The sequence below is a fragment of the Bacteroides sp. MSK.20.12 genome (assembly GCF_019052435.1).
Classification (GTDB): Bacteria; Bacteroidota; Bacteroidia; order Bacteroidales; family Bacteroidaceae; genus Bacteroides; species Bacteroides xylanisolvens.
In genome coordinates this window covers 1-57,671 of the sequence record NZ_JAHQVH010000023.1, presented here as the reverse complement: position 1 = coordinate 57,671, position 57,671 = coordinate 1, and the positions used below count along the sequence as shown (strand labels likewise).

44 protein-coding genes and 2 pseudogenes (1 of these 46 running past the window's edge) are annotated in these 57,671 nt (G+C 41.9%); 29 read left to right on the top strand and 17 right to left on the bottom strand.

Annotation, left to right across the window (positions count from 1 at the left end; translation table 11 throughout):
* The 4 genes in view from KTR06_RS13540 to KTR06_RS13525 are tightly spaced (at most 17 nt apart) and all read right to left on the bottom strand, a layout consistent with a single transcriptional unit that may run on beyond the window.
* A protein-coding gene (locus tag KTR06_RS13540) for an ABC transporter permease (protein WP_141409352.1) crosses the window boundary here: on the bottom strand, positions 1 to 250 show its 5' portion. Its footprint begins 854 nt before the window's first position; the window shows 250 of its 1,104 coding nt (coding positions 1-250); it begins with the start codon at positions 248 to 250; the stop codon falls past the left edge of the window.
* A 2-nt stretch (positions 251 to 252) separates the two neighbouring features.
* A complete protein-coding gene (locus KTR06_RS13535; RefSeq protein WP_015530968.1) occupies positions 253 to 1,722 on the bottom strand; it encodes an ATP-binding cassette domain-containing protein in 1,470 nt (489 codons plus the stop codon).
* 17 nt (positions 1,723 to 1,739) lie between these two features.
* Entirely contained in the window at positions 1,740 to 2,651 is a 912-nt protein-coding gene (locus KTR06_RS13530; protein WP_055234766.1) for an HlyD family secretion protein, read from the bottom strand.
* A gap of 16 nt (positions 2,652 to 2,667) precedes the next feature.
* The gene (locus KTR06_RS13525) at positions 2,668 to 3,927 is read right to left on the bottom strand and encodes a TolC family protein (protein WP_032851512.1); all 1,260 of its coding nucleotides are present in this window, start codon (positions 3,925 to 3,927) and stop codon (positions 2,668 to 2,670) included.
* A 161-nt stretch (positions 3,928 to 4,088) separates the two neighbouring features.
* Between KTR06_RS13525 and KTR06_RS13520 the strand changes: the two genes are divergently transcribed.
* On the top strand, positions 4,089 to 4,985 hold the full coding sequence (locus tag KTR06_RS13520) for a helix-turn-helix domain-containing protein (RefSeq protein ID WP_120069465.1): 897 nt from the start codon (positions 4,089 to 4,091) through the stop codon (positions 4,983 to 4,985).
* A 3-nt stretch (positions 4,986 to 4,988) separates the two neighbouring features.
* On the opposite strand, the gene KTR06_RS13515 is transcribed toward KTR06_RS13520, so the two are convergent.
* From KTR06_RS13515 to glmS, 5 genes are all read right to left on the bottom strand, one after another.
* Entirely contained in the window at positions 4,989 to 6,035 is a 1,047-nt protein-coding gene (locus tag KTR06_RS13515; RefSeq protein ID WP_217290422.1) for a mannose-1-phosphate guanylyltransferase, read from the bottom strand.
* A 205-nt stretch (positions 6,036 to 6,240) separates the two neighbouring features.
* Positions 6,241 to 9,468 (bottom strand): carbamoyl-phosphate synthase (glutamine-hydrolyzing) large subunit, encoded by a 3,228-nt coding sequence (gene carB, locus KTR06_RS13510; protein ID WP_217290421.1) that lies wholly within the window; start codon positions 9,466 to 9,468, stop codon positions 6,241 to 6,243.
* A 73-nt stretch (positions 9,469 to 9,541) separates the two neighbouring features.
* The gene (carA, locus tag KTR06_RS13505) at positions 9,542 to 10,690 is read right to left on the bottom strand and encodes a glutamine-hydrolyzing carbamoyl-phosphate synthase small subunit (RefSeq protein ID WP_120069406.1); all 1,149 of its coding nucleotides are present in this window, start codon (positions 10,688 to 10,690) and stop codon (positions 9,542 to 9,544) included.
* Positions 10,691 to 10,717: 27 nt separating this feature from the next.
* A complete protein-coding gene (locus KTR06_RS13500) occupies positions 10,718 to 12,601 on the bottom strand; it encodes an amidophosphoribosyltransferase (RefSeq protein WP_217290420.1) in 1,884 nt (627 codons plus the stop codon).
* A 132-nt stretch (positions 12,602 to 12,733) separates the two neighbouring features.
* Positions 12,734 to 14,578, bottom strand: coding sequence for a glutamine--fructose-6-phosphate transaminase (isomerizing) (gene glmS / locus KTR06_RS13495; protein ID WP_004315736.1), 1,845 nt, complete (start codon positions 14,576 to 14,578; stop codon positions 12,734 to 12,736).
* 362 nt (positions 14,579 to 14,940) lie between these two features.
* Here glmS and gltB point away from each other — a divergent pair, with 362 nt between their 5' ends.
* The 6 genes from gltB to KTR06_RS13465 all read left to right on the top strand — a co-directional run bounded on the left by gltB (position 14,941) and on the right by KTR06_RS13465 (position 24,682).
* Positions 14,941 to 19,536, top strand: coding sequence for a glutamate synthase large subunit (gltB, locus tag KTR06_RS13490; RefSeq protein WP_217290419.1), 4,596 nt, complete (start codon positions 14,941 to 14,943; stop codon positions 19,534 to 19,536).
* Between the two features lie 121 nt (positions 19,537 to 19,657).
* Positions 19,658 to 20,998: a glutamate synthase subunit beta gene (locus tag KTR06_RS13485; RefSeq protein ID WP_151935140.1), complete on the top strand. Its 1,341-nt coding sequence runs from the start codon at positions 19,658 to 19,660 to the stop codon at positions 20,996 to 20,998.
* Positions 20,999 to 21,212: 214 nt separating this feature from the next.
* Positions 21,213 to 22,880 (top strand): asparagine synthase B, encoded by a 1,668-nt coding sequence (asnB, locus tag KTR06_RS13480; RefSeq protein WP_128859010.1) that lies wholly within the window; start codon positions 21,213 to 21,215, stop codon positions 22,878 to 22,880.
* Between the two features lie 172 nt (positions 22,881 to 23,052).
* The gene (locus KTR06_RS13475) at positions 23,053 to 23,817 is read left to right on the top strand and encodes a glycerophosphodiester phosphodiesterase family protein (protein WP_049702576.1); all 765 of its coding nucleotides are present in this window, start codon (positions 23,053 to 23,055) and stop codon (positions 23,815 to 23,817) included.
* A 29-nt stretch (positions 23,818 to 23,846) separates the two neighbouring features.
* The gene (locus KTR06_RS13470; RefSeq protein ID WP_049702575.1) at positions 23,847 to 24,098 is read left to right on the top strand and encodes a hypothetical protein; all 252 of its coding nucleotides are present in this window, start codon (positions 23,847 to 23,849) and stop codon (positions 24,096 to 24,098) included.
* 5 nt (positions 24,099 to 24,103) lie between these two features.
* On the top strand, positions 24,104 to 24,682 hold the full coding sequence (locus tag KTR06_RS13465) for a GNAT family N-acetyltransferase (protein ID WP_217290418.1): 579 nt from the start codon (positions 24,104 to 24,106) through the stop codon (positions 24,680 to 24,682).
* A 102-nt stretch (positions 24,683 to 24,784) separates the two neighbouring features.
* Here the strand turns inward: KTR06_RS13465 and KTR06_RS13460 are convergent, their stop codons facing one another.
* Positions 24,785 to 25,081, bottom strand: a complete 297-nt coding sequence (locus tag KTR06_RS13460; protein ID WP_015530958.1) for a thioredoxin family protein — start codon at positions 25,079 to 25,081, stop codon at positions 24,785 to 24,787.
* A 414-nt stretch (positions 25,082 to 25,495) separates the two neighbouring features.
* Between KTR06_RS13460 and dapF the strand changes: the two genes are divergently transcribed.
* The 6 genes from dapF to KTR06_RS13430 all read left to right on the top strand — a co-directional run bounded on the left by dapF (position 25,496) and on the right by KTR06_RS13430 (position 32,957).
* Positions 25,496 to 26,311 carry a diaminopimelate epimerase gene (dapF, locus tag KTR06_RS13455; RefSeq protein WP_151923182.1) on the top strand — a complete coding sequence of 272 codons (816 nt, stop codon included), beginning with the start codon at positions 25,496 to 25,498 and terminating at the stop codon, positions 26,309 to 26,311.
* 50 nt (positions 26,312 to 26,361) lie between these two features.
* A complete protein-coding gene (locus tag KTR06_RS13450; RefSeq protein WP_074705247.1) occupies positions 26,362 to 27,594 on the top strand; it encodes an LL-diaminopimelate aminotransferase in 1,233 nt (410 codons plus the stop codon).
* Positions 27,595 to 27,780: 186 nt separating this feature from the next.
* Positions 27,781 to 28,542 (top strand): hypothetical protein, encoded by a 762-nt coding sequence (locus KTR06_RS13445; protein WP_217290417.1) that lies wholly within the window; start codon positions 27,781 to 27,783, stop codon positions 28,540 to 28,542.
* Positions 28,543 to 28,690: 148 nt separating this feature from the next.
* A complete protein-coding gene (locus tag KTR06_RS13440; RefSeq protein WP_004303701.1) occupies positions 28,691 to 29,047 on the top strand; it encodes a P-II family nitrogen regulator in 357 nt (118 codons plus the stop codon).
* 107 nt (positions 29,048 to 29,154) lie between these two features.
* Positions 29,155 to 30,591 (top strand): ammonium transporter, encoded by a 1,437-nt coding sequence (locus KTR06_RS13435; protein WP_217290416.1) that lies wholly within the window; start codon positions 29,155 to 29,157, stop codon positions 30,589 to 30,591.
* A gap of 176 nt (positions 30,592 to 30,767) precedes the next feature.
* The gene (locus KTR06_RS13430; protein ID WP_217290415.1) at positions 30,768 to 32,957 is read left to right on the top strand and encodes a glutamine synthetase III; all 2,190 of its coding nucleotides are present in this window, start codon (positions 30,768 to 30,770) and stop codon (positions 32,955 to 32,957) included.
* A 155-nt stretch (positions 32,958 to 33,112) separates the two neighbouring features.
* On the opposite strand, the gene KTR06_RS24760 is transcribed toward KTR06_RS13430, so the two are convergent.
* From KTR06_RS24760 to KTR06_RS13415, 3 genes are all read right to left on the bottom strand, one after another.
* Positions 33,113 to 33,595, bottom strand: a complete 483-nt coding sequence (locus KTR06_RS24760) for a DUF6169 family protein (protein ID WP_074705252.1) — start codon at positions 33,593 to 33,595, stop codon at positions 33,113 to 33,115.
* Entirely contained in the window at positions 33,567 to 33,716 is a 150-nt protein-coding gene (locus tag KTR06_RS13420; RefSeq protein WP_008022861.1) for a hypothetical protein, read from the bottom strand. The genes KTR06_RS24760 and KTR06_RS13420 overlap by 29 nt, the downstream gene beginning before the upstream one ends.
* Before the next feature lie 74 nt (positions 33,717 to 33,790).
* Positions 33,791 to 34,369, bottom strand: a complete 579-nt coding sequence (locus tag KTR06_RS13415) for an HdeD family acid-resistance protein (RefSeq protein ID WP_004315724.1) — start codon at positions 34,367 to 34,369, stop codon at positions 33,791 to 33,793.
* 194 nt (positions 34,370 to 34,563) lie between these two features.
* On the opposite strand from KTR06_RS13415, the pseudogene KTR06_RS13410 reads away from it, so the two are divergent.
* Both KTR06_RS13410 and KTR06_RS13405 read left to right on the top strand, forming a co-directional pair.
* Positions 34,564 to 34,786 (top strand): annotated as a pseudogene (locus KTR06_RS13410) (Ppx/GppA family phosphatase); the annotation flags it as partial.
* A 169-nt stretch (positions 34,787 to 34,955) separates the two neighbouring features.
* Positions 34,956 to 35,603, top strand: a complete 648-nt coding sequence (locus KTR06_RS13405; protein WP_009040496.1) for a GNAT family N-acetyltransferase — start codon at positions 34,956 to 34,958, stop codon at positions 35,601 to 35,603.
* A gap of 784 nt (positions 35,604 to 36,387) precedes the next feature.
* Here the strand turns inward: KTR06_RS13405 and KTR06_RS24755 are convergent.
* A pseudogene (locus KTR06_RS24755) lies at positions 36,388 to 37,261 on the bottom strand (LruC domain-containing protein).
* A gap of 349 nt (positions 37,262 to 37,610) precedes the next feature.
* Complete coding sequence (locus tag KTR06_RS13395; protein WP_004315719.1) at positions 37,611 to 39,470, bottom strand: SLC13 family permease; 1,860 nt, start codon at positions 39,468 to 39,470, stop codon at positions 37,611 to 37,613.
* A gap of 337 nt (positions 39,471 to 39,807) precedes the next feature.
* Between KTR06_RS13395 and KTR06_RS13390 the strand changes: the two genes are divergently transcribed.
* Positions 39,808 to 41,433 carry an ATP-binding protein gene (locus KTR06_RS13390; protein ID WP_004315718.1) on the top strand — a complete coding sequence of 542 codons (1,626 nt, stop codon included), beginning with the start codon at positions 39,808 to 39,810 and terminating at the stop codon, positions 41,431 to 41,433.
* 231 nt (positions 41,434 to 41,664) lie between these two features.
* Here the strand turns inward: KTR06_RS13390 and KTR06_RS13385 are convergent, their stop codons facing one another.
* Both KTR06_RS13385 and KTR06_RS13380 read right to left on the bottom strand, forming a co-directional pair.
* Entirely contained in the window at positions 41,665 to 42,810 is a 1,146-nt protein-coding gene (locus KTR06_RS13385) for an iron-containing alcohol dehydrogenase (protein WP_008022874.1), read from the bottom strand.
* A gap of 79 nt (positions 42,811 to 42,889) precedes the next feature.
* Positions 42,890 to 43,030: a hypothetical protein gene (locus tag KTR06_RS13380; protein ID WP_004300101.1), complete on the bottom strand. Its 141-nt coding sequence runs from the start codon at positions 43,028 to 43,030 to the stop codon at positions 42,890 to 42,892.
* Between the two features lie 359 nt (positions 43,031 to 43,389).
* Here KTR06_RS13380 and trpB point away from each other — a divergent pair, with 359 nt between their 5' ends.
* The 13 genes from trpB to KTR06_RS13315 all read left to right on the top strand — a co-directional run bounded on the left by trpB (position 43,390) and on the right by KTR06_RS13315 (position 57,231).
* Positions 43,390 to 44,577, top strand: coding sequence for a tryptophan synthase subunit beta (gene trpB / locus KTR06_RS13375; protein WP_007752215.1), 1,188 nt, complete (start codon positions 43,390 to 43,392; stop codon positions 44,575 to 44,577).
* A gap of 48 nt (positions 44,578 to 44,625) precedes the next feature.
* Positions 44,626 to 46,032, top strand: a complete 1,407-nt coding sequence (locus KTR06_RS13370) for an anthranilate synthase component I family protein (protein ID WP_074705262.1) — start codon at positions 44,626 to 44,628, stop codon at positions 46,030 to 46,032.
* A 133-nt stretch (positions 46,033 to 46,165) separates the two neighbouring features.
* Positions 46,166 to 46,732, top strand: coding sequence for an aminodeoxychorismate/anthranilate synthase component II (locus KTR06_RS13365; RefSeq protein ID WP_008770619.1), 567 nt, complete (start codon positions 46,166 to 46,168; stop codon positions 46,730 to 46,732).
* Positions 46,733 to 46,736: 4 nt separating this feature from the next.
* Complete coding sequence (gene trpD / locus KTR06_RS13360; RefSeq protein ID WP_004316609.1) at positions 46,737 to 47,732, top strand: anthranilate phosphoribosyltransferase; 996 nt, start codon at positions 46,737 to 46,739, stop codon at positions 47,730 to 47,732.
* Between the two features lie 51 nt (positions 47,733 to 47,783).
* Complete coding sequence (gene trpC, locus KTR06_RS13355; protein WP_217290414.1) at positions 47,784 to 48,566, top strand: indole-3-glycerol phosphate synthase TrpC; 783 nt, start codon at positions 47,784 to 47,786, stop codon at positions 48,564 to 48,566.
* A 26-nt stretch (positions 48,567 to 48,592) separates the two neighbouring features.
* The gene (locus KTR06_RS13350; RefSeq protein ID WP_008640637.1) at positions 48,593 to 49,222 is read left to right on the top strand and encodes a phosphoribosylanthranilate isomerase; all 630 of its coding nucleotides are present in this window, start codon (positions 48,593 to 48,595) and stop codon (positions 49,220 to 49,222) included.
* 12 nt (positions 49,223 to 49,234) lie between these two features.
* Positions 49,235 to 50,005, top strand: coding sequence for a tryptophan synthase subunit alpha (gene trpA, locus KTR06_RS13345; protein ID WP_004316614.1), 771 nt, complete (start codon positions 49,235 to 49,237; stop codon positions 50,003 to 50,005).
* Positions 50,006 to 50,226: 221 nt separating this feature from the next.
* Positions 50,227 to 51,267, top strand: a complete 1,041-nt coding sequence (locus KTR06_RS13340) for an asparaginase (RefSeq protein ID WP_049702564.1) — start codon at positions 50,227 to 50,229, stop codon at positions 51,265 to 51,267.
* 246 nt (positions 51,268 to 51,513) lie between these two features.
* Positions 51,514 to 53,898, top strand: coding sequence for an LruC domain-containing protein (locus KTR06_RS13335; protein ID WP_120071076.1), 2,385 nt, complete (start codon positions 51,514 to 51,516; stop codon positions 53,896 to 53,898).
* A 234-nt stretch (positions 53,899 to 54,132) separates the two neighbouring features.
* Entirely contained in the window at positions 54,133 to 54,498 is a 366-nt protein-coding gene (locus tag KTR06_RS13330; RefSeq protein ID WP_004300114.1) for a PleD family two-component system response regulator, read from the top strand.
* A gap of 17 nt (positions 54,499 to 54,515) precedes the next feature.
* On the top strand, positions 54,516 to 55,673 hold the full coding sequence (locus KTR06_RS13325; RefSeq protein WP_120071072.1) for a sugar transferase: 1,158 nt from the start codon (positions 54,516 to 54,518) through the stop codon (positions 55,671 to 55,673).
* A gap of 11 nt (positions 55,674 to 55,684) precedes the next feature.
* Positions 55,685 to 56,602 carry a glycosyltransferase family 2 protein gene (locus tag KTR06_RS13320; RefSeq protein WP_120071069.1) on the top strand — a complete coding sequence of 306 codons (918 nt, stop codon included), beginning with the start codon at positions 55,685 to 55,687 and terminating at the stop codon, positions 56,600 to 56,602.
* Positions 56,584 to 57,231 carry a DapH/DapD/GlmU-related protein gene (locus KTR06_RS13315; RefSeq protein WP_120071064.1) on the top strand — a complete coding sequence of 216 codons (648 nt, stop codon included), beginning with the start codon at positions 56,584 to 56,586 and terminating at the stop codon, positions 57,229 to 57,231. Before KTR06_RS13320 ends, KTR06_RS13315 begins: the two co-directional genes overlap by 19 nt.
* Positions 57,232 to 57,671: the final 440 nt, after the last annotated feature.

Genomic DNA, 57,671 nt, shown 5'->3' with positions numbered 1-57,671 from the left:
CCTGGGGCGAATGAAAACGCGTGGTAACAGTGAAATATTCACTGGCGTCCAAACGATCAATAATCTTTCGCGTCACCACATCATTAGAAGGATCGAGTACCGCCAACCGGACATTTTTCACCTCTGTACTGATGGCAAAACCGAATAGTATAATTTGTACAACCGGCATCCCCAACAAAATCAGCATGGTTCGCCGGTCACGGAAAATATGATAAAATTCCTTCTTTACAAAAGCTATAAACTGTCTCATAATCAATCTGCTTTGCGCACCGCACCGCGGGCTAATTGCTGAAAAACATCATCCATCGTTTCTGCACCGAATTGTTGCTTCAGACGGGCAGGTGTATCAAGAGCTTTAATCTGACCGTCCACCATGATAGATATCCGGTTACAATATTCCGCTTCATCCATATAATGGGTAGTGACAAATATGGTGATTCCCTGGTCGGCTGCCTGATAAATCAATTCCCAGAACTGCCTTCTCGTAGCGGGATCTACTCCACCCGTCGGCTCATCCAGAAAAACAATTCTCGGCTCGTGGAAGATTGAAACTGAAAAAGCTAGTTTCTGCTTCCACCCCACCGGAAGGCTCTTCACCAAAGTATCCCGCTCGTCAGCAAGCCCCAGGCGATCCAACAATTCTTCTGTCTTCCGCTCTATTTCTTGCTCTTTCATCCCATAAATCCCGGCAAACAGACGGATATTCTCCCACACTTTCAAATCTTCATACAGCGAAAATTTCTGGCTCATATAGCCGATATGCTTCTTTACTTGTTCAGCTTCCCGGAAAATATCATATCCTGCCACCTTTCCTATGCCTGATGTCGGTTTGCTCAATCCACAAAGCATGCGCATGGCTGTAGTCTTTCCGGCACCGTTAGCACCCAGGAAGCCAAATATCTCTCCCCGGTTCACCTGAAAGGAGATATGATCTACCGCTGTAAAATTACCAAAACACTTTGTCAACTGCTCCACTTCAATGACCGGAGCGGTTTCATGTCTCACCTCCTCCCGTTCCAAAGAAGGAGGACAAAGGATGGATGCAAATTGCTGAAGAATACGCTCGGGGGTATCAATGCCATGAATCTTTCCATGATTGATAAAAGCAATCCGGTCACATTGCCGGGCTTCATCCATGATGGGAGTAGAAACAACAATAGTAATACCCTGTTCCCGCAAGTTACGAAGCATTTGCCAAAATTCCTTGCGCGACACAGGATCCACTCCGGTAGTGGGTTCATCCAGGAATAAAATATCCGGTTTATGAATCAAAGCGCAACTCAATGCCAGTTTCTGCTTCATACCACCCGACAAAGCCCCTGCCCTTCTTTTCCTGAACGGTTCTATCTGCTGATAGATATCTTTAATTAAATCATAGTTCTCCTGAACAGTTGTATGGAATACGGTAGCGAAAAACTCCAGATTCTCCTCTACTGAAAGATCCTGGTAAAGTGAAAAACGACCGGGCATATATCCCACCTTCGTACGAATCTGTTTATATTCTGTTGCCACATCCAGTCCGCCAATCGTGGCCGTTCCCTTATCTGCCAGCAGCAAAGTAGTCAGAATACGGAATAAGGTACTCTTACCGGCACCGTCAGGACCTATCAGCCCAAAGATCTCTCCCCGTTCTACCACAAAAGAAACCTCTTTCAGCGCTTCCACCGTTCCATAGCTCTTGCCGACTCCTTTCACAACCACTATGGGTACATCCTTCTCCATCTCCCTGACTTTAATTTTTAATCTTCATTCTTTAATTTTACTCCGCCATACATACCAATCTTCAACGCTCCGTCATTCTTCACCGCAATCTTCACTGCATATACCAGATTAGCACGTTCATTCTTCGTCAGAATTGTTTTTGGAGTGAATTCCGAACGATCGGAAATCCAAGTCACTTCCCCCGGATAAGCTTTCTGCTCCGAGTTGCCATAGTCAGCATACACAGTCACTTGATCTCCCAGTTTCACTTTTGACAACTGTTCGGAAGTGATGTAAGCCCTCAAATACATACGATCCACTTCGCCCACCTTAAATAAAGGCTTGCCTATCGCCGCCAATTCACCGGCTTCCGCATATTTAGCCAATACTGTACCTGCGATAGGTGACTGAACATGACATTTAACTAACTGATCCTCCACTTGCGCTACCTGTATAGCAACCGAATTGCCTTGTTCTGTAAGGCTATTCGTACTATTACGCAACGATGATTCCTGTGCAACGAGCTGTCGTTCGAGTAATTTGACTTGCGCGTCCCAATCATCCAGTTGTTTTTGATTGGCCGCACCTGCAGCAAGCAAGTTTTCCACCCGTTTCCTCTCACGCTCTGCCGTGACAATTTGCTGCTTGGTAACGGCAATCTGTTTGGCAAGATCAGGACGCTGGTTTTCTACCGATTTCATACTGGCTTCCAATTGCAGTTTCTTTAAATACAATTGTACCGTATCTACCAACCCGATCTCCTCACCCGCTTCCAGCTTTGTTCCCTCTTCTACTTCTAGTCGTAGCAATTTTCCGGCAGCCTCGGCGGACACTATTACTTCCGTAGCTTCAAATGTACCGGTTGCGTCATAATCAGGTGTTCCATTTCCGCAGGCAGATAACATCATCAGCGTTATCCCCCACATTCCTATTTTTGTTATTCTTTTCATATCCGGAGAAGTTATATTAATAATTCGTTGTATATTTCAATTGATAAATTCCCATCAACCGTTGAATCTCATGCATGGCTTTCGACTGACGCGCCAAGCTCTCATTGGTCAGTTCACGTAACATTTCAGTCACAGTCAATGTTCCATTTGCCACCTTTGCTTCGGCAGCTTTACGGATATTCGTACGCAACCGGATAATTTCATCATCATCCCGCATTTGCTTCTCCAAAGAATGGATAGCCTGATCCTGCTGCGTCATTTCCAGTCTTGTATTGAAAAGGAATACATCCCGGTTATTATCCAGTTGCTGCCTTTTCTTCTCGATCACCCGACGGTCATTTTTCAAAGTATACAAACTACCGAAATTCCATGAAAGCCGGACACCTGCCATATAATAAGGAGAGAATTCATTCTTCAGCATATCCAATCCAGGATTTCCGTATGCCCCCTGCACAAACAGTCCGAACTGCGGAAGATGACGCACATTCAAAGCCTTCTCCTGCACTTGCAGTCCGGCTCCCTGTGCATCAAACAAAGCCAACTCCGGCCGACGAATCTCACTGACAGCTGAAACCATACTTTGAGGTACAGGCTTCTCCAGCACCGTCTCCGGAGATAGTGCTTCTCCTACCAACAGCGAAAGCATTTTCAAATAAGCTGCCCGTGATGATACTAAATCAATTCTTTTCTGTTTTGTATTCAGCTGCTCCACTTTCACTGCATCCAAATCAGCTTGATTGGCTATTCCATTTTCCACATAAGCAGTAATCTGACGATAATTTCTCTCTAGCTCATCTTGTAACAATGTATTCTGTTTGATTTGCTCGTCCAGCAGGAGAATTCCAAAATAAAGATCATTCACGCGGTCATTCAGCGCATACATATCTACATTCAGTTTTTCTTTTTCCACTTCAGCCTCTGCAATCGTCTGCTTCTTCTGCATACGGATTCCTCCCCCGTCCCATATCTTCTGTTGCAATTCCAACATGACCTGATATTGGTCTTTAGACAATCCTTTTAAATCTACTCCGGGAAGTTTTACCGGAATTTCTGTCACATCACTCTGATAAGAGGCCTTTGCCGAAAGAGCAAATTGAGGCAAATATCCCTTGGCTGCATTTTCCAGATTATATTCCTTTGTCTTCTCCACTAAGCCATACTGATGTACCAACGGATAATTGTCCTGCGTCTTCCGCTGACATTCTTCCAATGTAATCTGCGCATACGCTCCTGCTACATACAGTAAAAAGGAGAAACTGAAAATCATTCTTTTCATATCCATTATTTCTTTGGTTTCTTCGAAAGACAAAGATAGGGATTTCAAAGATATTGGTCATTTCCAAGAGTTGGTAAATGTGTTCCATTAGTTCGATAAAACAGAAAAAAGCAAATAAGTATGCCGCATTTTATTACCTTTGCCGGAAAAGAGAAAAGAAAATGGGACAAAAAGAACCGATAGAGTTAGCACTTAAATTATTAGACAATCTTAAAATTGTCCGGCATAACGAGCATCGTTATATATCTTCTGATTTCGGATTCGTCAATAGCTTTGTAAAGATGGAAACGACTCTTTTCTCACTCGGTCAACCGTATCGTATTAAAGAAGGGCGTATCGCATTCGTCAACCAAGGCTCTGCCCGAATTCTCATTAATCTGATCGAATATACCATCCAACCGGGATACATCGCAGTGATCGCTCCTAACTCCATTATTCAAATCACAGAGGTGTCTCCTGATTTTGATATGCAAATGATAGCAGCCGACCACAATTTCCTTCCTATATCCGGGAAAGACGATTTTTTTTCTTACCTTCTCCATCATCAGAAAAACATCATATTGTTACTATCTCCACAAGAACAGCAACAAATGGAACATTATTTCACCTTGATATGGGGAGTATTGCAGGAACCGCCATTCCGTAAAGAAGCTATACAACATCTTTTGGCCAGCCTCATCTATTATTTAGAATATATCGCTCAAAACAGTATTGAACTGAATTCTGCCCAGTTGACAAGACAGGAAGAGATTTTCCAACGTTTCATCTCTCTTGTCAATGTATACAGCAAGAAAGAACGTAACGTAAATTTCTATGCAGATAAGCTATGCCTCACTCCACGTTATCTGAATACTGTTATCCGACAGGCCAGTCAACAAACAGTAATGGACTGGATAAACCAGTCCATTATACTAGAAGCAAAAGTATTGCTAAAACATAGCAATCTGCTCGTTTATCAAGTTTCTGATGAATTAAATTTCCCTAATCCTTCTTTTTTCTCGAAGTTCTTTAAACGAATGACAGGAATGACACCACACGAATATCAACAAACGAAATAATCTTTATTTCGAGAACTCTTTAATCCGTTGTTCCTCTTCCAGTTTACAAATCAGTAATGTATTATCTTTCTCTGCGATGATATATCCATCCAGTCCTTGAACAACAACTCGTTTTTCTTCGCTGGCATGCACAATACAGTTCTTACTGTCATACAAACGTATATCGGTTCCTACCGTAGCATTTCCCGATTTATCCTGTGGTAAAAGACCGCGAAGTGCTCCCCATGTGCCTAAATCCGACCAGCCGAAAGAAGCCGGTAACACGTAAATTGCCTCCGCTTTTTCCATCACCGCATAGTCGATAGAAATACTTTCGCAAGTCGGGAATAACTTTTTGATTGTTTCATTTTCTTTTTCCGTATAGAAATCCGGGAAAATACGGTCAAAAATCTGTGCGATACCCGGAGCATATACACGCATCACGGAAGTGATAGTACGCACGTTCCACACAAAGATTCCCGCATTCCAGAAGTAATTACCTTCCGCCAAATACTTTTCAGCTGTCTCTTTATCGGGTTTTTCCTTGAATGCGTCTACTGTATAAATTTCTTTATCTGTTTGAAGCTGGTTGGCAGCAGCAATATATCCGTAGCCTGTCTCCGGACGAGTCGGCCGAATACCTATTGTGACAATAGCACTGCTATCATCCGTAAAACGAAGTGCTTTCTCCATCACTCTACGGAACTCGCCCGTATCGATGACTAATGCATCCGAAGGAGTTACTACAATATTAGCACGGGGATGCTTCTTTTTGATTTTCCAACAAGCAAATGCGATACAAGATGCAGTATTTCGTGCACAAGGTTCCGCTAAAATATTACTTTCCGGAATTTCCGGCAACTGCTCCCGAACAATATCAATGTATTTTTCAGAAGTTACCACCCACATATTTTCTCTGGGGCAAACACCATCAAACCGGTCTGCCGTCAATTGAATCAGTGACCGGCCACATCCCATTACATCAATAAATTGTTTAGGACATTCCGGAGTGCTCATCGGCCAGAAACGGCTCCCTATGCCACCAGCCATTATTACAACATGATTATCCATACCTATCATCCTCCTGTAAAAAAAAATATTATTTAAATAAGCGCGCAAGTTACATTAAAATGTCCAAAACAGCAAATAAAGACCAAGAGTATTTAATTTTCCAACTGAATAATCGAATAATTGTATTTCTACAATAATAGACAAAGGCCGCTCTCGAATAATAAGAACGACCTTTGTCTTTTCATTTCAATAGAATATAATCATCTTATTTATATTCTGCCCAGCTCTTGATAGCTATATCATCCACACTCATCGTACAGAAGGCATTGATAAACGCACTAGCCAGACGAGCGTTCGTAATCAACGGAATATTTAAATCAATGGCAGCACGACGGATTTTATACCCATTACTTAATTCTCCGGCTGTCAAGTTCTTCGGTATATTAACTACCATATCTATTTCCTTACTATGAAGCATCTCCAACGCCTGCGGATGTCCCTCTTCACTCGGCCAATAAACATGAGTACTCTCAATACCGCTCTCGGCAAGCGCTTTATGTGTACCGCCCGTCGCAAAGAGTTTATATCCCTTATTCACCAACATACGGGCTGCATCCATCATATCCGCTTTTTGCTTCATGGTACCTGTAGAAAGCAAGATATTCTTCTTCGGAATACGATAGCCTACAGAAAGCATTGCTTTCAATACAGCACAAGAAGTATCCATACCAATACAACCTACTTCACCGGTGGAAGCCATATCTACTCCCAACACCGGGTCGGCTTTCTGCAAACGGTTGAAAGAGAACTGTGAAGCTTTGATTCCCACATAGTCCAGTTCGAAAAGATTCTTTTCCGGTTTTTCGACAGGCAGGCCGAGCATAACCTTAGTTGCCAATTCAATAAAGTTGATCTTCAATACCTTGCTGACAAATGGGAAAGAACGACTGGCACGCAAGTTACATTCAATCACCTTGATATCATTGTCTTTCGCCAAATACTGAATATTAAACGGACCAGAGATATTTAAAGCCTTGGCAATCTCACGGCTGATACGCTTGATACGGCGAACAGTTTCCACATATAGCTTCTGTGGCGGGAACTGAATAGTCGCGTCACCGGAGTGTACTCCTGCAAATTCGATATGCTCACTAATAGCGTATGCCACAATTTCGCCATTCTGCGCCACGGCATCCATTTCTACTTCCTTGGCATGTTCAATAAACTGACTTACTACTACCGGATGTTTTTTCGAGACATTGGCTGCCAGTTTCAGGAAACGTTCCAGTTCTTCTTGATTGGAACAAACATTCATTGCAGCTCCCGAAAGCACGTATGACGGACGGACAAGTACAGGAAAACCTACTTCTTCAACAAACTCCTGAATGTCATCCATAGATGTTAATTCACGCCAACGGGGCTGATCCACACCGATACGGTCGAGCATGGCAGAGAATTTCTCACGATCTTCAGCGTTGTCAATGCTCTTGGCACTTGTGCCAAGGATATTGATATGCTGTGCATCCAGACGCAAAGCAAGATTATTTGGAATCTGACCACCGGTAGATACAATTACACCATGCGGATTCTCCAGTTCCAGAATATCCATCACACGTTCGAAAGTCAATTCATCGAAGTACAAGCGATCGCACATATCGTAGTCCGTAGATACGGTTTCAGGATTATAGTTAATCATCACGCTGCGCCATCCTTCTTTACGAATAGTATTTAAAGCCTGCACACCGCACCAGTCAAATTCTACGGAAGAGCCGATACGATAAGCGCCAGACCCTAATACGACAATGGATTTATGGTCGCCCAAGTAATGAACATCATTTGCCACACCGCTATAAGTAAGATACAGATAATTGGTTTGTGCCGGATATTCGGCTGCCAAAGTATCGATCTGCTTCACTACCGGAAGAATACCCGCCTCTTTACGATGTTTGCGGACATAAAGAATACCATCCTCCATATCACCTTCGTAGCCGATGGCACGTGCAACCTGGAAATCAGAGAAACCTTGAACCTTGGCTTTACGAAGCAGTTCGTTTGGCAGATCGGCAATCTGTTTGTGATTATTTCCCCAGCTATGCAGTTCTTCGGAAGTCTGCATGATATTCATCAATTTCTGAAGGAACCATTTATCAATCTTAGTCAGTTCGTGTACCTGATCGATGGTGTAGCCGGCACGAAAAGCCTTCGAGATAACAAAAATACGTTTATCAGTCGGTTCGCGCAAAGCCTTGTCGATGTCAGAAATAACTAGCTCCTTGTTTTCTACAAATCCGTGCATTCCCTGTCCGATCATGCGGAGCCCTTTCTGGATAGCTTCTTCAAAAGTACGACCGATAGCCATCACCTCACCGACAGATTTCATAGAAGATCCCAATTCTTTATCTACACCGTGGAATTTACCCAAATCCCAACGTGGAATCTTACATACAACATAATCCAGTGCCGGTTCGAAGAAAGCAGAAGTAGTCTTTGTTACAGAGTTCTTCAGGTCGAAGAGTCCATAACCCAGTCCCAATTTGGCCGCAACGAAAGCCAGCGGATAACCCGTTGCCTTAGATGCCAAAGCCGATGAACGGGAAAGACGGGCATTTACTTCAATCACCCGATAATCTTCGGATTCGGGGTCGAAGGCATATTGTACATTACATTCGCCCACAATACCGATGTGGCGGATGATACGTATTGCCAGTTCCCGAAGTTTATGATATTCTTTGTTCGTAAGCGTTTGTGACGGAGCAATAACGATAGATTCACCGGTATGAATACCCAGCGGGTCGAAGTTTTCCATATTACAAACGGTGATACAGTTGTCGAAACGGTCACGTACCACTTCATATTCCACTTCTTTCCAACCACGAAGAGATTTTTCCACCAATACCTGCGGAGAGAAAGAGAACGCTTTTTCTACAAGAATATCCAGCTGCTCTTCGTTATCACAGAAACCGGAGCCCAAGCCACCCAAAGCGTAAGCAGCACGAACAATTACGGGATACCCCAGTTCTTTTGCTGCGTGACGCGCATCTTCCGCATTTTCTACGGCTTCACTCTTAATGGTCTTTACATTGATTTCATTCAATTTCTGAACGAAAAGTTCACGATCCTCGGTATCCATAATGGCTTGTACCGGAGTACCAAGAACTTTTACATTATATTTTTCAAGAATACCTTCCTTATACAATGCCACTCCACAGTTCAAGGCTGTCTGACCACCGAACGCCAGCATAATACCTTCCGGTTTTTCTTTCTGAATCACTTTCTCTACGAAATACGGAGTCACCGGAAGGAAGTAGATTTGATCCGCCACTCCTTCGGACGTCTGTACCGTAGCAATATTAGGATTGATAAGAATCGTTTCAATGCCTTCTTCTTTCAAGGCTTTGAGTGCCTGCGAACCGGAATAGTCAAACTCACCGGCCTCACCGATCTTCAGGGCACCGGAACCCAACAGCAATACTTTCTTTATATTTTCTTTCATTGATTCTACTTTCTGGTTCACCACAGATTACACAGATTAACACAGATTTTTTATAATCCGTGATGAATATGGGTTATAATAGTTTTACAAATTCGTCGAACAGGAATTCCGTATCCGTAGGTCCACTCGCTGCTTCCGGATGGAATTGTGCAGAAAACCAAGGGTTTCTTTTATGCTTGATTCCTTCGTTAGAGCCATCATTCATATTAATAAATAACGGTTCCCAATCTGCACTCAACGTATTATTGTCTACGGCATAACCGTGATTTTGCGAGGTGATGAAGCAACGTTCAGTGCCTACCATACGCACCGGTTGGTTGTGGCTACGGTGACCGTATTTCAATTTATAAATCTTGGCTCCTCCCGCTTTCGAAAGCAGTTGGTTACCCATGCAGATTCCGAAAATAGGCAGTTTCTCATTTGCCATCGCCTTGCGGATATTCTGCACCGCAGCATCACAGGTATCCGGATCCCCCGGTCCGTTAGAAATAAACAGTCCGTCAAATTCGAGTCCGTTATAATCATAATCCCAAGGTACACGGATCACCTCTACATTACGTTTCAGCAGACAACGAATGATATTAGTCTTCACACCGCAATCTACCAGGACGACCTTTTTAAGTTGTGAGTTAAAACCTGAAAGTTGAGAGTTGAGTTGCTCAATAGGAGTCGTTAATGGGAAAGAATGAGAGGTTCCGTCGGGAAGATAAGAAATTATTTCCTTACAACTTACCCTGTCCACATAATTAATATCTTCATAACTCTCAACTCTCAACTCTCCATTCTCAACTTCTTCAAATACTATTTTCCCCATCATTACTCCATGTTCACGAAGCACTTTAGTCAGCTCGCGCGTATCAATGCCTGTAATGCCGGGAACTTGCTCCCGTTTCAACCAGTCACCGAGGCTCTCCACAGCGTTCCAATGGCTGTATTCATAAGAATAGTCACTTACGATAATCGCTTCCGCGTGGATCTTTTCACTTTCCATGAAAGTGGCAAGTCCATTCGGCTCGATAGTAAAAGGAGGAACACCGTAGTTACCTACCAAAGGATAGGTAAGCGTCATCAACTGTCCGGCGTATGAAGGGTCAGTGAGGCTCTCCGGGTATCCGGTCATGGCAGTATTAAACACTACTTCGCCCGCCACCGGCTTCTCGTAGCCAAACGACTTACCGGAAAACCGGCTCCCGTCGTCAAGGATTAATGTCACATTTCTCATTCTTATTATTGAATCGTTGTATGGTTGTTAGAATTGATACATTTGTTCTATATAGTCGATGAACGCCCGGTTCACCATTTTCACACCACCCGGTGTAGGGTAGTTACCGCTAAAATACCAGTCGCCTTTATGATGCGGACAAGCCTCGTGCAATCCCTCCAACGGTTGATAGACGATTTCCACTTTCGCCTTGGTTCCCTTGGGTGTCAGCAGTTCTACCATTTTGGCAGAGATTTCCTCATCAGTGAACGGAGCATAAATGTCTTTCACATAGTTTACCATCTGCTCTTTCGGCAGTCCTACCTGCTCTTTCGATTTACGGTAGGCGGCCGCAATTACATCTTTCATATCCCGTTCCTTTAAAAGTTCGACAGCAGCCCTGAAGGCGATAAACTCGCTCATCTTTGCCATATCAATACCGTAATAGTCAGGATAACGCACCTGCGGAGAAGAAGATACAATGACAATCTTCTTCGGACCGAGACGGTCGAGAATACCGATAATACTTTGTTTCAGCGTAGTGCCACGCACAATGCTGTCATCGATAATCACCAGATTATCAACACCGGGTACAAGACTTCCGTATGTAATATCATACACATGGGCAGCCAAATCATTACGACTGTTTCCTTCGGCGATGAACGTACGGAGCTTAATATCCTTGATTGCCACCTTTTCGCTGCGAATACGACGGGAAAGAATAACTTCCAATTCCTCCATATTCGGGTTATGCCCCAATGCAGCGATCTGCTGCACTTTCTCCTCATTCAAGTAATCATCCAGTCCCTGCAACATTCCATAGAAAGCAACCTCCGCAGTGTTGGGAATAAAAGAGAAGACCGTATGATCGATATCATTATTGATTGCTTTCAATATTCTCGGAACCAACTTTTCGCCCAGCCGTTTCCTTTCTTTATAAATATCGACGTCACTGCCACGGGAAAAATAGATACGTTCGAAGGAACAAGCCTGATTTTCGCGCGGCTTATTGATTTGCGAAGTACGTATCTTACCTTCTTTGCTAATCAACAATGCCTGCCCCGGTTGCAGTTCCTTGATTTCCTCAAACGGAACATTCAAAGCTGTCTGGATAACCGGACGTTCGGAAGCAAGAACAGCAATCTCGTCATCCTGATACCAAAATGCAGGCCGGATGCCCCACGGGTCACGGATAGCGAAAGATTCACCGCTTCCGGTCAATCCACAAATAACATACCCCCCATCCCATTCGCGACTGGAAGTACGCAGTACGTTTGCCAAATCAATATATTCTTCTATATAATGCGTGATGCCCATGCCCGTAAGCCCTTCGGCTTCGGCAAGATTGAATACACGCTCCACTTCACGGTCAAGACGGTGTCCCACCTGTTCCAACATGATATATGTATCGGCATATTTACGCGGATGCTGGCCAATGGCAGTGATACGGGCAAATATTTCGTCCATATTCGTCATATTGAAGTTTCCGCAAAGAGCGAGATTCTTGGCACGCCAGTTATTTCTTCTTAAAAATGGATGCACGTATGAAATTCCGGATTTTCCCGTAGTGGAATAACGAAGATGCCCCATATATACTTCCCCGGCAAAAGGCAGGACTCGTTTGGCATACGCAGCATCATGCAACTGTTCGGGAGTGAGCTCCTTAAAATTGTTTTGAACATTTTCAAAGATCTCCGTAATAGCTCCGGAGCCTAAAGCACGTTCACGAAACATATATTCTTCACCCGGATTTGCTTCCAGTTTCACACATGCCAGTCCCGCACCTTCCTGTCCACGGTTATGTTGTTTCTCCATTAACAGGTAGAGCTTATTAAGACCGTACATCCATGTTCCGTACTTTTTCTCGTAATACTCCAACGGTTTAAGCAAGCGTATCATGGCAACGCCACATTCATGTTTCAATTGTTCCATCTATACTATTTACGATTTGACGATTTACTATTTACGATTTAAATTACCACCTGCCAATCAAACAACTTACTATCTATCATTGATTCTTCAATCGTAAATAGTAAATAGTAAATTGTCTAATTGTAAATCACATTACTCCACCGTTACCGACTTCGCCAGATTTCTCGGCTGGTCTACATCCATCCCCTTACATACCGCAATGTGATAAGCAAGAAGTTGGAGAGGTACCGTAGTAATTAACGGATCGAGACACTCTATTGTTTCAGGAAGTTCGATACTACAATCGGCAATCTTGCTGATAACCGTATCTCCCTTCGTAACGAACGCAATCACTTTTCCCTTCCTCGCCTTGATCTCCTGAATATTACTTAGCACTTTTTCGTACAGTCCATTCTGCGTAGCAATCACCACTACCGGCATTTCCGCGTCAATCAAGGCAATCGGTCCGTGCTTCATCTCGGCAGCCGGATAACCTTCGGCGTGAATATACGATATTTCTTTCAATTTCAATGCACCTTCCAAGGCAACAGGATAACTATATCCGCGTCCCAGGTAAATAAAGTTATGCGCATACGTGAAAGTTTTCGATAACTCCGCCAGGGTATCATTCAGTTTCAGCACTTCTTTCATCTTCTCCGGAATATGATTTAATTCCTGTACTATTGAAAGATAATGCCGTTCGTCAATTGTTCCTTTCGCTTTGGCAAGCGTCAATGCCAGCATTGCCAACACAGTGACTTGTCCGGTAAACGCTTTGGTGGAAGCGACTCCGATTTCCGGACCTACGTGGATATACGAACCGGTGTGAGTAGCACGGGGAATAGAAGACCCGATAGCATTGCAAATACCATATATAAATGCTCCGCGGCTTTTTGCCAATTCCACAGCAGCCAAAGTATCCGCAGTCTCACCACTTTGGGAGATTGCTATCACTACATCCTGTCCGTCAATCACCGGATCACGGTAACGGAATTCGGAAGCATACTCCACTTCCACCGGTATGCGGCAGAAACTTTCAATCAGATGCTTACCAATCAGTCCGGCATGCCAGGAAGTTCCACAGGCAACGATAATAAACCGCTTGGCATTCAGTAGCTTTTCCCGATGATCGATCACAGCGGAAAGTACCACATTATCTGCTTCCACATTGATACGTCCGCGCATACAATCATGAATACAATCGGGCTGTTCGAAAATCTCTTTCAACATAAAATGCGGATATCCCCCTTTTTCCAGCTGGCCGAGATTAAGCTCCACTTTTTTAATTTCAGGTGTCATTTCAACATTACTCAAATTGACCACCTTCAATTCTTTTCCCAGATGGAGAACAGCAATTTCTCCGTCTTCCAGATAAACCACCTTATCTGTATATTCTACAATCGGAGTGGCATCCGAAGCAAGGAAGAACTCGTCCGCTCCAATCCCCACTACCAGCGGGCTACTCTTACGGGCAGCAATAATCTCATCGGGATGCTCTTTATCAAGAATCGCAATCGCATAGGCACCAATCACTTCTCCCAACGCCAATTGAACGGCTGTCAGCAAACTGACTTGATTAGTGACTTTCATGTATTCTATTAATTGAACAAGGACTTCGGTATCTGTACTACTTTTAAAAATATAGCCTTTGGCTTGAAGTTTTTCTTTGAGAACGGCGTAGTTTTCAATAATACCGTTATGAATGAGAGCGAGCTTTTCGGAAGAAGAGTAATGAGGGTGGGCGTTAGCGGAACAAGGTTCCCCGTGAGTAGCCCAACGAGTATGGGCAATTCCGATTGTACCGGAAATATCTTTTTGTGTGACGAAATTTTCAAGATCGGAGACTTTTCCTTTCGTCTTATACACATTTAACTGTCGGTCATCACTGATGATTGCTACCCCCGCGCTATCATATCCACGATACTCCAGTCGCTTCAGCCCTTTTATAAGGATAGGGTAGGCTTTTCGTTTACCAATATAGCCTACTATTCCACACATATTATGATATTTTTATTTCGACCGCAAATATACACATTACAAATAACATAAAGACAACAAAAAGCATATTTATTTGACAGAAACGCATAAAAAAGTTGTAAACACATCAAAAAGTTAAATAATATATTATTTTTAGCTCAAAAAGAAACAAATTACAATTAGATCACCATTCACCCAAAAGAGCTAACAAATTAAAAGTAAATCTCCTTCTTTTAATTACAAATTAGAAGAAGACAGGCTCTTCTTTTAATTTCGCGTTACAGAAAACTTACATTTTACTATCATTTTGAAATTAAACTACTAACTTTGCCGAACAAATTGACACTTCAATTAGGTATTATCATACAATAAAGCTAGTAAGAATGAAGAAACAAGAACTTTTTAACAACGTAACAGAAGGATCCCCTTACCAACGACAGCCCAAACAGATGGGCTTGTACAATGCGGCATACGAACACGATGCCTGCGGTGTTGGTATGCTGGTAAACATTCATGGAGAAAAGTCACACGACATTGTTGAGTCGGCTTTAAAGGTATTAGAGAACATGCGCCACCGCGGCGCCGAAGGTGCGGATAACAAAACCGGCGACGGTGCAGGTATCATGTTGCAAATTCCGCATGAGTTTATTTTATTGCAAGGTATTCCTGTACCCGAAAAAGGACGGTACGGCACAGGATTGCTATTTTTGCCGAAAAATGAGAAAGACCAGGCAGCCATTTTAAGTATCATTATTGAAGAAATTGAAAAAGAAGGACTCACATTGATGCATCTGCGCAATGTGCCCACCTGCCCTGAAATTCTAGGAGAATCTGCTTTGGCAAACGAACCTGACATCAAGCAGGTGTTTATCACCGGATTTACAGAAACGGAAACGGCCGACCGGAAGTTATATCTGATCCGGAAAAGAATCGAGAATAAGGTCAGACTGTCATCCATTCCGACAAAGGACGATTTTTATGTTGTTTCGCTTTCTACAAAAAACATTATATATAAAGGTATGCTTTCGTCGTTGCAACTGCGCAACTACTATCCGGACCTGACGAATAGCTATTTTACCAGCGGACTAGCACTGGTGCACTCCCGTTTCAGTACCAATACATTCCCTACATGGGGATTGGCACAACCATTCCGCCTTCTGGCACACAACGGTGAAATCAACACAATCCGTGGTAACCGCGGATGGATGGAAGCCCGCGAAAGCGTACTCTCCACTCCTACCTTGGGTGACATAAAAGAACTTCGCCCGATTATACAACCGGGCATGAGCGACAGTGCTTCCCTGGACAATGTACTGGAGTTCCTGGTGATGTCGGGGTTGAGCCTGCCACACGCTATGGCTATGCTCGTGCCGGAATCTTTCAACGAAAAGAATCCCATCAGCGAGGATCTGAAATCATTCTACGAATACCACTCTATCCTGATGGAACCGTGGGACGGACCGGCTGCACTTCTCTTCAGTGACGGACGATTTGCCGGAGGTATGCTCGACCGCAACGGTCTGCGCCCTGCCCGTTATCTGATTACTAAAAACGATATGATGGTAGTGGCTTCGGAAGTCGGTGTGATGGATTTCGAACCGGGAGACATCAAAGAAAAAGGTCGTTTACAACCCGGTAAGATTTTGCTGGTAGATACGGAAAAAGGTGAAATTTATTATGATGGCGAACTGAAAAAACAGTTGGCTGAAGCCAAACCTTACCGCACCTGGTTGTCTACGAACCGAATCGAACTGGATGAACTGAAGAGCGGACGCAAAGTACCTCATCATGTAGAAAACTACGACTGTATGCTTCGCACTTTCGGCTACTCCAAAGAGGATATCGAAAAACTGATTATGCCGATGGCAAGCAGCGGAGCAGAACCGATCCATTCAATGGGTAATGATACTCCGTTAGCTGTACTTTCGGATAAGCCGCAATTGCTTTACAACTATTTCCGGCAGCAATTTGCACAAGTGACCAATCCTCCCATCGACCCGCTCCGCGAAGAACTGGTAATGTCATTAACAGAATACATCGGGGCAGTCGGCATGAATATTCTAACACCCAGCGAAAGTCATTGCAAAATGGTCCGCCTGAATCATCCGATTTTGAGCAACACACAACTGGATATTCTTTGTAATATCCGCTATAAAGGCTTCAAAACGGTCAAACTGCCCATGTTATTTGAAGCAGCGAAAGAGAAAGCCGGATTGCAGGAGGCACTGAACAGCCTCTGTAAAATGGCGGAAGAATCTGTGACGGAAGGCGTAAACTACATTGTCCTGACCGACCGTGACGTGGATATTACCCATGCTGCTATTCCTTCATTGCTGGCAGTAAGCGCCGTTCATCACCATCTGATTTCAGTCGGCAAACGTGTACAAACAGCATTGATTGTAGAAAGCGGTGAAATACGTGAGGTGATGCACGCTGCGTTATTACTGGGTTTCGGAGCAAGTGCCCTGAATCCTTACATGGCATTTGCCGTTCTCGACCGCTTGGTTAAAGACAGGGATATTCAGTTGGATTATGCCACTGCTGAAAAGAATTATATCAAATCCATCTGCAAAGGCTTGTTTAAAATCATGAGTAAAATGGGGATCTCTACCATCCGCTCTTATCGTGGTGCAAAGATCTTCGAAGCCGTCGGTTTGAGCGAAGAATTGAGTAAGGCCTATTTCGGTGGACTCGGTTCGCCCATCGGAGGTATTCGCTTGGAAGAAATAGCCAGAGATGCCATCGCTTTCCATGAGGAAGGATTTTCAGAAATCAAAAATGGAAATGAAGGCACACAAAGTAATTCCCAATCTTCCACTTTCAACTTTCCATTATTAAAAAACAACGGTTTGTATGCTTTCCGTAAAGACGGAGAAGAGCATGCATGGAATCCGGAAACAATCAGTACGCTGCAATTGGCTACACGGATGGGGAGTTATAAGAAATTTAAAGAATATACTCATTTGGTAGACGAAAAAGAAAAGCCTATTTTCCTTCGTGACTTTCTGGGATTCCGTCGTAACCCGATTTCGATCGATCAGGTAGAACCGGTGGAAAACATTCTGCATCGTTTCGTCACGGGGGCCATGTCTTTTGGTTCTATCAGCAAAGAGGCTCACGAGGCAATGGCTATTGCCATGAATAAAATTCACGGACGCAGTAATACCGGTGAAGGTGGCGAGGACGCTGCCCGTTTCCAACCGCTGCCCGATGGCAGTTCCTTACGAAGTGCAATCAAGCAGGTAGCTTCCGGACGTTTCGGTGTAACGGCAGAATATCTGGTTAATGCGGATGAGATTCAGATTAAGATAGCACAGGGAGCAAAGCCGGGTGAAGGCGGACAACTTCCAGGATTTAAAGTGAATGATGTGATTGCAAAAACACGCCATTCCATTCCGGGAATTTCACTGATTTCTCCCCCACCTCATCATGATATTTATTCAATTGAGGATTTGGCACAATTAATCTTCGATCTGAAAAATGTAAATCCACAGGCCAAAATCAGTGTGAAACTGGTAGCAGAAAGCGGCGTCGGTACAATTGCGGCCGGGGTGGCAAAAGCAAAGGCGGACCTGATTGTCATCTCCGGTGCTGAAGGGGGAACAGGTGCTTCTCCGGCTTCTTCTATCCGTTATGCGGGCATCTCACCGGAATTGGGATTGAGCGAGACACAACAAACATTGGTTTTGAACGGACTTCGTGGGCAAGTAGTTCTGCAAGCCGACGGACAACTGAAAACCGGACGTGACATCATCTTAATGGCGCTAATGGGTGCCGAAGAATATGGCTTCGCCACCTCGGCATTGATTGTATTAGGGTGTGTAATGATGCGCAAATGCCATCAGAATACTTGTCCGGTGGGAGTTGCCACACAGAATGAGGAATTACGTAAACGCTTTCATGGGCGTAGTGAATATTTGGTAAATTTCTTCACATTCCTGGCACAGGAGGTCCGCGAGCATTTGGCCGAAATGGGATTCACCAGAATGGATGATATTATCGGACGCACAGACTTGATCGAACGCAAGTCCGTTGCCAACGACCCGAATCCGAAACATGCATTAATCGACTTCACCAAATTGCTGGCACGCATTGATAACAACGCGGCTATCCGCCATGTCATCGATCAGGATCATGGTGTTTCTACTGTAAAGGATGTAACCCTCATTGATGCGGCACAGGAAGCTATTGAACATGAGAAAGAGATTTCTTTAGAATATACGATTGCCAATACAGACCGTGCAATAGGTGCGATGCTCTCCGGAGTGATCGCCAAGAAATACGGTGGCAAAGGATTGCCGGAACATACGCTGAATGTGAAGTTCAAAGGCTCGGCAGGTCAGTCTTTCGGGGCTTTCCTCGTACCGGGAGTTAACTTTAAACTGGAAGGTGAAGCAAACGATTATCTGGGTAAAGGATTGAGCGGCGGACGCATCTCCGTATTGCCTCCTATCCGCAGCAACTTCGAAGCCGAAAAGAATACAATTGCCGGTAATACCTTGCTTTATGGAGCAACAAGCGGTGAAGTATATATCAACGGTCGTGTAGGAGAACGCTTCGCAGTTCGTAACTCCGGTGCAGTTGCCGTAGTGGAAGGTGTGGGCGACCATTGTTGCGAATACATGACAGGAGGTCGTGTGGTAGTCCTCGGACAAACCGGACGTAACTTTGCAGCCGGTATGAGTGGCGGTGTGGCTTATGTATGGAACAAGGATGGCAACTTCGATTATTTCTGCAACATGGAAATGGTGGAACTGTCACTCATCGAAGAAGCCAGCTACCGGAAGGAGCTACACGAACTAATCCGCCAACATTATCTGTACACAGGCTCAAAACTTGCCCGTACCATGCTTGACAACTGGAATCATTATGCAGACCAGTTCATCCAAGTAGTACCCATCGAATACAAAAAAGTATTGCAGGAGGAACAGATGAGAAAATTACAACAAAAAATTGCAGACATGCAAAGAGACTATTAGATTTACAATTTGACTATTTACAATTTACTATTTGAATGTATAGTCTGTAAATAGTCAAATAGCAAATGACAAGATAGTCTGGAAATAGTAAATAGTAAATCGTCAAATAGTAAATAACAAGATGGGAGATCCTAAAGCATTTCTAAATATACCTCGACAAGAGGCGGGATACCGCCCTGTAAACGAGCGAATCGCTGACTATAGTCAGGTAGAACAGACTTTGAATACAAACAGCCGTAAATTGCAGGCGTCACGCTGCATGGATTGCGGTGTACCTTTCTGTCATTGGGCATGCCCGATAGGAAATAAACAACCGGAATGGCAGGACGCATTATACAGGGGAAAATGGAAGGAGGCATACGAAGTATTGTCGTCTACTTGCGATTTTCCGGAATTTACAGGACGTATTTGTCCTGCCCTTTGCGAGAAATCGTGTGTGTTGAAACTTTCCTGCGATCAGCCGGTGACTATTCGCGAGAATGAAGCAGCTATCGTGGAAGCGGCTTTTCGTGAAGGATATATACAGGTAAAGACGCCGAGAAGAAACGGAAAGAAAGTGGCGGTGATTGGTGCGGGTCCTGCCGGATTGGTAGTGGCTAATCAGCTGAATTTAAAAGGATATAGCGTTACTTTATTCGATAAGGATGAAGCGCCCGGAGGGTTATTACGGTTCGGTATTCCTAATTTCAAACTGGATAAGAATGTAATTGACCGACGGATGAAGATATTGGCTGCTGAAGGAATACAGTTTGAGATGGGAGTAGAAATAGACGTCAATCATTTGCCGGAAGGATTCGACGCTTACTGCATCTGTACCGGAACGCCGACTGCACGTGATTTGAGTATTCCGGGACGTGAACTGAAAGGCATCCATTTCGCACTTGAAATGCTGGCACAGCAGAACAGGATTCTGGCAGGACAAACTTTCCCGAAAGATAAATTGGTGAATGCCAAAGGCAAAAAAGTACTTGTGATAGGTGGCGGAGATACCGGTTCCGACTGCATCGGAACCAGTGTGAGACAGGGAGCCGTCAGTGTCACTCAAATCGAAATCATGCCGAAACCTCCTGTCGGCTACAATCCGGCTACTCCTTGGCCACAATGGCCGGCAGTCTTCAAAACGACTTCCAGCCATGAAGAAGGTTGTACACGCCGCTGGTGCCTGGCTTCCAATCAGTTCCTCGGAAAGAATGGAAAAGTGACAGGTGTAGAAGTGGAAGAAGTGGAATGGATTCCGGCAGCAGATGGCGGACGTCCCACGATGAAACCAACAGGGAAGAAGGAAGTCATCGAAGCTGATATGGTATTATTGGCGATGGGATTCCTGAAACCGGAGCAACCGAAATTTGCAAAGAATGTATTCCTAGCCGGTGATGCCGAGACTGGCGCCAGCCTGGTGGTACGCGCCATGGCGGGAGGACGAAAGGCTGCTGCGGAAATAGATGCTTATCTAATACAATAAGTTTTGCAACAGTGTACAACAAGAAGCTCGATTGCTATTATCGGTTCGTTCCATATCTGTGGAACTAAACGATAACAGATATGGAACTAAAGGGAAACAGTTGTGGAACTAAACGATAACAATTATGGAACGAATTAAGAATAGCTAGTCAGCTTCTTAGAAATAGCGAATAAACAATCAACAGATTACATTACCCCCTCTAAAAATTAAAGTTATGTGTGGAATAGCAGGTATACTCAACATCAAAGTTCAAACGAAAGAACTAAGAGATAAAGCACTGAAAATGGCCCAGAAGATCCGTCATCGCGGACCGGACTGGAGCGGAATCTATGTAGGCGGAAGTGCCATCCTGGCACACGAACGCCTTTCCATTGTCGACCCGCAGAGTGGAGGGCAGCCGTTATACTCTCCCGATCGTAAACAGGTGCTCGCCGTCAACGGTGAGATTTACAATCACCGTGATATTCGCGCTAAATATGCGGGAAAATATAACTTTCAGACTGGAAGTGACTGTGAGGTAATTCTTGCCCTTTACAAAGATAAAGGCATCCATTTTTTGGAAGATATCAGCGGTATCTTCGCTTTCGTGCTTTATGATGAGGAAAAGGATGAATTTCTAATTGCCCGCGATCCGATAGGGGTTATTCCTTTATATATAGGAAAAGATAAAGAGGGAAAAATCTACTTCGGCAGCGAATTGAAAGCTCTCGAAGGATTTTGTGACGAATATGAAGTATTCCTCCCCGGACATTATTTCTATAGCAAAGAGGGAAAAATGAAACGTTGGTATTCGCGCGGCTGGACAGAATATGAAACCGTCAAAGAGAATGATGCACAAACCGAGGATGTGAAAGTGGCATTGGAAGAGGCTGTGCACCGCCAGTTAATGAGTGACGTACCGTATGGAGTGTTGCTTTCGGGCGGGTTGGATAGTTCTGTTATCTCTGCTATTGCCAAAAAATATGCGGCAAAACGTATAGAAACAGACGGTGCAAGCGATGCGTGGTGGCCTCAACTCCACTCTTTCGCCATCGGTCTAAAGGGTGCCCCCGATTTGATTAAAGCGCGTGAAGTAGCCGAATATATCGGTACCGTTCATCATGAGATCAACTACACCGTTCAGGAGGGGCTGGACGCCCTGCGTGATGTTATTTATTTCATCGAGACGTATGATGTAACTACCGTACGCGCTTCCACTCCCATGTATTTATTGGCGCGTGTCATTAAATCAATGGGAATCAAAATGGTGTTGAGCGGTGAAGGTGCCGATGAAGTTTTCGGGGGGTATCTGTATTTCCACAAGGCCCCTACTCCACAGGCATTTCACGAAGAAACAGTACGTAAACTTTCAAAGTTGCACATGTACGATTGCCTCCGTGCCAATAAAAGTTTATCAGCATGGGGAGTAGAAGGACGCGTACCTTTCCTTGATAAAGAATTTCTCGACGTGGCAATGAACCTGAACCCGAAAGCTAAAATGTGCCCCGGAAAAAACATCGAGAAACGAATTGTTCGCGAAGCCTTTGCCGATATGTTACCGGAAAGTGTGGCTTGGAGACAGAAAGAGCAGTTCAGTGACGGTGTAGGATATTCATGGATTGACACATTGAGAGAGATCACAGCAGCTGCCGTGAGCGATGAGCAAATGGAACATGCTGCCGAACGTTTCCCGATCAATACGCCACAAAACAAAGAAGAGTACTACTATCGTAGCATTTTCGAAGAGCATTTCCCCAGTGAAAGTGCAGCACGCACCGTCCCCAGTGTTCCTAGCGTAGCTTGCTCCACAGCAGAAGCTCTGGCATGGGATATCGCTTTCAGAAATCTGAACGAGCCTAGCGGACGTGCAGTGAAAGGAATACATGAAGAGGCCTATACTTAACTGATAAAAAATAACGGAAACAGCAAATTCTGTTATTCTTTTGTAGCATTTCTATTCTAAAATCCCAAGGATTAACGCAGATTAGCATATTATCGGCTGATTTGCGTTATCTTTTTTATAATTTTGAGGCCAAACCCAATTAAATCTATCAAACTTTTAAAAGATCAAACAAATGAATTTAAAAAAAATGATGATGGCTTCTGCCCTTCTAATGGCTGCTTGCTGTATGCAGGCACAGACAAAAGTGATAGCTCACCGCGGTTTCTGGAAAACTCCGGGATCATCGCAGAACAGTATTTCATCACTTCTAAAAGCAGATTCCATCGGTTGTTACGGTTCAGAATTTGACGTATGGATCGCGAAGGATAACAAGTTAGTGGTTAACCATGATCCTGTATATAAGATGAGGCCGATGGAATATTCCAAAGGTGATGCGCTGACCGGACTTAAATTATCCAACGGAGAAAACTTACCCAGCCTGGAACAGTATCTGGAAACCGGAAAAAACTGTAAAACCCAATTGATTCTCGAACTGAAAGCACATAGCAACAAGAAACGTGAGACTAAAGCGGTGCAAGGAATTGTTGCCATGGTGAAGAAAATGGGACTGGAAAACCGTATGGAATATATCACGTTCTCTCTACATGCCATGAAAGAGTTTATCCGTCTGGCTCCTGCCGGTACTCCGGTATATTACCTTAACGGAGAATTGTCTCCCAAAGAGCTGAAAGAACTTGGTGCTGCCGGTCTGGACTATCACATGGGAGTGATCAAGAAACACCCCGAATGGATCAAAGAAGCTCACGACCTCGGCTTGAAAGTCAACGTATGGACAGTAGACGAAGTAGAAGATATGAAATGGCTGATCGAGCAAAAGGTAGATTTCATCACCACTAACGAACCGGTCATCTTACAAGAAGAATTAAAGAAGTTCTAATCCTGAAAGGACACTTTTTTAAAAGCAAATTGAACAGCAAGCTTGAAGAAAAGACTCTTTGGGCTTGCCATAACAAAGAAATAGTGCTACCTTTGTATGTTGAATTAACAATGAAAGGAGAAAGCAAAGTGGCAAAGCCAATAAAAGAAACCCCAATTTTGTTTGGGGAGGATGCCCGGAAATTTGAAGCGCGAATGAAAGAAAAACGTAGAGAGACACCGGAACAAAAAGCAATCAGATTGAAACGTTACAAAGCCGTAATGAACGTTTTCAAAGATTGATAAGTATGATTTTAACAGAAGAAATATTTCAAGAGACATATATAGTGCGCCGCTTGAAAATAAAAGAATCAGTGAAATCGTTCGACTGTGGTGACACAGATCTGAACGATTTTATTTTAAATGAGTCATTATTATATCGGAAAGCATTACTCGCAGTAAGCTATGTTGTTGAAGACAAGAAAAATAATAATCGGGTTGCTGCCTATTTCAGTCTGGCTAATGATAGAATCTCATTAACTGATTTTAAAGATAAAACTGAATTTAATCATTTCCGAAAGCATCGTTTTGTAAATGAAAAGCGATTAAGAAGTTATCCGGCAGCGAAGATTTGTCGTTTAGGAGTAGATCGTTTAGTGAAGGGTACAGGCATGAGCTCATTCCTTTTAGCTTTTATTCAGAGCTATTTTGTTATAAATAATAAAACAGGGTGCCGCTTTCTTACCGTAGATGCCTATTCCGAAGCTGTTCCATTTTATATAAAGAATGGTTTTGTCCCGCTGACACCTGAAGATGAAAATTCTTCTACTCGTTTGTTGTTTTTTGATTTGAATGATATTGTTGATGATGAAGTATCAGAAGGATAATAATTATGTTATATATAAGAAAAAGTGCTATTATTCAGTAAGTTTAACTCACGTGATAGCACTTTTTTAATAAACCGACAGATGAAATTACAATCTTTCATCTTATTGAAAATCATCCAATACCTCTTTTAATTCTTCTACCGTAAGCTCTCCTACCTGCCTCCAAAGTTCATGACTCTTATGCAATAGAAGGAAAGCCGGTACTGTTTCTACATTATGAGCATCAGCAATTGCTCTATTCTCTTCTGCATTCACTCTAATCAATTCCACAGTTCTCTTTTCGTAAGTTCGGAGCACAGGCCCTATCCACTCATAATGAGGGGACCAATCGGCATAGAACACCACCAACACCAGATGGTTGGTTTTAACTGCTGTTTCTAATTGTTTCTCTATATTCATATCGCTACGTTTTTATATTAATGATAGTGCTAAAACAATGAATACAGAAAAAGGTTCTTCAAAACACTCCGCGAACAATATGATAGAGAAATAAGGATTTTCACTTTCATATCGTCAAAAGAAAAAGAATATATTTCTTGTTTTTATAACTGGTTTTATGGATTATCAGGACTAAATATTCTTCATATATTATGAAAGAATATACAAAGCAATTCGTTCAAATAACAGTTTATTAATATATGAATATATATAATTCCAAATTATAACTAAACATAGCCGTATGAAAGGCAATTATAAGTTCACAGAAAATTAATAGAGATTAGACATACTTTTCAATAAAATATAAAGCAAAAAGTCATATCTTTGCATTGTAATAAAACAAAAGGATACAACAACCAATAAATACCAATCAAAATGACAACAAGAATTAAGTTCACTAAAATGCATGGAACAGGAAATGACTACATATATGTAGACACGACCAGATATCCGATAGCAGACCCTGAAAAGAAAGCGATCGAATGGAGCAAGTTTCATACAGGAATCGGAAGTGATGGACTAATATTGATTGGTGTCTCTGATAAAGCGGATTTCAGTATGCGTATTTTCAATGCCGACGGTTCGGAAGCAATGATGTGTGGCAATGGTAGCCGCTGCGTAGGCAAATATGTATATGAATACGGATTGACTGATAAAACAGAAATAACTTTGGATACACTATCGGGAATTAAAATTCTGAAATTGCAGGTAGAGGGAAAAACAGTCAGTACAGTCACCGTAGATATGGGCAGTCCACAAGAAACAGGAGAGATTGATTGGAAAAAGAAATATCCTTTCCCATCTACTAAAGTATCAATGGGTAATCCACATCTCGTCACATTTGTTGATGACATTACCCGAATTAATCTGCCGGAAATCGGTCCTGAACTGGAGAATCATCCTCTCTTTCCCGACAGAACGAATGTAGAGTTTGCACAGATCGTCGGTAGAGACACCATACGGATGAGAGTATGGGAAAGAGGATCGGGAATTACTCAAGCTTGCGGAACAGGTGCCTGCGCCACAGCAGTAGCCGCCTTCATCAACGGACTTGCAGGAAGAAAAAGTGATGTGATAATGGATGGAGGGACAGTTACCATCGAATGGGATGAAACCTCCGGACATATATTAATGACCGGACCGGCAACCAAGGTTTTCGATGGGGAAATTGTTGAAGAAGTTGAGAGTTGAGAATGGAGAGTTGAGAATGAATAGTAATAGAAACTTAAAACAATAACAAGATGGCATTAGTAAACGAGCATTTTTTAAAATTACCGGGAAGTTATTTATTCTCGGATATAGCGAAAAAGGTAAATACTTTCAGGATAACGCATCCCAAACAGGACATCATCCGGCTAGGTATCGGCGACGTTACGCAGCCACTTCCTCCAGCCTGTATAGAAGCAATGCATAAAGCGGTAGAAGAACTGGCCGGCAAAGATACATTCCGCGGATATGGTCCTGAACAGGGATATGATTTTCTGATTGAAGCAATCATAAAGAACGATTTCGCTCCACGCGGGATTCATTTCTCGGCATCCGAGATTTTTGTCAGTGACGGGGCTAAAAGCGATACCGGAAATATAGGTGATATTCTTCGCCACGACAATAGCGTAGGTGTTACAGATCCCATTTATCCGGTTTACATAGACAGTAACGTTATGTGCGGACGCGCCGGAGTATTGGAAGAAGAAACGGGTAAATGGAGCAACGTTACTTATATGCCTTGCACAAGTGAGAACAACTTTATCCCGGAAATTCCGGACAAACGGATAGACATCGTTTATCTCTGTTATCCGAACAACCCGACAGGGACCACCTTAACCAAACCGGAACTGAAAAAGTGGGTGGATTATGCCTTGGCAAACGATACACTGATTCTGTTCGATGCCGCTTACGAGGCATATATCCAGGATGAGAATGTCCCCCACTCTATCTATGAGATTAAGGGAGCTAAAAAGTGCGCGATTGAATTCCGTAGTTTTTCAAAAACGGCAGGATTTACAGGAGTACGCTGCGGATATACCGTGGTTCCGAAAGAGCTCACTGCCGCCACTCTGGAAGGTGATCGCATACCACTCAACAGATTGTGGAATCGTCGCCAGTGTACTAAGTTTAACGGCACTTCTTATATTACCCAACGGGCAGCAGAAGCCGTTTACAGTGCAGAAGGCAAGGCACAGATTAAGAAAACAATCGACTATTATATGACCAACGCAAAAATCATGAAGGAAGGCTTGGAAGCCACGGGACTGAAAGTATACGGCGGCATCAACGCTCCCTACTTGTGGGTGAAAACTCCGAACGGACTTTCTTCATGGCGATTCTTCGAACAGATGTTGTATGAAGCCAATGTGGTCGGTACTCCCGGTGTAGGTTTCGGGCCAAGCGGTGAAGGGTATATCCGTTTAACTGCATTCGGCGAACGCAACGACTGTATCGAAGCGATGAGAAGAATAAAAAACTGGCTCTGATTGAATGAATAATGGATAGCGGGAAATAGAAAGTTCAACATGCCCCCATTAAACGAACATCATCATTCCTGCAGGATCAGTTATCCATAATCAGTTATCCATAAAAAACGATAGTATTTTGCGCGCTACTATATAACAAATGGACCGTACATCCACATTTTTCTAACTTTTAAAGGTAAAAAGACGATGAAAACGACGATTAACAACAAATTGGGGGTAATAACAGTAGCATTATTACTGTCAGGATTTGTCCCGTCTACAATGATGGCACAAGATAAGGTAGAAGCTTCCGTTGGGGCAGATTTGGTAAGTGGTTACATCTGGCGCGGTCAGAATTTAGGCGGAGTTAGCGTCCAGCCTTCACTGGGAATCTCTTACAAAGGTTTATCACTCGGAGCATGGGGATCAGTAGGAGTTGAATCCAAAGATGCAAAAGAGTTTGACTTAACTATCGGTTATTCAATTGGTGGATTTAGTGTTTCAATAACGGATTATTGGTTTGATAAAACATATACAGGGGATGTAGATGAATACGGAAAGGAGATTTATACAACCAATAAGTATTTCCAATATGGAGCCTATTCTACAGCACATGTATTTGAAGCACAAGTGGGATATGATTTCGGTCCGCTAGCCGTCAACTGGTACACAAACTTTGCAGGTGCCGACGGTGTGAAAGAAAACGGCAAAAGAGCTTATTCTTCTTACCTCGCACTTAGCGCACCTTTCAAATTGGGAGGTCTCGACTGGACAGTAGATTTAGGTATGATTCCCTGGGAAACGACTTTTTATAATGGCTATACCAGTGGATTCTGCGTAACAGACATCAGTCTCGGAGCATCCAAGGAGATTAAAATCACAGATTCCTTCTCCGTACCGACATTTGCCAAAGTAACAGTGAACCCACGCACTGAAGGAGCCTACTTTGCTTTCGGACTAAGTTTTTAAGAGAGAGAATTTACAATACAAAGAGCGTATAGGGATTAGAAAAGGTAGTTAGAGTTTAGATTTTATCGGTTTGTTGTATGGTAACCTGCTATGGCTGCCGCTACCCTATACCTCTTTCTTTTACAGGACACACTAATATTTAAGGTATATGAAAAAGATTGAAGCTATCATCCGTAAAACCAAATTCGAGGACGTAAAAGACGCCCTACTCGAAGCGGACATCGAATGGTTCTCTTATTACGATGTAAGAGGCATTGGAAAAGCACGGCAAGGACGTATCTACCGTGGCGTAGTTTATGACACCAGCACCATTGAACGAATTTTGATCTCTATTGTCGTGCGCGACAAGAATACCGAGAAAACAGTGCAGGCTATCATCAAAGCTGCACAGACCGGAGAAATCGGTGACGGACGTATTTTCGTCATTCCTATCGAAGACGCTATCCGCATACGCACTGCCGAACGTGGTGACATAGCCCTCTACAATGCAGAACAAGAACGTTAATCGGCAGCGGCAAGGTGCCGCTCCCAGGTTTCCTTGCGGATCATAACTTTATAAAGAGGTTTACAACATCACTAATAAAATAATAGGTATAAAATAAGATAATTATTATGGATACAAAATATAAAAGCCATAGCTTCGTAAAGCTGTGGATAGCCACTACTATATTCATTTTGTGCTGTTTTACTACTGATATGTCGGCACAAAACACAGCTGCTGCCGATACAGTTGCAGCAGTTACAGAAACAATTACCGAAGTCGTTGCTCCTGCTGAAGAAGCATCAGCAGCTCCCGATACGCTTGGTGAATTAGCTCTTGGATTGAATACTGTATGGATGTTGCTTGCAGCAATGCTCGTATTCTTCATGCAGCCGGGATTTGCATTAGTAGAAGCAGGTTTTACCAGAGTGAAAAATACTGCCAACATTCTGATGAAGAACTTTGTAGACTTCATGTTCGGCTCTTTACTATACTGGTTTATCGGTTTCGGATTGATGTTCGGTGCAGGCGGATTCATCGGAATGCCCCACTTCTTCGACCTTTCTTTCATTGATAATGGTTTGCCAACCGAAGGATTCCTCATATTCCAAACCGTATTCTGTGCGACAGCAGCTACAATTGTATCAGGAGCCATGGCAGAACGTACAAAATTCTCCATGTATATCGTCTACACCATCTTTATCAGTGTACTGATTTATCCGATATCCGGTCACTGGACATGGGGCGGAGGCTGGTTGATGAACGGTGAAGAAGGTTCTTTCATGATGAGTCTCTTCGGAACCACCTTCCATGACTTTGCCGGTTCTACGGTCGTTCACTCTGTAGGTGGATGGATTGCTTTGGTAGGTGCCGCCATTCTTGGTCCCCGTATCGGTAAATATGGTAAAGACGGCAAATCAAAAGCTATCCCAGGCCATAGCCTGACTATTGCCGCACTAGGCGTATTCATTCTTTGGTTCGGATGGTTCGGGTTCAACCCCGGTTCTCAATTGGCAGCAGCAACCGAAGCCGATGCTATCGCCATCTCCCACGTATTCCTGACAACGAATCTGGCAGCTTGTGCCGGTGGTTTCTTCGCTCTGTTGGTGAGCTGGATGAAATATGGAAAACCTTCCCTGTCATTGACACTGAATGGTATCTTGGCAGGGCTGGTAGGCATCACAGCAGGATGTGACGCAGTATCTCCTGCAGGAGCAGCCTTAATAGGTGCAATATGTGGTGTCGTAATGATATTCTCCGTTGACTTCATTGACAAGGTTTTAAAAATAGACGATCCGGTAGGTGCATCTTCTGTACATGGTGTTTGTGGTTTTTTAGGAACTATTCTTACAGGTTTGTTCTCCACCAGTGAAGGTTTATTCTATGGCTACGGTTTCGGATTCCTCGGTGCACAAATATTCGGAGCATTGGTAGTAGGTGCATGGGCAGCAGGCATGGGATTCATCATTTTCAAAACGCTTGATAAGATTCACGGACTTCGCGTTCCGGCACGTATCGAAGAAGAAGGTCTTGATATTTACGAACACGGAGAATCTGCTTACAACTAATTTAGTGATGAACGGTTGAGTGATTAGTGAAAGACAGCTGCGCACAACTTACTACTAATCACTACCGCGCTAATCACAGAAAAAACTTCCGGACAGGTTTGATCGCCTTTCCGGGAACCACATAACAAAGTAATTATTTACTCTAACATATTTAACAACAAATCAAATCAGGTATTATGTCAAAACTTAGATTCAGAGTAGTAGAGACAGCTTTCAAAAAGAAAGCTGTTGAGGTAGCAACACCTGCCGAACGTCCTTCGGAGTATTTCGCCAAGTATGTATTCAACAAGGAGAAGATGTTCAAATACCTTCCCAGCAAGGTATACAATGCACTGATTGACGCCATTGACAACGGTGCTCCGCTAGATCGCAGTATTGCCGACGAGGTAGCTGCCGGCATGAAGAAATGGGCCATTGAAATGGGTGTTACTCATTATACGCACTGGTTCGCACCGCTGACCGAAGGCACAGCTGAAAAACATGATGCTTTCGTTGAACATGACGGCAAAGGCGGTATGATGGAAGAATTTACTGGTAAACTGCTTGTACAGCAGGAACCGGATGCTTCTTCTTTCCCGAATGGCGGTATCCGTAACACATTCGAAGCCCGTGGTTACAGCGCATGGGACCCCTCATCACCTGCTTTCATTGTGGATGATACGCTTTGCATCCCAACTGTGTTTATCGCATATACCGGCGAAGCTCTCGACTATAAAGCTCCCTTGCTGAAAGCATTGCGGGCCGTAGATAAAGCTGCTGTAAACGTATGTCGTTACTTCAACCCGGAAGTGAAAAAAGTAGTTGCTTACTTGGGCTGGGAACAGGAATACTTCCTGGTAGACGAAGGATTGTATGCCGCACGTCCGGACTTGCTAATGACCGGTCGTACTTTGATGGGACATGACAGTGCCAAAAACCAGCAGTTGGAAGACCACTACTTCGGTGCTATCCCCACCCGCGTAGCCGCTTTCATGAAGGATCTCGAAATTGAAGCGTTAAAGCTGGGTATTCCTGTTAAGACCCGTCACAACGAGGTTGCCCCGAACCAGTTCGAGTTAGCCCCCATCTTTGAAGAGTGTAATCTTGCTAACGACCATAACTTGCTGATTATGTCATTGATGCGTAAGGTAAGCCGCCGTCATGGTTTCCGCGTACTACTTCATGAAAAACCTTTTAAGGGCGTCAACGGATCGGGTAAACACAACAACTGGTCGTTGGGAACTGACACGGGCATTTTATTAATGGGACCGGGTAAAACTCCGGAAGATAACCTGCGTTTTGTTACTTTCGTCGTAAACACATTGATGGCAGTTTATCATCATAACGGATTGTTGAAAGCTTCTATCTCTAGCGCTACCAACGCCCATCGTCTGGGAGCTAATGAGGCACCTCCTGCCATCATCTCCTCTTTCCTCGGGAAGCAATTGTCGCAGGTATTGGATCACATTGAAAACAGTACAAAAGATGATTTGATTAGTCTTAGCGGCAAACAGGGAATGAAGTTGGATATTCCGCAGATTCCCGAATTGCTGATTGACAATACTGACCGTAACCGTACCTCTCCTTTTGCTTTCACCGGAAACCGTTTTGAGTTCCGTGCCGTAGGTTCCGAGGCAAACTGTGCGTCTGCCATGATTGCATTGAACTCTGCCGTAGCAGACCAATTGGTGAAGTTTAAAAAAGATGTGGATGCTTTGACTGAAAAAGGAGAACCTAAAGTGTCTGCCATTCTTGAAATTATCCGTGGATATATCAAGGAATGTAAAGCGATTCATTTTGACGGCAATGGTTACAGCGACGAATGGAAGAAAGAAGCAGCCCGCCGTGGACTAGATTGCGAAACCAGTGTTCCTGTTATCTTCGATAACTACCTGAAACCTGAAACCATTGCCATGTTCGAAGCTACCGGCGTAATGACAAAGAAAGAACTGGAAGCCCGCAACGAAGTGAAATGGGAAACGTATACGAAGAAGATTCAGATCGAGGCGCGTGTATTGGGTGATTTGGCTATGAACCATATCATTCCGGTGGCCACTCAATATCAAACGGATTTAATTAATAATGTCTATAAGATGCAATCTCTTTTCCCGGCAGAAAAGGCAGCGAAATTGTCTGCTAAAAACCTGGAACTTATTGAAGAGATTGCCGACCGCACAGCCTTCATCAAGGAGCATGTAGATGCAATGATTGAAGCTCGTAAGGTTGCGAACAAGATAGAAAGCGAACGGGAAAAAGCCATTGCCTACCACGACACGATCGTTCCGGCACTGGAAGAAATCCGCTACCACATCGATAAGTTGGAACTCATTGTTGACAACCAGATGTGGACGCTTCCGAAATACAGGGAACTGTTATTTGTGAGATAGAAAAAAAGAACGGTGAACGATAAACGGTGAACAAGTTGCATTGCAACGCATTTACCGTTTACCACTCACAGTTCACCGTTATGAAATTATCTATTTCTTTTGTTGGTTGTTTTAAGTTTGCGGGGAGGGGTGCTGTGAAGCAGTCCTCTTCTTTTTTATTCAACAGGATAAAATTCATTTTTAACTAACTCATAAAAAGCCGCAATCAACTTTTCTTTTCGAGGATGGGAAGAACTTAACAAGATAGAAACATATAATTGATACCCTTCAGTAGTAGCCGAAGCATCAAATTTTAGAATATCTTTGGTTTTAAAATTAGTATACCACCGACTAAACAATCTATTTCTTTTATTTTCTTTTCCATCAATATTATCGCATACAAGAATCATTGCTCTTTCTTTACTTTGAAAGAATTCTTGTAAGATCGTAACAATTGTTGCCGCTATCTTTGGATCAATAGGATGAGGAGTTGATTCTTCCGGTTCAAAACTAAAAGTATATACTTCGTCAAAATCCGGGTGATATACAGAGTAATCAACAAAATAAGCGATGTATTTTACACCGCTTATCGTTATAAATGAGTAGTTCCAATCTGATTCCTTACAGAATTCATACGGGAGTTGAGAATTTGATGTCACGCTCTTTGGCTATTTTTTTCAAGTCTCCACCCTCCTGTATACATTTCCTTATCGCTTTCTTGTCCTCCAATACTTTTTGAAAGAAAGAAGAAGATTTGCTTTGTTTCTTTTCAGGCTTCATACATTTGTTTTTATTATACCACAAAGATACTCTTTTTCAGAGACATAACAACATTACCTACTATTTTTTCTTTTTTATTCGATTATCTTTGCATCCTCAATATCATCATCGTCATGTACCACCGGAGTCTTCGGACGACGACGGGTAAACTTGAACCAGTTGATTAATTCGGTAAGCGAATAAACCAAACTACTCACACCAATAATTATAAATGCAGTATTACGTGCTCCCGTCGGATTAAACAAAGCGATGATACCTGCAATAAGAATCAATGAAGGAACCAGGTAAAACGCTCCCGGAACAGGCATCCACCGACGTGCCATCGATAAAGAAGCAATCTGTTGCACTCCTCCCATTATCAGGATAAATCCCAATAAAAACATCAGAACATCTGCAAAGAATTCAGGCATCACAATCAACCAAAGTCCAAATAACAAACTACCGATTCCTTCTATCGGGAAACGGGGAGCCGCTTCACCTTCCTGTCTTTTCCGGCCGAAATAACCAAAAAGGCTGATAACACCGGGAATTAAAAAGGCAACACCAACTGTAATGACAATATAGCTGGCAGCCGCATTTGGCCAAATCACGAGTACCAATCCTATCACAAGTGCAAAGAGAATACGAATAAGAGAATAATTCATTGTTTTCATAAATTCTATATTTTTTAACCGAGTCTGTTCCAATACTTTTGCGAATATAAGTGTTTCTACTGATATATAAAAATAACAAATAAACATTGTAATAAGTTCGTAATAATATCGTTATGACAATTACATCTCGCATTGATATTTTTGCAGAAAATTTAGACAGTTCCCTTTCAGTATGAAACAAAGTGAAATAAAAAAAATCACTGCAAGATATATATGAAACATTGAAAGCTCTCTACCGAACAACGTATCAAGCAATATAAGTTGAAACCGGACCGGGCCGATGTTATTGTACCTGCTGCTGAAATATTTCTCGAGATAGCTACTCATATAAAAGCCACCGGAATTATTGTACCTACCATCAGACTGTTCGACGGTATCATCAATAGTCTGTACACGCAAAATATGAACAAGGTTTAATTCTCTACAATCTTGATGCATCAATACACAAAACTCCTGATACTAGTGTATATTCAAACTTTGTATCGGGAGTTTTTGTCTCATCTTGCTATAATGTACAGATTCGTCCTTAAAGAGGTAAATATTCAAATTTTGTTCTCTATATTTGTGTAACTATATATTTGATAAGATGGATATAAAACTTAGAATTGAACAACCTTCGGATTATAATGAAACCGAAAATGTCACACGGGAAGCCTTTTGGAATCATTTTTCTCCGGGATGTGACGAACATTATCTCCTTCATATCATGCGTAACCATCCAAAGTTTGTACCGGAACTCGATATTGTTGCAGAACTTAATGGCAAGATTGTCGGCAATGTGGTCTGCCTTAAATCATTTATCATGGCGGATGACGGTAACCAATATGAAGTATTGAGCCTGGGGCCCATTTCTGTTCTTCCCGAATATCAACAGAAAGGTATTGGAGGAAAAATGATTGCGCTGACCAAAGAACGAGCTTTCGATATGGGATTTCGTGCCATTTTACTTTGCGGTGACCCGGATTATTACCTCCGGCAAGGATTCATTCCTGCTGAAACATTAGGGATTCGCACCGAAGATAATATGTATGCCACAGCTCTTCATGTTTATGAATTATATGATAATGCTTTAGCCAACGCTAAAGGACGTTACATAGAAGATGAAATATATCAGGTCGATAAATCAGCTGCTAATGAGTTCGATAAGCGATTCCCTCCAAAGGAAATTATAGTTGGCACTCCGTCACAAAAGCGGTTCGATCAGATAGTAGTGATGCGGAGAAAAGCGATTTAAGTTTATTCAACCTTAAATCGCTTGATTTGTACATTACGGAAGTTCTATCGTGCTATGCCATCAAGCAACTATTATTCAACATAGCTACTATTCTTTGTCTCTTCATAGTTACAAAGCATTAAAATATATAATTGTAACAGAGAGAAAAAATGCCTTAACAATTGATGAAACCTATCTTATAGAAACTATAGTTTACAAAAAGTCACCATTGACACTTTGTAATTCTTAATCTACCAGGAATCGTTTCTTTCCTCCCTTTTATTGTAATAAAGAGTTTCTGCCACTGTAGAGGAATTTGCTCAAATCGTTATTCTATAATCAGGCACGATATATACACTTTTTGATACATCATCAAAACATTTACCACCAAAGAGAGATTATCTATACCAATAAAGTTTCCTTTTATTCTTTTCTATTTATCATTATCAAAGACCGAAATAGAAAAATCAATGGAAGGAAAGTAGAAAATACTAACAATATTTACGACATAGCGACACTATCCCAATGGTTTGCTTACTCTATCCATAGCTTTTGGTGACATTATCCGCATCTTTTGCTTACTTTATCCTTATGTTTTTCACAAATATAACGATGCTTTTCCGATAAAAACACGGTGCTTTTGTACAAAACAAGCAAAATTTTCAGCATTTTAAAGGTTTTTGCTTGCTAACAGAGAAAAATAACAAAACATGTGAGATAGCAAAATCCCTGATTACACAAACAATCGTCAGTATAATCAGGGATTCTAAAACTTTATGTAAAAAGTGTAGAGATGACGAAAAGTTTAGTACTGAATCACCTTGTCACTACTAACAGTCTTATACCAATCTGTGGTTGAGCTCTGATCGTGTGCCCAATCTGCAAATTTAGAATATGCATTCGTTATCACTGTTGTTTCTGTTGGATAAGCAAATTTATCAGGAACGCAAAGAGCCCAAGTATTATTAACTACCTTGATTACTTCGAGCACTTCATTATCTGCCAATTGCCCATTCGCCGTAGCCGAATTAAAATGAGTCAAATGGATTTCCGTTCTCTTTTGACCTATCCCCTGATAAGCAATGAAGAAGTCTAAGCCATCTGTCACACTAGGGACAGATATTGTATTCTTAAGTTTGACGTTCACTTCAAGAATGTATATATCGGTCAGAGGGGTACTAGCATTCCCTGTATTCAACATGAGACGTTGTGCTCCTGTATATCCATATATAATGTGCGTCTCCTAAATGCGCTGTCACTGTACCATTTTCAATCGCTACCGGTTGAACCAGATAGCGTTTGTGCTCATCTATGCGTGCAACAAACACCTTATCAAGCGCTGTTGCACAATCCATCACCACATTCAAAGTCGTACTTTGATTGACAGTTCCTTCCGCTAAGAGTTTTGCTGTACTTCCCGGACTTAATGGATCGGCATCAAATATTTGTATCTTATAATCTACTCCCTGATCTCCATTAACTGACACACACGCTATCACACTTCGTGACACTGTCCAATCACCATCAAGATCGATGTTTTTTACAGGAAAAGTTTCTTCGTAAATTTGCTTCAGTTGATCTGCATCAAACAGATTTTTCTCATTATCAACACAACTGATAAAACTGATGGAAGACGCCAACAACGAGAAAGTGAATACTTTTGCAATGTTCTGTTTCATAATCTTTTAATGCTTTAGTTTGTTTTATTTGCGAAAAACATAAATCACTACTAATCAATAATCAGCAATGAACGCACAAAGATAATTGTATTTATAAACATTATACAGATTACATTGCATTTTCCGATTTGCAGTTAACATCTTTTAAAGCGCCTCACTCTAATTATTTATATTAGATGACAGTTAGTTATATCGTTGAATATAAAAATTTTAATACTATTTATTCAATAGTATACAGCAAAAAAAAGAGTTGCATGGAAATATGCAACTCTTCATAAAAAGACAAAGATTCAGCGCTACAAATCTCTATTTCTTTCATCTCCCCCATTGACAAGATAAAAATCAAAGACTAAAAGGGGAAAATCAATGGCAATACAAAAATCATCACGATTCCCATAATAATCTGCAACGGTAATCCTACTTTTACATAATCCATAAAAGTATATTGTCCTGCAGGCATTACCAAGGCATTAGGCGGCGTAGAGAACGGAGAAGCAAAACACATACTTGCACCTACCGTCACGGCAAACAGAAAAGGAACCGGACTGACTCCAATCTGTATGGCACTTTGCAAAGCAATCGGAGCAAGCAAAACAGCGGTAGCCGTATTACTAATAAACATCGTCATCAACGAAGTCGTAAAATAAATACCTGCCATCAATGCAATCGGTCCGTATGATCCCAAACCGTTCACCAATGTATTGGAAATATATTCCGAAGCTCCCGTTTTCTCCAATGCCAGAGACATAGGGAGCATGGCAGCAATCAATACAATACTTTCCCAGTTAATCGTTTTATAAGCCGCTTCCACATTGCGGAAACATCCCGTAAGCACCATCAATATACCCGCTATCATAACGGCTGTAACCGGAGCTACCGGAATGAAATCAAAAACCATCATTGCGACCATTAACACCATAATAGCAGCTGCTACCGGAGCTTTATAATCTAACGTAACTTTAGCCGCTTCCGCCAAAGGTTGCCCCAAAACAACCCAATCAGCATCTTCCTTACTAAGACGGGCTATATTATTCCATGTTCCTTGCACCAAAAGCACGTCACCACTATGAATACGCTCATTCCCCAAATCTTGCAATAAATATTCCTTTTTACGACGAACCCCTAATACGTTCACATTAAACTTATCACGGAAACCAGCTTCTTTAATTGTCTGGTTTATCAAATTAGAAGATGGCATCAATACTATTTCAGCAATACCGATATCATAAAAATCAAGCGAATTAGTCGTACTTTTTGTTTCTTCCGTTGCATGGTCGCCCAAGATCTCCAACAGGTAATCTTCCGCAAAGAGTTGCACCTTATCAAAGTCTCCAGTCACATACAAAATATCCTCTACTTCTAACATCGTGTCCGGTGCAGCAAACTTTTGAGTAATCGTTTTTAGAAAACGATGTTGCGATGCATCACCACGACGAACTTCCATAATATTCAGACCATATTTACGACGAATATCCAAATCTATTATTGTCTTCCCCAAAAGCCGTGAATCTTTTATCACCTGTAAACGAAACAAATTACTGGAGAGTCCATATTCATTAACCAACTGTTTCAATGACTTGCCCGAACGTTTATTATCATCTTTCTGGCCTTTTTTAGAAAGAAACCATTTACTAAGCGGCATCAGAACCAGTGTACCGACAATTACACAGACAATGCCGACAGGCAGGAAAGAGAAGAAAGAAAGCGGCTCAAGTCCGGCGGAAGTCAACGTATTCTGTATCACAAGGTTCGGCGGAGTACCAATCAGAGTCATCATACCTCCCATACTACTTGCAAAAGCCAACGGCATTAACAGCCTGCTGGGATTCATGCCGGCACTCATCGCCAGACTAACAACAATAGGAAGCATCAATGCCACCGTGCCTGTGTTACTGACAAACGCACCAATGACAGAAGTCACCAACATCACCAATAGAAACAACCGGATCTCACTGGTTCCCGCAAGTTTAAGAATTCGGGAACTAATCATTTTTGCCAGTCCCGTCTGAAAAATAGCCCCTCCTACTACAAACAATCCGATCATCATAATGACTACCGAATTGGAAAAGCCGGAGAGTGCCTCGTCAGGAGTTAATATCTGAAAAACAAGTAAGGCTATCAGCGCACATAGTGCCACAATATCCGAACGAACCTTGCCGTTCACGAAAAAGACAGCCGAAAGAACGAGAATAATAATGGTTATTAGCATACGTAATTAAATGATTGTTTTATTTTGACTCTATCAAAACTTATTAAGGTGAACAAAAATAGAAAATACTCCAGCGTTATTAAAACAAATTAGAAATGATTTTAGTTCATGAGACATCATTTAATATTTTAATACATTTTACCTCTAGAAAAAGAATCAAAATTAAGCAAAATATCATACCATACAGGAAATAAAAGACACCATACGTCCCCATTTATCCATCACATTTTATTACACTGTCACAATATAAGGTTGAAAATCAATATATTTATGTATTATCTTTTGATAGTTCAGAGAACAATTCATATCTTTACACCCTATTTATATCAAACATTTTATGGCAAACAATATTTTGTTAATTTTCTGGATTGGTGAAGTACCTTGGGGTTATAATTATTTACTGGTAATTATTTTACTCCTTATCATCAGCATTTTATTATATAGAATCCACAAATTACACAAAACGATTAAAAAGACCAATCATTCCTATCGTTTTTCTTTTGATATTCTCGACAACCTTCCTTTTCCGATCTTCGTAAAAGACATTGCAAATGATTTCCGATACTATTACTGGAATAAAGAATCAGCCGTTCAATCCGGTATCAGTAGTGAAGAGGCTATCGGACATACTGACTACGAAATATACGGAGAAGAAAGAGGAGAAAAATACCGGAATATCGACAAAGAACTCGTACAAGAAGGCAAAGTATACCGCAAAGAAGAAAAATATATCACTCCCGATGGAATCACCCATGATACGATTGCTGTAAAATCAATTATTTCATGGGAAGGGGAAAAAAGATGGCTGCTGGCAACCCGATGGGATATCACCCAACTCAAGAATTATGAAAGAGAATTGGTTGCAGCCAAAGAAGAACTGGAAAAAGCATTGAAGAAGCAGAAACTAGCTCTAAAAAGTATTGACTTCGGGCTTATCTATATTGATAAAAATTACCGGGTGCAATGGGAAGAAACAAGACAAATCGCCAGCCTGGTAAAAGGAAGACGATACATACCGGGAAAAATTTGCTATCAGACCAGTGCACTTCGTAATGAACCATGTGGACAATGTGCTTTCAAGAAAGCAATCGAACAAGGCAAAATAATCCGACATACAATCAGAGTAGACGATGTAGATTTTGAAGTGACCGCAACTCCCGTTTTTGGCGACGAAAAAGAAACTGAAATTATTGGCGGATTACTTCGTTTTGAAAACATCACAGAAAAACTAAAAATGAACAGAATGTTGCAAGAGGCAAAGGAAAAAGCCGAAGAATCCAATCGACTGAAATCTGCCTTTCTAGCTAATATGAGCCATGAAATACGAACCCCACTAAACGCAATTGTAGGATTTTCCGAAATGGTTTGCCAGACAGAGGAGGAAGAAGAGAAACAGGAATTCGTGAAAATAATCTCCAGCAACAATATCTTATTATTGCAACTGATAGACGATATTCTGGATCTTTCCAAAATCGAAGCCGGTACTATGGAATTCACATTTGCGCAAACTGACATTAATGAACTGATGGAAGGTATTTGCAGACAAATGCAAGAAAAAAACTCTTCACCGGACGTACAAATCGTATTCACAGAGAGAGCAAATCAATGTATTATTAATACAGACCGCATACGCTTATCACAGGTTATCATCAACTTTACAAACAATGCCTTAAAGTTCACTTCCAAGGGTTCTATCGAAATGGGATACCGGATTGAAGAAGCAAGTGATGAAATATACTTTTATGTAAAAGATACAGGTATCGGAATTCCTGCTGACAAAATAGACAAGGTGTTCGAACGTTTCGTCAAACTGAATTCGTTTATTAAAGGAACAGGTCTCGGACTAGCCATCTGTCGTGTCATTGTAGAGCGGCTGGGAGGAGTTATCGGAGCGGAATCTAAAGAAGGAGAAGGTTCTTGTTTCTGGTTCAAAATTCCAAGAACAGAGAATATTGAGAAATAGTAAACAGAATACCGAAAAGCCTTGGATTTATAAAATCACTCTTTTTGCTGTTACTGATTATGAAGTATACCCTGTAAGATAATAATACTGCCCCGCTACTTTACATTATTACCACTACTAATGAAATGTACCCCAAAAGTTTTATATCCAACTTTTAGGGTACACATTTTATTTAGCAAGAAGGATTTTTCGGAAACCTTCTTATTCTATAAACTTCATGTAAGAGTGTGCCTAAAGTGCAGTCTCTAATATTCTACGAGCAACAGCACCTGTTACATTTCCATTCTCACCATATTTAGCACCACGTTCATTGAAGCGGCGTTCGATTTCCAGAATAGTTTCCTGTCCGATGTTCTCTTCATGCAAACGTGTAGTCAGTCCCAGTGAACGGAAAAATTCTTCGGTACGGCAAATTGCTTCATCAATCCGCTCTTCTCTCGTACCGGAAGTAATTCCCCAAACTCTTTCACCATACTGCAAAAGCTTATCCCCTTTTTCTTCATGAAGCACTTGCAACGTGGCAGGAAGAACAATGGCTAACGTATGGCCATGTGTCAATCCGTGCAAAGCAGTAATTTCATGCCCGATCATGTGAGTAGCCCAGTCTTGAGACACTCCCATAGCAATAAATCCATTCAATGCCATTGTAGCCGAAAGCATAAAATCAGCCATCAGTTGATAATCATGCTGGTTTTCACGAATTTTCGGAGCAATCTCCACCAGAGTTTGCAGAATACCTTCTGCCCAACGGTCCATAACGCGACTCTGTCCGGAAGTAGTCATATATTGCTCCATCACATGAACATAGGTATCAGCCAATCCACAAGCTACCTGATGAGGTGGCAAGGTAAAAGTTACTTCCGGATCAAGAATAGAGAAGATTGGATAGTTGGCATAAAAAGGATATTTCTCTTTCGTTTCGCGACGGGAAATAACTGCTCCGTTATTCATTTCCGAACCGGTAGCAGGCAAAGTCAATACAGTGGAAAGAGGTACAGTATGAGTTACCGGGCGTCCGGCAAGTACTAAATCCCAGGCATCACCATCATACAGGATTCCTGCGGAAATCAATTTCGTACCGTCAATAACAGAACCGCCGCCAACAGCCAGCAAATAATCCACTTTCTCTTCTTTTCCCAAAGCAATCGCTTTACGGAGAGTTTCGATGGCAGGATTGGGTTCGATTCCCCAAAATTCTACCGTAAAATGGTCCTTCAATGCTTCCTTTACCTGATCGTACACTCCGTTTTTCTTCACGCTTCCGCCGCCAAAAGTAATCATAATACGTTTGTCGGACGGTATTTCTTTAGCCAGCCGGGCAATCATCCCTTTTCCCATGATTAGTTTCACAGGATTTTGAAAAATAAAATTTTCCATATCTTAGTCTATTGTTATTATTTTGGTTATTAGTCACTATCCTTGCAAAGATACATGATTTATCCGAGGCCTGTCAGAATCAAGCAAAGAATTGTTGTGCCACGGAAGGAACCATAGCCGACAACCAGGGTTTCATATCCTCTGCTACCAATAACCAATACAATAATAATATAATGAAAATGGCAATAGCGATACCTACTAAAACTTTTCTCTGTTTCATAATTGTTTTTGTTTAAATATTCAATATTTATAAGAACAGTTCAGGTTGAAAATTGTTCTATATCAGAAAAATGAAGGCAAAAGAGAAAAAAAGTCATATTTTGTTTGCTGTTTCAAACAAAGTGTCTATATTTGCCCCCATAAAATTACAAAAGACAATGAGAACAATGTTAGTAAATACATATTGGTGGTGGCGCCCGTTACAACTCCGACAGTCGTAAGGGAGCAGTGCTCGTATGTATATACCTCATTAAAGATATAACAAATTTGAAAGAGCCCTGTCGCAACCTGCGACAGGGCTCTTTTTATTTACCCGTTTCAAAACAGATTCAATAATAACATAAAAATACAGATAGGATTATGAAAAGTTTTTTAGTTGACCAGGATGGCTATTACGGAGAATTCGGCGGTGCTTACGTACCAGAAATCCTCCACAAATGTGTTGAGGAACTAACGAATAAGTACCTCGAAGTGATTGAAAGCGAAGATTTTAAGAAGGAGTTCGACCAGTTGCTACGTGACTACGTAGGACGTCCCTCCCCACTCTATCTGGCCAAACGCCTTTCTGAAAAGTACGGTTGCAAGTTGTATCTGAAACGGGAAGACCTGAATCATACAGGTGCTCACAAAATCAACAACACCATCGGACAAATCTTACTGGCACGCCGCATGGGAAAGAAGCGTATCATCGCCGAAACCGGAGCCGGACAACATGGAGTAGCAACAGCTACCGTCTGTGCATTGATGGATATGGAATGTATCGTTTATATGGGAAAGACGGACGTAGAACGCCAGCACATCAATGTAGAGAAAATGAAAATGTTGGGAGCCACCGTTATCCCCGTTACTTCCGGCAACATGACTCTGAAAGATGCAACCAACGAAGCGATCCGCGACTGGTGCTGTCATCCTGCCGACACTTATTATATCATCGGATCTACCGTAGGTCCTCATCCCTACCCTGACATGGTAGCACGTCTGCAATCTGTTATCAGCGAAGAAATCAAAAAGCAACTGCAAGAAAAAGAAGGACGCGATTATCCGGATTATCTGATAGCCTGCGTGGGAGGAGGAAGTAATGCTGCCGGAACGATTTATCATTATATCAACGACGAACGGGTAGGCATTATCCTGGCGGAAGCGGGAGGTAAAGGAATAGAAACCGGAATGACCGCCGCTACCATCCAACTCGGCAAAATGGGAATTATCCACGGAGCACGTACCTATGTCATCCAAAACGAGGACGGACAGATAGAGGAACCATACTCCATTTCCGCCGGACTAGATTATCCGGGCATTGGTCCGATACACGCTAACCTTGCCGCCCAAAGCCGTGCCAACGTATTGGCAATCAACGACGACGAAGCGATAGAAGCTGCCTACGAACTAACCAAACTCGAAGGTATTATCCCTGCATTGGAATCCGCCCATGCATTAGGAGCTTTGAAAAAATTGAAGTTCAAGCCGGAAGATATCGTTGTATTGACTGTTTCGGGACGAGGAGACAAAGATATTGAAACCTATTTGTCGTTTAACGAACAGCTATAAATAATTAGTCAACCATCATTCGCAATCAATAATCAAGCAATTATAGAAATGAAAACATTTAATTATACTACCCATAGCAAACAAGTGCTCGGAGATATGCATACTCCCGTCAGCATTTATCTGAAAGTACGCGACATGTATCCTCAATCCGCATTAATGGAAAGTTCCGATTATCATGCCGGAGAAAATTCCCTGTCATTTATAGCCCTTTGTCCCTTGGCAAGCATCGGTGTAAACGGTGGCATTGTCACTGCCAACTATCCCGATAATAGCCGTACGGAAGAACCGCTGACAAAAACATTCAATGTAGAAAAGGCCATGAACCGGTTTATCAATCAGTTTCAGGTGGCCGGAGATAATAAGAATGTATGCGGACTTTACGGATATACGACGTTTAATGCCGTGAAGTACTTCGAGCACATCCCGGTGAAAGAAAGTCATGATGAGCAAAACGATGCTCCGGATTTACTATACATATTATATAAGTATGTCATTGTTTTCAATCATTTCAAAAATGAGCTGACATTAGTTGAAATGTTGTCCGAAGGAGAAGAAAGCGGTTTGCCGGAACTGGAAGCAGCCATCGAAAACCGGAATTATGCTTCCTACAATTTCTCTGTAACAGGCCCCGTAACCAGCCCCATCACCGACGAAGAGCACAAAGCAAATGTGCGCAAAGGAATCGCACACTGTATGCGCGGAGATGTTTTCCAAATCGTGCTTTCCAGAAGATTTATCCAACCATACGCCGGAGATGATTTCAAAGTTTATCGCGCACTCCGCAGCATCAATCCTTCTCCTTATCTTTTCTATTTCGACTTCGGAGGATATCGTATCTTTGGTTCTTCGCCGGAAACACATTGCAAAATCGAAAACGGCCGCGCCTACATTGATCCGATTGCCGGAACCACCCGTCGCACGGGAGACACAGTAAAAGACCGCGAATTGACAGAGGCTTTACTGGCCGACCCTAAAGAAAATGCAGAGCATGTCATGCTGGTTGATCTTGCAAGAAACGATCTTTCACGTAATTGCCATGACGTACGCGTGGTATTCTATAAGGAACCGCAATATTATAGCCATGTTATTCATTTGGTAAGCCGTGTCAGTGGTATGCTGAATGAAGGCGCAGACAAAATAAAAACGTTTATTGACACGTTCCCGGCCGGTACGTTAAGCGGCGCCCCCAAAGTACGCGCTATGCAGTTAATCAGTGAAATCGAGCCACATAATCGTGGAGCCTACGGTGGTTGTATCGGTTTTATCGGATTGAATGGCGAATTAAACCAAGCAATCACCATCCGTACTTTTGTAAGCCGCAACAACGAACTCTGGTTCCAGGCCGGAGGAGGTATCGTAGCACGCAGCCAAGATGAATACGAACTGCAAGAGGTGAACAATAAACTGGGAGCACTGAAAAAAGCAATTGATTTAGCTGTCAAATTAAAAAATTAACCGGCCAAAATAGTCAGCCTAAAAAATAATTGCTGTTGCCTGAAAAAAGATTCCCGTTGCCTAAACGCTTCTATTTCTTTAGGCAGAAAAGCAGAGATAGTATTTGAACAACCATTTTACAATGACAATAAAAATGAAAATATTACTTTTAGATAACTACGACTCTTTCACTTATAACCTGCTGCATGTAGTGAAAGAATTAGGGGCTACAGATATAGAAGTAGTCCGCAACGACCAGATAGAGCTTGATGAAGTAGATCGTTTTGATAAAATCATCCTGTCTCCCGGACCGGGCATACCCGAAGAAGCCGGCTTGTTACTACCTATTATTAAGAGATACGCTCCGACCAAAAGCATTCTGGGGGTTTGCCTGGGTCATCAGGCTATCGGCGAAGCCTTCGGAGCACGTCTGGAAAATCTCAAAGAAGTATATCATGGCGTACAAACTCCGGTAAGTATCATTCGTCAGGACCTGCTTTTTGAAGGATTAGGAAAAGAAATCCCTGTTGGAAGATATCATTCCTGGGTAGTCAGCCGGGAAGGCTTTCCGGACTGTCTGGAAATAACAGCAGAAAGCCAGGAGGGACAAATCATGGCAATCCGCCATAAAACGTATAATGTACATGGTATTCAGTTCCATCCCGAATCAGTATTAACTCCGCAAGGAAAAGAAATTATCAAAAACTTCTTAAACGATTAAACTTATGAAACAGATTCTATACAAACTTTTCGAACATCAATATTTGGGACGCGATGAAGCGCGCACCATTCTACAGAACATCGCGCAAGGGAAATATAACGATGTGCAAGTGGCCTCACTCATCACCGTCTTTCTGATGCGTAATATTTCCGTAGAGGAATTATGCGGTTTCCGTGACGCACTGTTGGAAATGCGTATTCCGGTCGATTTGAGTGATTTCGCTCCGATTGATATCGTAGGAACCGGAGGTGACGGAAAAAATACATTCAATATTTCTACAGCTTCCTGCTTCACAGTTGCCGGAGCCGGCTTCCCGGTTGTGAAACATGGTAACTATGGAGCAACGTCGGTCAGTGGTGCCAGTAATGTAATGGAGCAACACGGTGTAAAATTCACCAGTGATGTAGACCAACTGCGTCGCAGCATGGAAAAATGCAATCTTGCTTATCTGCATGCCCCTTTATTCAATCCGGCATTAAAAGCAGTAGCTCCGGTTCGTAAAGGATTGGCAGTGCGCACTTTCTTCAATATGCTCGGTCCATTGGTAAATCCGGTATTACCTGCTTACCAATTGTTAGGAGTTTACAATCTACCGTTACTTCGCCTTTACACCTATACTTATCAGGAAAGCAAGACGAAATTTGCCGTTGTTCATAGCCTTGACGGATATGATGAGATTTCTCTGACCAATGAGTTTAAAGTGGCAACCAGCGATCATGAAAAGATTTACACTCCCGAAAGCCTCGGCTTCTCCCGTTATAAGGATATTGATCTGGATGGCGGACAAACACCGGAAGATGCAGCTAAGATTTTCGATCATATCATGAATAATACAGCTACGGAAGCTCAAAAAAATGTAGTGATAGTCAACTCTGCTTTCGCTATCCATGTGATTCGTCCGGAAAAGACAATTGAAGAATGTATTGCTCTTGCCAAAGAATCATTGGAAAGCGGACGTGCATTAGCAACACTAAAAAAATTCATCGAATTGAATAGTTAATTTGATTTACGATTAGCAAGTCTGATTATAAATATAAAAACAAACGAACTAATGAAAGATATATTATCCGAGATTATAGCAAACAAACGATTTGAAGTTGACCTGCAAAAGCAGGCTATTTCTATCGAACAATTACAGGAAGGTATCAGCGAATCTCCGACTCCCCGCTCTATGAAGCAGGCATTAGCCTCTTCCACATCAGGTATTATCGCCGAGTTCAAGCGGCGCTCTCCTTCCAAAGGATGGATACAAGAAGAAGCGCGTCCGGAAGAGATCGTTCCCTCCTATGCAGCGGCAGGTGCCTCCGCCCTTTCCATCCTTACTGATGAGAAGTTTTTCGGAGGAAGCCTGAAAGATATCCGCGCCGCACGCCCTTTGGTGGAAATTCCCATCCTTAGAAAGGACTTCATCATTGATGAATACCAGCTTTACCAAGCTAAAATTGTTGGTGCAGATGCCGTACTTCTCATTGCAGCCGCACTAGAACCGGAAAAATGCAATGAACTTGCAGAAAAAGCCCATGAATTAGGACTGGAGGTCTTATTAGAGATTCATAGTTCCGAAGAACTGGCGTACATTAACAAAGGAATAGATATGGTAGGTATCAACAACCGTAATCTGGGTACTTTCTTCACCGATGTAGAAAACTCTTTCCGCCTGGTCGGACAACTTCCTCAAGATGCGGTACTGGTATCTGAAAGCGGCATCTCCGATCCGGAAATAGTTAAACGCCTCCGGGCAGCCGGATTCCGGGGATTCCTGATCGGCGAAACATTTATGAAAACACAGCGACCGGGAGAAACTTTACAGAATTTCCTGCAAGCCATTCAATAAACTAATTATTCAAAACGGACAGCCCTATGATTAACGGAAAAATTATCAAAGTATGCGGTATGCGAGAAGCTGAAAACATACAGGACGTAGAGGCTATCGAAGGCATAGATATGCTGGGATTCATCTTTTATCCTAAATCTCCCCGATGTGTCTACGAGCTTCCGGCTTACCTGCCCACTCATGCCCGGCGTGTCGGCGTCTTTGTCAATGAAGATAAGCAAGTGGTCAGCATGTATGCTGATCGTTTCGGACTGAATGATGTGCAACTCCACGGAAATGAATCGCCGGAATACTGCCGGTCCTTACATTCTACCGGATTGAAAATCATCAAGGCCTTTTCCGTAGACCGCCCCAAAGACTTGAAAAAGGTGTATGACTACGAAAAAGTCTGTGATCTTTTTCTGTTCGATACCAAATGCGAGCAATATGGTGGTTCGGGAAATCAATTTGATTGGAGCATATTACACACATATAACGGAGATGTACCTTTCCTTTTGAGCGGAGGTATCAACTCATACAGTGCCAATGCCCTGAAAGAATTCAAGCATCCCCGGCTTGCCGGATATGATCTCAACAGCCGTTTTGAAACCAAACCGGGAGAAAAAGATCCGGAGCGTATCCGGACATTTTTAAACGAATTAAAATCATCACTTTAAAATTCCAACGTCATGAATAGAATTAATCAACTTTTCAATAGCAACAAGAAAGACATACTTTCTATTTATTTTTGTGCCGGCACCCCCACTTTAGATGGTACTGCCAATGTAATCCGCACACTCGAAAAACATGGAGTAAGCATGATTGAAATCGGTATTCCTTTCAGTGATCCGATGGCAGACGGCATTGTTATCCAGAATGCCGCTACCCAAGCATTGCGCAACGGCATGTCTTTAAAACTTCTTTTTGAACAATTGCGGGATATTCGCAAGGACGTAAAAATACCACTTGTATTCATGGGGTACTTAAATCCAATCATGCAATTCGGATTTGAAAACTTCTGCCGTAAATGCGTGGAATGCGGTATTGATGGCGTCATCATCCCCGATCTCCCTTTCCGTGATTATCAAGAACATTATCGTATCATTGCCGAGCGCTACAACATTAAAGTGATTATGCTCATCACACCGGAGACCAGCGAAGAACGGGTACGCGAAATAGATACACATACCGACGGATTCATTTACATGGTTTCATCAGCAGCAACTACCGGAGCACAACAGAATTTCAACGAACAAAAACAGGCATACTTCAAGAAAATAAAAGATATGCATCTGAACAATCCGTTGATGATAGGATTTGGCATCTCCAATAAAGCAACGTTCCAGGCAGCTTGCGAACACGCTTCCGGAGCTATCATCGGCAGTAAGTTCGTTACTCTGCTCGAAGAAGAAAAAGACCCGGAAAAAGCCATCCTTAAATTAAAAGAAGCGGTGAAATGATTTATGATTTATAATTTATGAATTATGATTTATGCGAATCAGCAGTTGAATCCAGGTCATTGGTAATTCTAATAAATTAATCAAGTGTGAGGGACGTGAGGGAGGTTCACATGAATGATAAATCTACAAAATCATTCGAAAACTCATAAATCATAATTCATAAATCATAAATCACTATTTTTTCCTATCTTTGCCAGCGTTTTAACAGTAATTCAACAATTATGAGAGCAGAAACCCCTTCCGTTTTGTTAATTTACACGGGTGGAACTATCGGAATGATAGAGAATCCGGAAACAGGTGCCTTAGAAAACTTCAACTTCGATCATTTGCTTAAGCATGTACCCGAACTAAAAAGATTCAACTACCGCATCTCTTCCTACCAATTTGATCCCCCTCTCGACTCTTCGGATATGGAACCTGCTTACTGGGCAAAGCTAGTAAAGATTATCAATTACAATTATGATTATTTTGATGGTTTTGTCATCCTTCACGGAACAGATACGATGGCTTACACAGCCTCTGCATTAAGCTTTATGCTCGAAAACCTAAGCAAGCCCGTCATTCTCACCGGTTCCCAGCTACCAATCGGAACTTTGCGCACAGACGGAAAAGAAAATCTCATCACAGCCATTGAAATCGCAGCTGCCAAAAACCCGGATGGTACGGCCATCGTTCCTGAAGTTTGTATTTTCTTTGAAAATCATTTGATGCGTGGCAACCGTACCACCAAAATTAATGCGGAGAATTTTAACGCTTTCCGCTCTTTCAATTATCCACCCTTGGCACGGGTAGGTATCCACATCAAATATGAACCCCATCTTATCCGGAAACCAGATCCGACAAAACCATTAAAGCCGCATTATCTATTTGACACCAATGTAGTTATTTTGACTCTCTTCCCTGGTATTCAGGAGAGTATCGTAACTTCTCTGCTTCATGTTCCCGGATTGAAGGCAGTTGTCATGAAAACCTTCGGTTCGGGAAATGCCCCGCAAAAGGAATGGTTCATCCGTCAGCTAAAAGAGGCTACCGATCGTGGAATTATCATTGTCAACATCACACAATGTGCCTCCGGAGCAGTAGAGATGGGACGTTATGAAACAGGAATGCACCTTTTGGAAGCAGGTGTAATCAGCGGATATGACAGTACTCCCGAATGTGCCATAACAAAACTCATGTTTTTATTGGGACATGGATTACCCAACAAGGATATCCGATATAAAATGAACTCCTGCTTAATAGGAGAAATTACTAAGTCTTAAATTAAATACACTTAATATAATCCTTTGATTTTCATTTTAAGCAGAGCAGTCTTATAAAAGTGAAAATCAAGGGATTTCTCTTCACCATCATCGAGACTTCATCAAACCTAAACGAGCCAAAGAAGAACCAAAACAGAAGTATAGTTGTTTTCACTCTATAAAATAACAGAAAAAACATTTCCAATAAAAGATATGCAGTTATTTTTGTGATGGATTTGGTTACAAACAATCAAGCAATAATACATTATGATGAAAAAAACAGTTCAATTTGTGCCCATTATTGCAATAGCAATGGCAGGTACTATGTTTAGTTGTGTGGACTCCGGAAAGGATCTCTATGATCCGTCTTATGAAACACCTAACCCGATGGGAGATGGCTTTGCTGCTCCCGATGATATCAATTGGAACATGATAACCACTAAAAATGTTTCAGTCGAAGTGAAAGATGAAGAAGGAGGGCAATTTGCTTATTTAATTGAAATATATGCAGAAGATCCTTTGACTAACGAAAATGCTTCCGTACTCGCTACAAGGACAGCTAACAAAGAAAACAACTTTAAATTTACAGCTGCTGTCAGCCTGCTTCCCACTCAAAAGGGTATTTACGTGAAACAAACCGACCCAAGAGGACGTGAACAGGTATATCAGTTCGATGTGCCGGAAAACAGCGATAATATTACCTGTAAGCTCTATTATGCAGAATCTGCAGCACAAAATAGAGCATTAATGAGTCGTGGTGCCGCTACAAGAAGCCTCGCATTTGAAAAACCGGATTATTCTTCCATACCAGCTGACGCTAAGGAAGTTACAGAAATGACAGGAACTACTTTACTGCGTAATGCTAATTACAAAATCACCTCTGACTATAATGGTATATTCAAATTTGACGGATATGACGGTGATATTGCAACCAGAGTTTATGTAGATGCCCAATGGACTATTCCTGCAACTTTCCAATTCCAGAACGGAATTGAAATCATTGTGATGAACAATGCAAAGATTAATGCATCAGGAACCATGACATTCATCAGAAACTCCATGCTGACTATCATGGAAAAAGGAGAAGTAAACGCAGACGATGTATCATTCACTAATGGAGCGCCTGCTGCATTAAGAAACTGGGGGACACTGGCGGTAACAAATACCATGATTCTGCATTCCGGTGCAACACTCTACAACGAAGGAACCATAACAAGCAGAGACATCTCAATCAATTCTAACACAAAAATTGTGAATGATAATAAAATTGAGCTTGAAGGTACATTAAATCTGCCATCTAATTTCTCACTAGAAAATAACGGAGAGATTTATGGTAAGGAATTAATTGCAAATTCTGATGCTGTTGCTACCAATAACAACATCATGAGATTTACAACTATAAGCCTCACCAATACAACATTCAACAATGCTTGCAGCCTGGAAGCCACAACTTCTTTCTATGCAAACGGAGCAACATTCAACTTTACCCAAGGATATTTAAAAGCTCCTACGATGGAGTTTGTTAATGGGACAGTCAACTTGAGCAATGGTTCTATGCTGGATGCAACTACAAGTATTTACATGAATACAGCTCATGCTAAATTTTACGGAAAGGGCGAAAATACTTCTATGATAAAATCTCCGGTTATAACCGGACAAGGTTTTACGTATGACGGAAACTTAGTTATTGAATGTGATAATCATGTTGAAAAGAGCCCATATTGGAACAACTTCTATGTACAAAATGGCGCATACTTCACTAAAATGGGAGAATCCAAAGTCGTGATAGATGTCTGCACGGGTACTAAGAATAATGGAAATGAAGGAGAAGAACCAGAAGATCCTAAATTCCCGATCATCATGGATGACACTCGTAATTACGCTTATCTATTTGAAGACCAGTGGCCTTTATATGGAGATTACGATATGAACGACCTTGTTTTGATTATCAAAGAAAGAAAGATTTCCATCAACAAGGATAATAAGGCAGAAGAGTTCACGCTAAGTCTTGATTTATCGGCTGCCGGAGCTACGAAGAGCATCGGAGCTGCTATCATGCTGGACGGTGTTCCTGCCAGTGCTATCACACAACCGGTGGTGTTCAGTGATAACTCTCTTGCTAAAAACTTTAATGTGAATAGTAATAAGATTGAGAACGGCCAGGACTATGCTGTTATCCCATTATTTGACGATGCTCACAACGCATTGGGAAGAGACCGTTACGAACAGATTAATACCATTAAAGATCATTCTGCCAATACGAATCCTAAAAATATCAGTTTCACTATCAAGTTCAGTAACCCAATTTCTGTGGATGAGCTTAATATCAACAAACTGAATGTGTTCATCTTCGTAGAAGGAAACAGAAACCAGCGTAAAGAGATCCATATCGTCGGTTACCAACCCACTAAGTTAGCAAATACCGACTTGTTCGGAGGCAACAACGACGATAGCTCTACTTCTCGCAAAAGATATTACATCAGTAAAGATAACCTGGCATGGGGAATCATGGTTCCGACAGACTTCAAATGGCCTTTGGAATATGTGAATATCAAATCTGCTTACTCGCTGTTCGAAAGTTGGGTAACAAGTGGCGGTACTAAGAATGAAGAATGGTGGAAAACTTTTGATTCATCAAGAGTCTATAAATAAGCCAAACAGTCAATCATCAACACGGATTTCATGAAAGTTGAAATCCGTGTTTTTTCATCAAGATACTGTTAGTCGCAATTAATAGAAAAAAAACATATATCACGAATTTTACTCTCCAGAATGGAGATTATTCTAAAATAATATCTATATTTGCAGTGTATCACAAATATAATGTGGCAACAATCTCAATCAATAAATCAAATAACAAAGCAAGCGATAGAAAGGTCTATTCGTATGAAGAAAAAAATATTACTAGTCGACGATAAATCGACAATCGGAAAAGTGGCCGGTGTGTATCTAGGAAAAGAGTATGATTTTACCTATTTGGAAGATCCCATCAAAGCAATAGAATGGCTTAATGAAGGCAATGTACCTGACCTCATTATTTCAGACATTCGTATGCCTCTTATGATGGGTGATGAATTTTTAAGATACATGAAGAACAATGAATTATTCAAGTCAATTCCTATCGTTATGTTATCCAGCGAAGAAAGTACAACGGAAAGAATCAGACTACTGGAAGAGGGAGCAGAAGACTATATCCTGAAACCATTCAACCCATTGGAACTCAAAATCCGAATCAAAAAGATTATTGACTAATACCGGGTCTTCTACACATGCAATATTTTGTTTATATAGGCAGAGATAGCAAAACAATAGAACTACTCTCCCGACTAAGTATTGGGGTATTCTATGCTGCGTCCAATTGTAGCAAAGCTGTCAAAGTATTGGAGAAAATACGCGAAAAATATGACGCAGCCCTATTTTTCGAACAGGTGAACTTATCCCAAGATATTGCAGATATCCAATACATGCGCAAAAAATATCCGGGACTTTATATGATACTCGTCATCGATTCCTTGTCTAAGGAAGAAGCATCCGAATATCTTAAAGCCGGCATTAACAATACAATCAAATATGAAACGAGCCAAGAGGCTTTAAAAGACTTATCGACTTTCCTTAAACGAAGAAAAGATCAGAAAATAAAGGCACTTCAGCTTAAAACACAAAATATTAATGCTTTCCGGTTGCCTTTATGGAAACGAACTTTTGATATATTCTTTTCGGGAATGGCGATATTATGCCTTTCTCCTCTCCTAATATTTACTGCATTAGCTATCCGGTTAGAAAGCAAGGGCCCCATTATCTACAAATCCAAGCGAGTAGGAAGTAACTATCAGATATTCGACTTCCTTAAATTCCGTTCGATGTACACTGATGCCGACAAGCATTTAAAGGATTTCAATGCTCTTAACCAGTATCAACAGGAAGATGAGGATATTTGGGGAGAAGAACCGGAAGCGGAAATTAATGAAGAAGCCGACGAAGAAGAAATCCTCCTGATATCGGACGATTTCGTAATCTCCGAAGAAGACTACATCAACAAGAAGTCCAAAGAAAAAAGCAATGCTTTCGTTAAATTGGAAAATGACCCGCGAATAACAAAGATAGGACGCATTATCCGTAAATATAGTATTGACGAATTACCTCAGCTTATTAATATTTTAAAGGGGGATATGTCAATAGTAGGCAACCGTCCTCTCCCACTCTATGAAGCCGAATTGCTGACAAGCGATGAGCACATCGACCGTTTCATGGGTCCGGCCGGATTGACCGGTTTATGGCAGGTAGAGAAAAGAGGTGAAGCCGGTAAACTTTCTGCCGAAGAACGTAAGCAGTTGGATATTACCTATGCAAAGACATTCTCTTTCTGGTTGGATATAAAGATTATTCTGAAAACAGTTACTGCATTCATTCAAAAAGAGAACGTATAATCTCCTTCCAGATGATAGACTCTTATATCTACATAATAGATGACCTGATATTCTTCTGTACAGGGCTTTTGCTGCTATACCTCTTTGTGATGGCCGTAGCTTCACATTGCAAACATATCACTTACCCTAAAGCTCAAAAAGCATATCGTTGCGCCATTCTCGTTCCAGAAGGAAGCCTTCTTCCAGATATATATAAAGAAGAATCATATGAGTTTATCACATACAGCGATCTGCATCAGACAATCCACAGTTTAGACCCAGAGCACTACGATCTGGTTCTCTTTCTATCCCATACAGCATCCGCTTTATCTCCGCAATTTCTGGACAAAATATACAATGCATACGATGCTGGTATACAAGCCGTCCAGCTACATACGGTGATAGAAAACCACAAAGGTTTCCGTAATCACTTCTGTGCCATACGTGAAGAAATAAAAAACAGCCTTTGCAGAGCCGGTAATACACAATTCGGACTATCATCCTATTTGCTTGGAACCAACATGGTAATCGATCTGAAATGGCTGCAAAAGAACATGAAAAGTTCCAAAACCAATATTGAGCGAAAGTTATTCCGACAGAATATATACATTGACTACCTACCGGACGTAATTGTTTACTGCCAATCCGCTCCGGTCTGCCCTTATCGGAAACGTATCCGGAAAACGACTTCTTACTTACTCCCTTCCATATTTGAAGGAAACTGGAGTTTCTGTAACCGGATCGTACAACAATTGATACCTTCTCCACTTAAATTATGTATCTTTGTAAGCATCTGGACTTTGTTGATTACCATATATAATTGGACCTTATCATTTGGATGGTGGATTGCACTCTTCGGTCTATTAATCACTTACAGTCTGGCAATCCCTGATTATCTGGTAGAGGACAAAAAGAAGAAAAAACATTCAATATGGAGAAAAAAACACTAAAACAGCGAATTAAAGAAAACCCCGGTTTAAAACAGGCTGTGCATCGTTTCATCATGCATCCCGTTAAAACTCGCCCCAACTGGTGGATACGGCTCTTCGATTTCATATACCTGAAACGTGGAAAGGGTTCTGTTATCTACCGAAGCGTCCGCAAAGACCTCCCTCCTTTCAACCGGTTCTTCTTGGGAAAATATTCTGTTGTCGAAGATTTCTCCTGCCTGAACAATGCAGTTGGCGACCTAACAATCGGAGATTATACACGCATCGGATTAAGAAATACAATCATAGGTCCGGTTCATATCGGCAACCATGTCAACCTGGCACAGAATGTAACAGTCACAGGACTTAACCACAATTACCAGGATGCGGAAAAGATGATTGATGAACAAGGAGTCAGCACACTGCCTGTTGTCATTGAAGATGACGTATGGGTAGGCGCCAATTCGGTCATTCTACCGGGAGTAACCCTAGGAAGACATTGCGTAGTGGCTGCCGGAAGCGTAGTCAGTCATTCCGTTCCACCTTATTCAATATGCGCCGGATGCCCTGCAAGAATCATTAAAACATATGATTTTGAGACAAAAGAGTGGAAGAAAGTAGAAAAAACACCTGCTACTAACCATAAATAGTGAGAACTACTACATAATATACCTCATAAAGGTGATTGTGACTCATACTGAAACGCATTATCTTTGCAGTATCAGAATTGAATTAATTAGTCATAATTTTATTACGTAGCCACATTTAAGTAAAAAATGAAATAGAATCCTGCCGAAGCGATTTCGTCAGGATTTTGTTTTTATCTCCCCTAACCACAAGATCCAATGATAATATTCGTCAACAGATTCTCTGCCACAAAATAGTGACGCTATCCGGTAAGGATAGTGACGGTATACAACAACAATACCGTCACTATCCCGAGCTTATGGCGTCACTATTTTTTCTACACTTATCTGATCTCTTATAACGTGTATTATAAGCTATATCAATGGCATTTTCTATTCAACCCGTCAGGGCTCACCCGATAATCATTGGGGGTATGCATAAATCTTAGCCAGTCTAAAGAGGA

What these genes read in the sequence shown, in the direction of transcription:
- KTR06_RS13535 (WP_015530968.1), bottom strand. Translation starts at nt 1,722, where the DNA reads ATGGAGAAGGATGTACCCATAGTGGTTGTGAAAGGAGTCGGCAAGAGC.
- KTR06_RS13530 (WP_055234766.1), bottom strand. Translation starts at nt 2,651, where the DNA reads ATGAAAAGAATAACAAAAATAGGAATGTGGGGGATAACGCTGATGATG.
- KTR06_RS13525 (WP_032851512.1), bottom strand. Translation starts at nt 3,927, where the DNA reads ATGAAAAGAATGATTTTCAGTTTCTCCTTTTTACTGTATGTAGCAGGA.
- KTR06_RS13520 (WP_120069465.1), top strand. Translation starts at nt 4,089, where the DNA reads ATGGGACAAAAAGAACCGATAGAGTTAGCACTTAAATTATTAGACAAT.
- KTR06_RS13515 (WP_217290422.1), bottom strand. Translation starts at nt 6,035, where the DNA reads ATGGATAATCATGTTGTAATAATGGCTGGTGGCATAGGGAGCCGTTTC.
- carB (WP_217290421.1), bottom strand. Translation starts at nt 9,468, where the DNA reads ATGAAAGAAAATATAAAGAAAGTATTGCTGTTGGGTTCCGGTGCCCTG.
- carA (WP_120069406.1), bottom strand. Translation starts at nt 10,690, where the DNA reads ATGAGAAATGTGACATTAATCCTTGACGACGGGAGCCGGTTTTCCGGT.
- KTR06_RS13500 (WP_217290420.1), bottom strand. Translation starts at nt 12,601, where the DNA reads ATGGAACAATTGAAACATGAATGTGGCGTTGCCATGATACGCTTGCTT.
- glmS (WP_004315736.1), bottom strand. Translation starts at nt 14,578, where the DNA reads ATGTGTGGAATAGTAGGCTATATTGGTAAACGAAAAGCCTACCCTATC.
- gltB (WP_217290419.1), top strand. Translation starts at nt 14,941, where the DNA reads ATGAAGAAACAAGAACTTTTTAACAACGTAACAGAAGGATCCCCTTAC.
- KTR06_RS13485 (WP_151935140.1), top strand. Translation starts at nt 19,658, where the DNA reads ATGGGAGATCCTAAAGCATTTCTAAATATACCTCGACAAGAGGCGGGA.
- asnB (WP_128859010.1), top strand. Translation starts at nt 21,213, where the DNA reads ATGTGTGGAATAGCAGGTATACTCAACATCAAAGTTCAAACGAAAGAA.
- KTR06_RS13475 (WP_049702576.1), top strand. Translation starts at nt 23,053, where the DNA reads ATGAATTTAAAAAAAATGATGATGGCTTCTGCCCTTCTAATGGCTGCT.
- KTR06_RS13465 (WP_217290418.1), top strand. Translation starts at nt 24,104, where the DNA reads ATGATTTTAACAGAAGAAATATTTCAAGAGACATATATAGTGCGCCGC.
- KTR06_RS13460 (WP_015530958.1), bottom strand. Translation starts at nt 25,081, where the DNA reads ATGAATATAGAGAAACAATTAGAAACAGCAGTTAAAACCAACCATCTG.
- dapF (WP_151923182.1), top strand. Translation starts at nt 25,496, where the DNA reads ATGACAACAAGAATTAAGTTCACTAAAATGCATGGAACAGGAAATGAC.
- KTR06_RS13450 (WP_074705247.1), top strand. Translation starts at nt 26,362, where the DNA reads ATGGCATTAGTAAACGAGCATTTTTTAAAATTACCGGGAAGTTATTTA.
- KTR06_RS13445 (WP_217290417.1), top strand. Translation starts at nt 27,781, where the DNA reads ATGAAAACGACGATTAACAACAAATTGGGGGTAATAACAGTAGCATTA.
- KTR06_RS13440 (WP_004303701.1), top strand. Translation starts at nt 28,691, where the DNA reads ATGAAAAAGATTGAAGCTATCATCCGTAAAACCAAATTCGAGGACGTA.
- KTR06_RS13435 (WP_217290416.1), top strand. Translation starts at nt 29,155, where the DNA reads ATGGATACAAAATATAAAAGCCATAGCTTCGTAAAGCTGTGGATAGCC.
- KTR06_RS13430 (WP_217290415.1), top strand. Translation starts at nt 30,768, where the DNA reads ATGTCAAAACTTAGATTCAGAGTAGTAGAGACAGCTTTCAAAAAGAAA.
- KTR06_RS13420 (WP_008022861.1), bottom strand. Translation starts at nt 33,716, where the DNA reads ATGAAGCCTGAAAAGAAACAAAGCAAATCTTCTTCTTTCTTTCAAAAA.
- KTR06_RS13415 (WP_004315724.1), bottom strand. Translation starts at nt 34,369, where the DNA reads ATGAAAACAATGAATTATTCTCTTATTCGTATTCTCTTTGCACTTGTG.
- KTR06_RS13405 (WP_009040496.1), top strand. Translation starts at nt 34,956, where the DNA reads ATGGATATAAAACTTAGAATTGAACAACCTTCGGATTATAATGAAACC.
- KTR06_RS13395 (WP_004315719.1), bottom strand. Translation starts at nt 39,470, where the DNA reads ATGCTAATAACCATTATTATTCTCGTTCTTTCGGCTGTCTTTTTCGTG.
- KTR06_RS13390 (WP_004315718.1), top strand. Translation starts at nt 39,808, where the DNA reads ATGGCAAACAATATTTTGTTAATTTTCTGGATTGGTGAAGTACCTTGG.
- KTR06_RS13385 (WP_008022874.1), bottom strand. Translation starts at nt 42,810, where the DNA reads ATGGAAAATTTTATTTTTCAAAATCCTGTGAAACTAATCATGGGAAAA.
- KTR06_RS13380 (WP_004300101.1), bottom strand. Translation starts at nt 43,030, where the DNA reads ATGAAACAGAGAAAAGTTTTAGTAGGTATCGCTATTGCCATTTTCATT.
- trpB (WP_007752215.1), top strand. Translation starts at nt 43,390, where the DNA reads ATGAAAAGTTTTTTAGTTGACCAGGATGGCTATTACGGAGAATTCGGC.
- KTR06_RS13370 (WP_074705262.1), top strand. Translation starts at nt 44,626, where the DNA reads ATGAAAACATTTAATTATACTACCCATAGCAAACAAGTGCTCGGAGAT.
- KTR06_RS13365 (WP_008770619.1), top strand. Translation starts at nt 46,166, where the DNA reads ATGAAAATATTACTTTTAGATAACTACGACTCTTTCACTTATAACCTG.
- trpD (WP_004316609.1), top strand. Translation starts at nt 46,737, where the DNA reads ATGAAACAGATTCTATACAAACTTTTCGAACATCAATATTTGGGACGC.
- trpC (WP_217290414.1), top strand. Translation starts at nt 47,784, where the DNA reads ATGAAAGATATATTATCCGAGATTATAGCAAACAAACGATTTGAAGTT.
- KTR06_RS13350 (WP_008640637.1), top strand. Translation starts at nt 48,593, where the DNA reads ATGATTAACGGAAAAATTATCAAAGTATGCGGTATGCGAGAAGCTGAA.
- trpA (WP_004316614.1), top strand. Translation starts at nt 49,235, where the DNA reads ATGAATAGAATTAATCAACTTTTCAATAGCAACAAGAAAGACATACTT.
- KTR06_RS13340 (WP_049702564.1), top strand. Translation starts at nt 50,227, where the DNA reads ATGAGAGCAGAAACCCCTTCCGTTTTGTTAATTTACACGGGTGGAACT.
- KTR06_RS13335 (WP_120071076.1), top strand. Translation starts at nt 51,514, where the DNA reads ATGATGAAAAAAACAGTTCAATTTGTGCCCATTATTGCAATAGCAATG.
- KTR06_RS13330 (WP_004300114.1), top strand. Translation starts at nt 54,133, where the DNA reads ATGAAGAAAAAAATATTACTAGTCGACGATAAATCGACAATCGGAAAA.
- KTR06_RS13325 (WP_120071072.1), top strand. Translation starts at nt 54,516, where the DNA reads ATGCAATATTTTGTTTATATAGGCAGAGATAGCAAAACAATAGAACTA.
- KTR06_RS13320 (WP_120071069.1), top strand. Translation starts at nt 55,685, where the DNA reads ATGATAGACTCTTATATCTACATAATAGATGACCTGATATTCTTCTGT.
- KTR06_RS13315 (WP_120071064.1), top strand. Translation starts at nt 56,584, where the DNA reads ATGGAGAAAAAAACACTAAAACAGCGAATTAAAGAAAACCCCGGTTTA.